The sequence below is a fragment of the Pseudoalteromonas sp. P1-11 genome, from assembly GCF_001399995.1.
Lineage (GTDB): Bacteria > Pseudomonadota > Gammaproteobacteria > Enterobacterales > Alteromonadaceae > Pseudoalteromonas > Pseudoalteromonas atlantica.
The window spans coordinates 2,501-60,171 of sequence record NZ_LJSP01000002.1; the positions used below are offsets into that span (position 1 = coordinate 2,501).

53 protein-coding genes and 2 rRNA genes (1 of these 55 cut by a window edge) are annotated in these 57,671 nt (G+C 41.3%); 39 read left to right on the forward strand and 16 right to left on the reverse strand.

Annotation, left to right across the window (positions count from 1 at the left end; translation table 11 throughout):
- From AN390_RS02700 to glsB, 3 genes are all read left to right on the forward strand, one after another.
- Nucleotides 1-2,460, forward strand: a 23S ribosomal RNA gene (locus AN390_RS02700) (it extends 427 nt beyond the left edge of the window).
- 139 nt (nucleotides 2,461-2,599) lie between these two features.
- Nucleotides 2,600-2,714: ribosomal RNA gene (gene rrf, locus AN390_RS02705) — 5S ribosomal RNA — on the forward strand.
- Nucleotides 2,715-3,379: 665 nt separating this feature from the next.
- Nucleotides 3,380-4,303, forward strand: coding sequence for a glutaminase B (gene glsB, locus AN390_RS02710; protein WP_004588579.1), 924 nt, complete (start codon nucleotides 3,380-3,382; stop codon nucleotides 4,301-4,303).
- A gap of 34 nt (nucleotides 4,304-4,337) precedes the next feature.
- On the opposite strand, the gene AN390_RS02715 is transcribed toward glsB, so the two are convergent.
- Nucleotides 4,338-5,642, reverse strand: a complete 1,305-nt coding sequence (locus tag AN390_RS02715) for an inosine/guanosine kinase (protein WP_004588578.1) — start codon at nucleotides 5,640-5,642, stop codon at nucleotides 4,338-4,340.
- Nucleotides 5,643-5,820: 178 nt separating this feature from the next.
- Between AN390_RS02715 and tadA the strand changes: the two genes are divergently transcribed.
- Nucleotides 5,821-6,324 (forward strand): tRNA adenosine(34) deaminase TadA, encoded by a 504-nt coding sequence (tadA, locus tag AN390_RS02720; RefSeq protein ID WP_004588577.1) that lies wholly within the window; start codon nucleotides 5,821-5,823, stop codon nucleotides 6,322-6,324.
- Here tadA and AN390_RS19770 read toward each other — a convergent pair.
- The gene (locus AN390_RS19770) at nucleotides 6,321-6,485 is read right to left on the reverse strand and encodes a hypothetical protein (protein ID WP_164488074.1); all 165 of its coding nucleotides are present in this window, start codon (nucleotides 6,483-6,485) and stop codon (nucleotides 6,321-6,323) included. The genes tadA and AN390_RS19770 overlap by 4 nt on opposite strands.
- Nucleotides 6,486-6,731: 246 nt before the next feature.
- Nucleotides 6,732-8,240, reverse strand: a complete 1,509-nt coding sequence (mltF, locus tag AN390_RS02725) for a membrane-bound lytic murein transglycosylase MltF (protein WP_055252909.1) — start codon at nucleotides 8,238-8,240, stop codon at nucleotides 6,732-6,734.
- A gap of 211 nt (nucleotides 8,241-8,451) precedes the next feature.
- On the opposite strand from mltF, the gene purL reads away from it, so the two are divergent.
- The 4 genes from purL to AN390_RS02745 all read left to right on the forward strand — a co-directional run bounded on the left by purL (nucleotide 8,452) and on the right by AN390_RS02745 (nucleotide 15,472).
- Entirely contained in the window at nucleotides 8,452-12,342 is a 3,891-nt protein-coding gene (gene purL, locus AN390_RS02730; RefSeq protein ID WP_055253180.1) for a phosphoribosylformylglycinamidine synthase, read from the forward strand.
- A gap of 133 nt (nucleotides 12,343-12,475) precedes the next feature.
- Nucleotides 12,476-14,932: a YdbH domain-containing protein gene (locus AN390_RS02735; protein WP_055252910.1), complete on the forward strand. Its 2,457-nt coding sequence runs from the start codon at nucleotides 12,476-12,478 to the stop codon at nucleotides 14,930-14,932.
- Between the two features lie 2 nt (nucleotides 14,933-14,934).
- Complete coding sequence (locus AN390_RS02740; protein ID WP_004588572.1) at nucleotides 14,935-15,132, forward strand: YnbE family lipoprotein; 198 nt, start codon at nucleotides 14,935-14,937, stop codon at nucleotides 15,130-15,132.
- 10 nt (nucleotides 15,133-15,142) lie between these two features.
- Nucleotides 15,143-15,472 (forward strand): YdbL family protein, encoded by a 330-nt coding sequence (locus AN390_RS02745; protein ID WP_055252911.1) that lies wholly within the window; start codon nucleotides 15,143-15,145, stop codon nucleotides 15,470-15,472.
- A gap of 37 nt (nucleotides 15,473-15,509) precedes the next feature.
- On the opposite strand, the gene AN390_RS02750 is transcribed toward AN390_RS02745, so the two are convergent.
- Both AN390_RS02750 and waaA read right to left on the reverse strand, forming a co-directional pair.
- Nucleotides 15,510-16,058 (reverse strand): DUF1415 domain-containing protein, encoded by a 549-nt coding sequence (locus AN390_RS02750; protein ID WP_004588570.1) that lies wholly within the window; start codon nucleotides 16,056-16,058, stop codon nucleotides 15,510-15,512.
- Nucleotides 16,055-17,338: a lipid IV(A) 3-deoxy-D-manno-octulosonic acid transferase gene (gene waaA / locus AN390_RS02755; RefSeq protein WP_055252912.1), complete on the reverse strand. Its 1,284-nt coding sequence runs from the start codon at nucleotides 17,336-17,338 to the stop codon at nucleotides 16,055-16,057. The genes AN390_RS02750 and waaA overlap by 4 nt, the downstream gene beginning before the upstream one ends.
- A 182-nt stretch (nucleotides 17,339-17,520) precedes the next feature.
- Here waaA and AN390_RS02760 point away from each other — a divergent pair, with 182 nt between their 5' ends.
- A complete protein-coding gene (locus AN390_RS02760; protein WP_004588568.1) occupies nucleotides 17,521-18,111 on the forward strand; it encodes an SIS domain-containing protein in 591 nt (196 codons plus the stop codon).
- Complete coding sequence (hldE, locus tag AN390_RS02765; protein ID WP_029773562.1) at nucleotides 18,111-19,550, forward strand: bifunctional D-glycero-beta-D-manno-heptose-7-phosphate kinase/D-glycero-beta-D-manno-heptose 1-phosphate adenylyltransferase HldE; 1,440 nt, start codon at nucleotides 18,111-18,113, stop codon at nucleotides 19,548-19,550. The genes AN390_RS02760 and hldE overlap by 1 nt, the downstream gene beginning before the upstream one ends.
- Before the next feature lie 98 nt (nucleotides 19,551-19,648).
- Here the strand turns inward: hldE and AN390_RS02770 are convergent, their stop codons facing one another.
- Entirely contained in the window at nucleotides 19,649-21,154 is a 1,506-nt protein-coding gene (locus AN390_RS02770; RefSeq protein ID WP_055252913.1) for a capsule assembly Wzi family protein, read from the reverse strand.
- A 211-nt stretch (nucleotides 21,155-21,365) separates the two neighbouring features.
- Here AN390_RS02770 and AN390_RS02775 point away from each other — a divergent pair, with 211 nt between their 5' ends.
- On the forward strand, nucleotides 21,366-22,439 hold the full coding sequence (locus tag AN390_RS02775) for a hypothetical protein (protein ID WP_055252914.1): 1,074 nt from the start codon (nucleotides 21,366-21,368) through the stop codon (nucleotides 22,437-22,439).
- The gene (locus AN390_RS02780; RefSeq protein WP_055252915.1) at nucleotides 22,436-23,512 is read left to right on the forward strand and encodes a glycosyltransferase; all 1,077 of its coding nucleotides are present in this window, start codon (nucleotides 22,436-22,438) and stop codon (nucleotides 23,510-23,512) included. The genes AN390_RS02775 and AN390_RS02780 overlap by 4 nt, the downstream gene beginning before the upstream one ends.
- Here AN390_RS02780 and AN390_RS02785 read toward each other — a convergent pair.
- On the reverse strand, nucleotides 23,501-24,229 hold the full coding sequence (locus AN390_RS02785; protein ID WP_055252916.1) for a 3-deoxy-D-manno-octulosonic acid kinase: 729 nt from the start codon (nucleotides 24,227-24,229) through the stop codon (nucleotides 23,501-23,503). The two genes, AN390_RS02780 and AN390_RS02785, sit on opposite strands and share 12 nt — an antisense overlap.
- A gap of 124 nt (nucleotides 24,230-24,353) precedes the next feature.
- Between AN390_RS02785 and AN390_RS02790 the strand changes: the two genes are divergently transcribed.
- The 6 genes from AN390_RS02790 to glpG all read left to right on the forward strand — a co-directional run bounded on the left by AN390_RS02790 (nucleotide 24,354) and on the right by glpG (nucleotide 29,615).
- A complete protein-coding gene (locus AN390_RS02790) occupies nucleotides 24,354-25,415 on the forward strand; it encodes a glycosyltransferase family 9 protein (protein ID WP_055253181.1) in 1,062 nt (353 codons plus the stop codon).
- Entirely contained in the window at nucleotides 25,412-25,975 is a 564-nt protein-coding gene (gmhB, locus tag AN390_RS02795; protein ID WP_055252917.1) for a D-glycero-beta-D-manno-heptose 1,7-bisphosphate 7-phosphatase, read from the forward strand. The genes AN390_RS02790 and gmhB overlap by 4 nt, the downstream gene beginning before the upstream one ends.
- A gap of 168 nt (nucleotides 25,976-26,143) precedes the next feature.
- Complete coding sequence (locus AN390_RS02800; RefSeq protein WP_024034359.1) at nucleotides 26,144-27,340, forward strand: glycine C-acetyltransferase; 1,197 nt, start codon at nucleotides 26,144-26,146, stop codon at nucleotides 27,338-27,340.
- Nucleotides 27,341-27,389: 49 nt separating this feature from the next.
- Nucleotides 27,390-28,415 (forward strand): L-threonine 3-dehydrogenase, encoded by a 1,026-nt coding sequence (gene tdh / locus AN390_RS02805; RefSeq protein ID WP_004588559.1) that lies wholly within the window; start codon nucleotides 27,390-27,392, stop codon nucleotides 28,413-28,415.
- A 64-nt stretch (nucleotides 28,416-28,479) separates the two neighbouring features.
- Entirely contained in the window at nucleotides 28,480-28,797 is a 318-nt protein-coding gene (glpE, locus tag AN390_RS02810; protein ID WP_004588558.1) for a thiosulfate sulfurtransferase GlpE, read from the forward strand.
- Nucleotides 28,794-29,615, forward strand: a complete 822-nt coding sequence (glpG, locus tag AN390_RS02815; RefSeq protein ID WP_004588557.1) for a rhomboid family intramembrane serine protease GlpG — start codon at nucleotides 28,794-28,796, stop codon at nucleotides 29,613-29,615. Before glpE ends, glpG begins: the two co-directional genes overlap by 4 nt.
- A gap of 2 nt (nucleotides 29,616-29,617) precedes the next feature.
- Here glpG and AN390_RS02820 read toward each other — a convergent pair whose 3' ends face one another.
- Nucleotides 29,618-30,016, reverse strand: coding sequence for a flagellar basal body-associated protein FliL (locus AN390_RS02820; RefSeq protein WP_004588556.1), 399 nt, complete (start codon nucleotides 30,014-30,016; stop codon nucleotides 29,618-29,620).
- 154 nt (nucleotides 30,017-30,170) lie between these two features.
- On the opposite strand from AN390_RS02820, the gene AN390_RS02825 reads away from it, so the two are divergent.
- Nucleotides 30,171-30,710, forward strand: coding sequence for a chorismate lyase (locus AN390_RS02825; RefSeq protein WP_055252918.1), 540 nt, complete (start codon nucleotides 30,171-30,173; stop codon nucleotides 30,708-30,710).
- Nucleotides 30,707-31,585: a 4-hydroxybenzoate octaprenyltransferase gene (ubiA, locus tag AN390_RS02830; RefSeq protein WP_055252919.1), complete on the forward strand. Its 879-nt coding sequence runs from the start codon at nucleotides 30,707-30,709 to the stop codon at nucleotides 31,583-31,585. Before AN390_RS02825 ends, ubiA begins: the two co-directional genes overlap by 4 nt.
- A 63-nt stretch (nucleotides 31,586-31,648) precedes the next feature.
- Here ubiA and AN390_RS02835 read toward each other — a convergent pair whose 3' ends face one another.
- The 3 genes from AN390_RS02835 to AN390_RS02845 form a co-directional block, all read right to left on the reverse strand.
- Nucleotides 31,649-32,269, reverse strand: a complete 621-nt coding sequence (locus tag AN390_RS02835) for a 2OG-Fe(II) oxygenase (protein WP_055252920.1) — start codon at nucleotides 32,267-32,269, stop codon at nucleotides 31,649-31,651.
- Between the two features lie 244 nt (nucleotides 32,270-32,513).
- Entirely contained in the window at nucleotides 32,514-33,398 is an 885-nt protein-coding gene (locus tag AN390_RS02840) for a LysR family transcriptional regulator (RefSeq protein WP_055252921.1), read from the reverse strand.
- 443 nt (nucleotides 33,399-33,841) lie between these two features.
- On the reverse strand, nucleotides 33,842-34,279 hold the full coding sequence (locus tag AN390_RS02845; protein WP_029773572.1) for a DUF2721 domain-containing protein: 438 nt from the start codon (nucleotides 34,277-34,279) through the stop codon (nucleotides 33,842-33,844).
- 83 nt (nucleotides 34,280-34,362) lie between these two features.
- On the opposite strand from AN390_RS02845, the gene AN390_RS02850 reads away from it, so the two are divergent.
- The 3 genes from AN390_RS02850 (at nucleotide 34,363) to tsaD (ending at nucleotide 36,479) form a co-directional block, all read left to right on the forward strand.
- Nucleotides 34,363-34,722: a DUF2007 domain-containing protein gene (locus AN390_RS02850; RefSeq protein ID WP_024034351.1), complete on the forward strand. Its 360-nt coding sequence runs from the start codon at nucleotides 34,363-34,365 to the stop codon at nucleotides 34,720-34,722.
- Entirely contained in the window at nucleotides 34,706-35,296 is a 591-nt protein-coding gene (locus tag AN390_RS02855; protein WP_004588549.1) for a YjaG family protein, read from the forward strand. The genes AN390_RS02850 and AN390_RS02855 overlap by 17 nt, the downstream gene beginning before the upstream one ends.
- Before the next feature lie 169 nt (nucleotides 35,297-35,465).
- Nucleotides 35,466-36,479 (forward strand): tRNA (adenosine(37)-N6)-threonylcarbamoyltransferase complex transferase subunit TsaD, encoded by a 1,014-nt coding sequence (gene tsaD, locus AN390_RS02860; protein ID WP_054983164.1) that lies wholly within the window; start codon nucleotides 35,466-35,468, stop codon nucleotides 36,477-36,479.
- 9 nt (nucleotides 36,480-36,488) lie between these two features.
- Here the strand turns inward: tsaD and plsY are convergent, their stop codons facing one another.
- A complete protein-coding gene (gene plsY / locus AN390_RS02865; RefSeq protein WP_024034349.1) occupies nucleotides 36,489-37,097 on the reverse strand; it encodes a glycerol-3-phosphate 1-O-acyltransferase PlsY in 609 nt (202 codons plus the stop codon).
- A 230-nt stretch (nucleotides 37,098-37,327) separates the two neighbouring features.
- Here plsY and folB point away from each other — a divergent pair, with 230 nt between their 5' ends.
- The 3 genes from folB to AN390_RS02880 are packed head-to-tail and all read left to right on the forward strand — an operon-like array spanning nucleotide 37,328 to nucleotide 38,973.
- Entirely contained in the window at nucleotides 37,328-37,687 is a 360-nt protein-coding gene (folB, locus tag AN390_RS02870; RefSeq protein ID WP_055252922.1) for a dihydroneopterin aldolase, read from the forward strand.
- Nucleotides 37,688-38,176 (forward strand): 2-amino-4-hydroxy-6-hydroxymethyldihydropteridine diphosphokinase, encoded by a 489-nt coding sequence (gene folK / locus AN390_RS02875; protein ID WP_055252923.1) that lies wholly within the window; start codon nucleotides 37,688-37,690, stop codon nucleotides 38,174-38,176. It begins immediately after the preceding gene.
- Nucleotides 38,173-38,973 (forward strand): undecaprenyl-diphosphate phosphatase, encoded by an 801-nt coding sequence (locus AN390_RS02880; RefSeq protein WP_054983166.1) that lies wholly within the window; start codon nucleotides 38,173-38,175, stop codon nucleotides 38,971-38,973. Before folK ends, AN390_RS02880 begins: the two co-directional genes overlap by 4 nt.
- Nucleotides 38,974-39,045: 72 nt before the next feature.
- Here AN390_RS02880 and AN390_RS02885 read toward each other — a convergent pair whose 3' ends face one another.
- On the reverse strand, nucleotides 39,046-39,834 hold the full coding sequence (locus tag AN390_RS02885; RefSeq protein WP_055252924.1) for a hypothetical protein: 789 nt from the start codon (nucleotides 39,832-39,834) through the stop codon (nucleotides 39,046-39,048).
- A gap of 238 nt (nucleotides 39,835-40,072) precedes the next feature.
- Between AN390_RS02885 and mpl the strand changes: the two genes are divergently transcribed.
- From mpl to AN390_RS02910, 5 genes are read left to right on the forward strand one after another with little or no spacing between them, the layout of a single operon-like run.
- Nucleotides 40,073-41,428 (forward strand): UDP-N-acetylmuramate:L-alanyl-gamma-D-glutamyl-meso-diaminopimelate ligase, encoded by a 1,356-nt coding sequence (gene mpl / locus AN390_RS02890; protein ID WP_029773577.1) that lies wholly within the window; start codon nucleotides 40,073-40,075, stop codon nucleotides 41,426-41,428.
- A gap of 1 nt (nucleotide 41,429) precedes the next feature.
- Nucleotides 41,430-42,050 carry a flavin prenyltransferase UbiX gene (locus tag AN390_RS02895; RefSeq protein WP_055252925.1) on the forward strand — a complete coding sequence of 207 codons (621 nt, stop codon included), beginning with the start codon at nucleotides 41,430-41,432 and terminating at the stop codon, nucleotides 42,048-42,050.
- On the forward strand, nucleotides 42,050-42,979 hold the full coding sequence (locus tag AN390_RS02900; RefSeq protein ID WP_004588541.1) for an ABC transporter ATP-binding protein: 930 nt from the start codon (nucleotides 42,050-42,052) through the stop codon (nucleotides 42,977-42,979). Before AN390_RS02895 ends, AN390_RS02900 begins: the two co-directional genes overlap by 1 nt.
- On the forward strand, nucleotides 42,980-43,747 hold the full coding sequence (locus tag AN390_RS02905) for an ABC transporter permease (RefSeq protein ID WP_004588540.1): 768 nt from the start codon (nucleotides 42,980-42,982) through the stop codon (nucleotides 43,745-43,747). It abuts the gene before it with no gap.
- Nucleotides 43,747-44,412, forward strand: coding sequence for a tRNA (guanosine(46)-N(7))-methyltransferase TrmB (locus AN390_RS02910; RefSeq protein ID WP_055252926.1), 666 nt, complete (start codon nucleotides 43,747-43,749; stop codon nucleotides 44,410-44,412). Before AN390_RS02905 ends, AN390_RS02910 begins: the two co-directional genes overlap by 1 nt.
- Here AN390_RS02910 and AN390_RS02915 read toward each other — a convergent pair.
- Nucleotides 44,409-46,289: a GGDEF domain-containing protein gene (locus AN390_RS02915; RefSeq protein WP_055252927.1), complete on the reverse strand. Its 1,881-nt coding sequence runs from the start codon at nucleotides 46,287-46,289 to the stop codon at nucleotides 44,409-44,411. The two genes, AN390_RS02910 and AN390_RS02915, sit on opposite strands and share 4 nt — an antisense overlap.
- Before the next feature lie 276 nt (nucleotides 46,290-46,565).
- Here AN390_RS02915 and panP point away from each other — a divergent pair, with 276 nt between their 5' ends.
- On the forward strand, nucleotides 46,566-48,194 hold the full coding sequence (gene panP, locus AN390_RS02920) for a pyridoxal-dependent aspartate 1-decarboxylase PanP (protein ID WP_004588537.1): 1,629 nt from the start codon (nucleotides 46,566-46,568) through the stop codon (nucleotides 48,192-48,194).
- Nucleotides 48,195-48,274: 80 nt separating this feature from the next.
- On the opposite strand, the gene argE is transcribed toward panP, so the two are convergent.
- Nucleotides 48,275-49,426, reverse strand: coding sequence for an acetylornithine deacetylase (gene argE, locus AN390_RS02925; protein WP_029773581.1), 1,152 nt, complete (start codon nucleotides 49,424-49,426; stop codon nucleotides 48,275-48,277).
- Nucleotides 49,427-49,644: 218 nt separating this feature from the next.
- On the opposite strand from argE, the gene argC reads away from it, so the two are divergent.
- The 7 genes from argC to AN390_RS02965 all read left to right on the forward strand — a co-directional run bounded on the left by argC (nucleotide 49,645) and on the right by AN390_RS02965 (nucleotide 57,051).
- Complete coding sequence (gene argC / locus AN390_RS02930) at nucleotides 49,645-50,655, forward strand: N-acetyl-gamma-glutamyl-phosphate reductase (protein WP_029773582.1); 1,011 nt, start codon at nucleotides 49,645-49,647, stop codon at nucleotides 50,653-50,655.
- On the forward strand, nucleotides 50,655-51,422 hold the full coding sequence (argB, locus tag AN390_RS02935; RefSeq protein ID WP_029773583.1) for an acetylglutamate kinase: 768 nt from the start codon (nucleotides 50,655-50,657) through the stop codon (nucleotides 51,420-51,422). Before argC ends, argB begins: the two co-directional genes overlap by 1 nt.
- Before the next feature lie 7 nt (nucleotides 51,423-51,429).
- On the forward strand, nucleotides 51,430-52,362 hold the full coding sequence (locus AN390_RS02940) for an ornithine carbamoyltransferase (RefSeq protein WP_024034341.1): 933 nt from the start codon (nucleotides 51,430-51,432) through the stop codon (nucleotides 52,360-52,362).
- Complete coding sequence (locus AN390_RS02945; protein WP_004588532.1) at nucleotides 52,359-53,561, forward strand: argininosuccinate synthase; 1,203 nt, start codon at nucleotides 52,359-52,361, stop codon at nucleotides 53,559-53,561. The genes AN390_RS02940 and AN390_RS02945 overlap by 4 nt, the downstream gene beginning before the upstream one ends.
- 51 nt (nucleotides 53,562-53,612) lie before the next feature.
- Complete coding sequence (gene argH / locus AN390_RS02950) at nucleotides 53,613-55,478, forward strand: argininosuccinate lyase (protein ID WP_055252928.1); 1,866 nt, start codon at nucleotides 53,613-53,615, stop codon at nucleotides 55,476-55,478.
- A gap of 290 nt (nucleotides 55,479-55,768) precedes the next feature.
- Nucleotides 55,769-55,969 carry a hypothetical protein gene (locus AN390_RS02955; protein ID WP_004588530.1) on the forward strand — a complete coding sequence of 67 codons (201 nt, stop codon included), beginning with the start codon at nucleotides 55,769-55,771 and terminating at the stop codon, nucleotides 55,967-55,969.
- A gap of 650 nt (nucleotides 55,970-56,619) precedes the next feature.
- On the forward strand, nucleotides 56,620-57,051 hold the full coding sequence (locus AN390_RS02965) for a hypothetical protein (RefSeq protein WP_095206722.1): 432 nt from the start codon (nucleotides 56,620-56,622) through the stop codon (nucleotides 57,049-57,051).
- Nucleotides 57,052-57,125: 74 nt separating this feature from the next.
- Here AN390_RS02965 and AN390_RS19730 read toward each other — a convergent pair whose 3' ends face one another.
- Nucleotides 57,126-57,362: a hypothetical protein gene (locus AN390_RS19730; RefSeq protein ID WP_055252929.1), complete on the reverse strand. Its 237-nt coding sequence runs from the start codon at nucleotides 57,360-57,362 to the stop codon at nucleotides 57,126-57,128.
- Between the last annotated feature and the right edge of the window lie 309 nt (nucleotides 57,363-57,671).

Below are 57,671 nucleotides of genomic sequence, written 5' to 3' on the forward strand. Positions count from 1 at the left end.
TGACCGATAGTGAACCAGTACCGTGAGGGAAAGGCGAAAAGAACCCCTGTGAGGGGAGTGAAATAGAACCTGAAACCGTGTACGTACAAGCAGTAGGAGCCTACTTGTTAGGTGACTGCGTACCTTTTGTATAATGGGTCAGCGACTTATATTTTGTAGCGAGGTTAACCGATTAGGGTAGCCGTAGGGAAACCGAGTCTTAACTGGGCGAATAGTTGCAAGGTATAGACCCGAAACCCGGTGATCTAGCCATGGGCAGGTTGAAGGTTGAGTAACATCAACTGGAGGACCGAACCCACTAACGTTGAAAAGTTAGGGGATGACCTGTGGCTAGGAGTGAAAGGCTAATCAAACCGGGAGATAGCTGGTTCTCCCCGAAATCTATTTAGGTAGAGCCTCGGACGAATACTTACGGGGGTAGAGCACTGTTAAGGCTAGGGGGTCATCCCGACTTACCAACCCTTTGCAAACTCCGAATACCGTAAAGTAATATCCGGGAGACACACGGCGGGTGCTAACGTCCGTCGTGAAGAGGGAAACAACCCAGACCGCCAGCTAAGGTCCCAAAGTCATAGTTAAGTGGGAAACGATGTGGAAAGGCCCAGACAGCCAGGAGGTTGGCTTAGAAGCAGCCATCCTTTAAAGAAAGCGTAATAGCTCACTGGTCGAGTCGGTCTGCGCGGAAGATGTAACGGGGCTAAACTATGCACCGAAGCTGCGGATTCATCTTAGGATGAGTGGTAGGGGAGCGTTCTGTAAGCGGTTGAAGGTGTACCGGGAGGTATGCTGGACGTATCAGAAGTGCGAATGCTGACATGAGTAACGATAATGCGGGTGAAAAACCCGCACGCCGGAAGACCAAGGGTTCCTATCCCATGTTAATCAGGGTAGGGTAAGTCGACCCCTAAGGCGAGGCCGAAAGGCGTAGTCGATGGGAAACGGATTAATATTTCCGTACTTGGTATAATTGCGATGGGGGGACGGAGAAGGCTAAGCAAGCATGGCGATGGTTGTCCATGTGAAAGTGAGTAGGCTAGTGACTTAGGTAAATCCGGGTTGCTGTTAGGCTGAGACACGAGACGAGCACCCAAGGGTGTGAAGTTGCTGATGCCATACTTCCAGGAAAAGCCTCTAAGCTTCAGATTATACCGAATCGTACCCCAAACCGACACAGGTGGTCAGGTAGAGAATACTAAGGCGCTTGAGAGAACTCGGGTGAAGGAACTAGGCAAAATCGTACCGTAACTTCGGGAGAAGGTACGCTCCTATCTGTGATGAGACTTGCTCTCTAAGCGGACGGGAGCCGCAGTGACCAGGTGGCTGGGACTGTTTATTAAAAACACAGCACTGTGCAAAATCGCAAGATGACGTATACGGTGTGACACCTGCCCGGTGCCGGAAGGTTAATTGATGGGGTTAGTTTTCGGACGAAGCTCTTGATCGAAGCCCCGGTAAACGGCGGCCGTAACTATAACGGTCCTAAGGTAGCGAAATTCCTTGTCGGGTAAGTTCCGACCTGCACGAATGGTGTAACCATGGCCACGCTGTCTCCACCCGAGACTCAGTGAAATTGAAATCGCAGTGAAGATGCTGTGTACCCGCGGCTAGACGGAAAGACCCCGTGAACCTTTACTACAGCTTGGCACTGAACATTGAACCTACATGTGTAGGATAGGTGGGAGACTTTGAAGCAGCGACGCTAGTTGTTGTGGAGTCGTCCTTGAAATACCACCCTTGTAGTTTTGATGTTCTAACGTTGGCCCCTGAATCGGGGTTACGGACAGTGCCTGGTGGGTAGTTTGACTGGGGCGGTCTCCTCCCAAAGAGTAACGGAGGAGCACGAAGGTTGGCTAAGTACGGTCGGACATCGTACGGTTAGTGTAATGGTAGAAGCCAGCTTAACTGCGAGACAGACACGTCGAGCAGGTACGAAAGTAGGTCATAGTGATCCGGTGGTTCTGAATGGAAGGGCCATCGCTCAACGGATAAAAGGTACTCCGGGGATAACAGGCTGATACCGCCCAAGAGTTCATATCGACGGCGGTGTTTGGCACCTCGATGTCGGCTCATCACATCCTGGGGCTGAAGTCGGTCCCAAGGGTATGGCTGTTCGCCATTTAAAGTGGTACGCGAGCTGGGTTTAGAACGTCGTGAGACAGTTCGGTCCCTATCTGCCGTGGGCGTTTGAGAATTGAGAGGGGTTGCTCCTAGTACGAGAGGACCGGAGTGAACGAACCGCTGGTGTTCGGGTTGTCATGCCAATGGCATTGCCCGGTAGCTACGTTCGGAACTGATAAGCGCTGAAAGCATCTAAGCGCGAAGCAGGCCTCGAGATGATTTCTCACTAGACTTTTAAAGTCTCTGAAGGGCCGTTGAAGACTACAACGTTGATAGGCAAGATGTGGAAGTGGTGTGAGCCATTAAGCTAACTTGTACTAATTACCCGTGAGGCTTAACCATACAACGCCAAACGCGTTTTGTGACAGAAACAAGCGACAGAAGTTAATAGCTAAAGTAGATAGATACTTAGACTTAAAAAATATTATCAGATATTTTCCAGATTTAGTTGGTACGTGAAAACGGACTGACACCTAATTTGCTTGGTAACCATAGCGTTTTGGACCCACCTGACCCCATGCCGAACTCAGTAGTGAAACGAAACAGCGCCGATGATAGTGTAGCATTTGCTATGTGAAAGTAGGACATTGCCAGGATTCAAATACGAGAAAGCCCGACTCGAAAGAGCCGGGCTTTTTTACGTCTGAAGAAAAGTTAAATACGTACAATTAATGCACACTCATCTACTTCTAGAATGTAGGTCGGGCGAGCGTAGCGACTCCCGACGCAATGATAATGTCGCATTTGCTATGTGACTCTCTACCGCTGNCTAGAATGTAGGTCGGGCGAGCGTAGCGACTCCCGACGCAATGATAATATTCCATTTGCTATTTGACTCTCCACCGCTGTGGGTACTACGACATTACCAGGATTCAAATTAAAGAAACGCGTTACAGCGATGTAACGGGTTTTTTGCTGTCTGGAGTTTAATAAAAAGCCAAGATCTCATGCTAACTCAGTCTTTGTAATGCCCGCCCTTGTAAATCCTTTGAGCCATAACATTCATATCCTTATAGAAAGCTAAGCCATTATAGGCAAAGTCAAGGCGCACATCGTGCTGAGTGTAATCAGTTTTTTATAGCCCGGTAAAATGATTAAGGCTTATTGCGGATTAGTATTGCTTTGATATAGAAAATATCACTTTGAAAATAAACATTAAGTTCATGCTTATCTGCTATTTTATTCATGTAACATAGCTAGGCGTGCAGAAGTTGTGCGTGTTAAAATCAAATTTTTATAAATGCCAAAATAGAGGTGTCAATTGCCCACTGCTGACTACCAAACTGTACTAGATGAAATAGCACACGAAGTGCGCCCTTTGTTATCACAAGGTAAAGTTGCGGATTATATACCTGCACTTGCTGAGGTTTCTAGCGAGCAGTTTTCTATTGCTATTTATACCACTGATGGCGAAACCATTTGTGCGGGGGATTGCTCAAAACGTTTTACTATTCAGTCAGTTTCTAAAGTAATGACACTTACAATGGCGCTACAGCGCTATGGCGACGAGCTATGGCATCGGGTAGGTAAAGAGCCCTCTGGTACCGCGTTTAATTCTCTTACGCAGTTAGAGTTCGAAAAAGGCGTGCCACGTAATCCTTTCATTAATGCTGGCGCGATTGTGACGTGTGATGCTTTGTACAGTCGATTATCCGCACCTCGCCACTCAATGCTCGAAACGTTTAGGTTACTGGCAGGTAATAGTGCAATAGTGATTGATAAAAAAGTGGCCAATTCTGAGTATGAGTTTAGGCATAGAAATGCGGCAATGGCGCATTTAATGAAGTCGTTTGGTAATTTTGAGAATGACGTCGATGACGTACTTTGGTCTTACTTCAATTTTTGTGCGATTGAGCTTAACTGTATTGAGCTAGCTAGAGCGTATAACTTTTTAGCGAATAAAGGGGTTGATTACAGCTCGGGTAAGCGAGTTTTGAGTAGTCGCCAGAATAAACAATTAAATTCGATTTTATTCACCAGCGGCTTATATGATGCGGCAGGTGACTTTGGCTACAGAGTGGGTATGCCGGGTAAGTCGGGTGTGTCAGGCACTATATTAGCGGTATTACCGGGTAAGTTTACAGTGGCAGTATATTCACCAGGGCTTAATGAATTTGGTAACTCGGTGGCGGGGATAGCAGCATTAGAGCTGCTATCTAAAAAGCTCGATATTTCGATTTTCTAAAATACCGCAATAGGGAGCACGTAAAGCTCCCTATTTATTGATCCCAGTACACTTGCTCTAGGCAGTCTTCGCGCTCTGGTAACCCACGTGATAAACGTGGAGAGTGCTGTACTAATACCTCGTAACTTGCGCGGTTAGCGTACTTACTAATTTGTGCAAGAGAAGAGTAGGTAATGGCCTTTTGTTCGTGTTTTGCTGAGTTAGCGACATTTAACTTATGATAAACGTTTGCTGATAAATCGTGTAACACGGCAGCCAACGCACAATCGCCAGCACCATTGGTGTTTTTGATTGAATCAGGCCCACCCATGAATGGCGCCGTATGGCTATACGCTTTTATCGGGTTTTCGCAATCGGATTTTTTCATTGCACGAGAAAATTCATAGCGATTAAAATCGGCAATGGCACCTGGTAATAGTGGGTACTCGGTTGCACGTTTAAAGCTTTCATCAACGTAACCTGCCATAAATAAGCCTTTTTCGCCAGCGGTACAAATAACTAAGTCTACCCAGTCAAGTGCTTTGTCTGCGGCTAATAACGGGTCTTCAAAGCCAGTAATTGCTAGCCCTTCTTCTTCGTTCATGGCAAGTATATCGACATGCTCGTTTACAAAGTTAGCCCACCAGGTTGGATCTTGCTCAATTAAAAACTTAGTGCCGAGTGTTAAAACTACCGGTACACCTGCATCGTTAGCGTATTTAACTGCTTGCATGGTCGCTTCAGTCATTGTTTCATCACCCTGTGTACGCATTAGGTAGGCGCTGATCACAAGTGCTGATGACTGCTCAATTAAGTGTTTATCGATAGACTCAGGCTTTAAGTGATTCATTAAACCGGCGCTAATTGCGAATGTACGCTCGCCTGTTTCATCAATTAAGGTAAAACAACGGCCAATAGGGCCATCTACTGGTTGTAAATAGTCTAAATCAACGCGGCTTGATGTGTTACATAAAAAGCGATAGGCATAGCTGCCAATTTTTATGTTTTCACTCATAACACCGAGCAATACTGAACGGTCATCTGCTAGTACAGAGTAGTTATGCATTGTGTTACCAATGGTGCCACCGGCAAATTCGTAATCAACCATGTCGTTTAGTTTTAAACGGTCGTAAAGTGCGTTAGTAATATCGCTATCAATAACTTGCGACATTCCTCGGCGAAGTTGAAACTCGTCTAAAAAAGCCTGATCGACTTTGGCTTCAATATCAACAACGATCTGATCGATACCCGTAATGTAGCTACGTTGTAATCGCTCAGTTGCGTTTAGCTGATTAGTAAGTGGATCTTTAGCCTCCACTGGAAAATAATGTTTATGTCTGCGGCGTCCAGGAAATTTCATTTGCTACCTGTGTTGTGAGCTAAATAAAAAAAGCGTGAGATTATAGCGTAAATCACACTCTATGAGCCACGATAAACCACATTATTTTGTTTTATTTTTGCAATAATTTAATCAATTACGCATTTTAAACAGGCAAGTTGATATAATACCGAAAGAAAATTTATTTAAAGTAAGCACTATGAACGATCTTAAAAGCGATGAGTATTGGATGGAGCAGGCATTAGTTTATGCCAATAAGGCGCAGCAATTGGGCGAAATTCCGGTAGGAGCTGTCCTTGTGAAAGATAACACGCTTATTGCAGCGGGTTATAATCGTTCAATTACTGATAACGACCCCTCTGCGCACGCCGAAATGATTGCAGTGCGTGAAGGAGGGAGAGCTTTAAATAATTACCGTTTAATTGATTGCACTTTGTACGTTACGTTAGAGCCATGCTCTATGTGTGCGGGGCTGTTAGTGCATAGCAGAATAAAGCGCCTCGTGTACGGTGCGCCAGATGCTAAAACAGGCTCGGCTGGGTCTATTATGAACTTATTGCAAGAGCCGAGGCTGAACCATCAGGTAGAGGTATTAGGTGGGGTGCTTGGTCAAACCTGTGGTAGTACTATTTCGGCGTTTTTTAAACAACGCCGAGAACAAATTAAAGCGGCTAAAAAAGCAGCTCGCCAAATTAGTGACTAGTTAACCTTATTTGAATCTACTTCTATCATTTGCTGCATAGCAAACATACGACGACGCCAAATAATTTTTTTATGTAAGTTACGTAGCATAATACGACGTCTGGTGGCTGTTGAATGAATAATATTGCGTTTTAGTTTTTGCGTGCGTCTACGTTTTAGCATGTGTTCTCCTAATGCGTGAGAGTGAGAAAGGCACAAGATATATATTAAAAATCAGGTAAATATACTATAAACACACATTAGTGATCATTTCATGACAAGTAAACAGATTTTTAATTTAGTTACTACAGTGGTTAGGCCAGAAGGGGAAATTAGCGCCTGGTAAGATGACAAAATAAGCATTTAATGCCCACATTTTAATGTTTCACAGGCCTGAGCAGCCCATTTAAAAACGTAAATATAAACGCTTTACTGAGACTGCTGCGTGCTATTTTCACCTTGCTTACTTTTTTCTTCAGGTGAAAGCGAAGGGGTAGGTTCGGCTTTATCGTTGTTTACAGGCTTTTTGCTTGGTTGAGCTGCTTTTTCAACTTTAGGTGCTTCAGGTTCTGATTCAGGTTCTGGCGCGAGGGCATTATTTTCATCAAGCCATACAAGTGCATCGTAATACCTGCGAATGTTATCAACATATTTTACCGCAACATCGCCACGCGCATAGCCGTAACGGGTTTTACGGTAATAACGTTTTTTGATTAAAAATGGTAAGCGCTTTTTAACATCGGCCCATTTATCAGGGCTCGCCCCTTGTTGTTCGGTAATAATGCGCGCGTCGTTAACGTGCCCCCAACCTACATTATAGGCTGCCAGTGCAAGCCAAGTTCTATCAGGCTGCGGGATTCTATCGGGGATGCGTTTAACGAGCTTAGCTAAGTATTTAGCTCCGCCACGGATGTTTTGCTCTGGCTCTAACCTATTTGTTACGCCCACTTGTTTAGCGGTACTGCGTGTCAGCATCATAATGCCTCTCACACCTGTAGGCGATTTAGCGCGAGGGTTCCACATAGATTCTTGGTAGCTAAGCGCAGCAAGTAAGCGCCAGTCAAGGCTACCTGCATATTGCTCAAACCAAGGCCTGTAAGTGGGGAGTGTTTCTTTTATAGCCTCTATGTATGCAAGCGTATTAACGTAGTTAAACTGACGTACGTGCCCAAAGTACTTTTCTTCGAGCACATACAGCTGGTTACTTTGTTTTACGTCGCCAAAAAAGGGCACTAGCAGTGCATAAAGCGAATCATCTTTTGATTTATTAAGGATCCAAGCTATGGGGTCATTTCGGGTAACTGAAAAGCCAATACTTAAATTTGGGTGGTAACGTCTAAACAGCGAAAGCGTGTGTGAGTCGGCGAGGGTGTAATCTATTTCGCCATCGATAACGGCTTGTAAAAGCTCCTCTTCATCGAGCTCTTCAGTTTCTTGCCAAGTTAAATCTGGGTTACTCTTTTTTATTTTTTGTAAGGTTAAAGAGTGGCTACTTTTGGCTATAACTGTAAAGTTTCCATCAAGGTCGTCAAATTCACGTGGGCGAACTCGACCTTGTTTATAAACCAACTTTTGGCTAATTGTTCTGTAAGTGGGGCCATAGCGATATTGCTGTGCACGTACTTTGTTGTAGGTAAGTCCTGAGGCTATTAAGTCTAAATCGCCGCTTTCAAGGCGCTCAAACATATCGGATAAATTAAAAAACGGTACTATTTCTAGTTCAACACCTAGGTAGTCGGCAAAAGCTTGAGATAGCTCGTATTCAAAACCTTGCTCGCCTTGCACGGCTTGATAGTAGTTACTGGCACTGGCAAGGGTACCTACACGTATTTTATTTTGTGCTTTAATTTGGGCAAGTTGAGTTTGTTGCTCCTGCATGTTACACGCACACAACAACATAACTAAAGTGATGATAATTATTAGCTTTTCTTTCAACATTAACCGCCCCATAAAGCTCATACCCCGTTATACCAAAACTTCACTATGGCGTCACTTAGCGTTTAGCTTTTATTGGTAATTTTGCTGCTGTTTATATAAATAAAAAGTTAATTTTCTGAAAAGCGCAATTTGGAGTTAAAACTCGGTGCTACATAGACTATAATGCCCGCCTAAAATATCGTTCAATCCCTAACCCCGGATGAAATTATCTATGTTGATCCTTCGTGGTGCACCAGCACTTTCAGAGTTCAGAGTTAATAAAATTTTAGCGCGTTGCAAACTATCGCAACTTCCAGTCACCAATGTATATGCCGAGTATGCACATTTTGCCGATTTAACCTCGCCTTTGAGTGTTGATGAGCAAACTAAGCTTGAAAAACTACTTACTTACGGTCCAACTATTGCCGAGCATACCCCAGCTGGCACACTTATTTTAGTTACCCCTCGCCCTGGCACCATTTCACCATGGGCATCTAAAGCAACCGACATAGCGCATAACTGTGGCCTTAAACAGGTTCACCGTGTTGAGCGTGGTATTGCTTATTACGTAGAAGGTGAACTAAGTGCAGATCAGCTTGCTCAAGTAACGGCGTTATTACACGACCGTATGACTGAGGCAACGCATAGCGAACTTGCTTCTGCAGCGCAATTATTCCGCAATGACTCACCTCGCGAAATGTCATCAGTTGACATTTTAGGTGGCGGGCGTGAAGCATTGGCTGCGGCAAACGTTGAACAAGGTTTTGCGCTTGCTGATGACGAGATAGACTACTTAGTAGAAAACTTTAAAAAGTTAGGCCGTAACCCTAACGACATAGAGTTATTTATGTTTGCGCAAGCAAACTCTGAGCATTGCCGTCATAAAATATTTAATGCTGATTGGACAATTGATGGTATTGAGCAGCCTAAATCGCTGTTTAAAATGATCAAAAATACATTTGAGCACAATCCTGAAAATGTGCTGTCGGCGTACAAAGATAACGCAGCAGTAATGAAGGGCTCAAAAGCGGGTCGTTTCTTCCCGAATGCGCAAGGTGAATATGCGTATCATCAAGAAGACATAGAAATTTTAATGAAGGTAGAAACTCATAACCACCCAACAGCTATAGCACCATTTTCAGGTGCGGCTACAGGCTCAGGTGGTGAAATTCGCGATGAAGGTGCAACAGGCCGCGGCTCTAAGCCAAAAGCGGGTTTAGTTGGTTTTACTGTTTCTAACTTACGTATTCCGGGTTACGAGCAACCGTGGGAAAGCGACTTTGGCAAGCCTAATCGTATCGTAAACGCGCTTGATATTATGATGGACGGCCCTTTAGGCGGCGCGGCATTTAATAATGAGTTTGGACGTCCTAACTTATTAGGTTACTTTCGTACCTACGAAGAAAAAGTAACAAGTCACAATGGTGAAGAGGTGCGTGGTTACCACAAGCCTATTATGCTTGCCGGTGGTTTAGGTAATATTCGTGCTGATCATGTTCAAAAAGGGGATATTCCAGTCGGTGCAAAACTTATTGCACTAGGTGGCCCTGCAATGAACATTGGTTTAGGCGGCGGTGCAGCATCAAGCATGGCATCGGGCCAATCAAACGAAGATTTAGATTTTGCTTCTGTACAGCGTGAAAACCCAGAAATGGAACGCCGTTGCCAAGAAGTGATCGATAAGTGTTGGCAACTAGGGGATGAAAACCCAATTGCGTTTATACACGATGTAGGCGCCGGTGGTTTATCTAATGCGTTTCCTGAGCTTGTAGATGATGGTGGCCGTGGTGGTAAATTCCAACTACGTGATATTCCTAACGATGAGCCGGGCATGGCCCCACACGAAATTTGGTGTAACGAATCGCAAGAACGTTATGTACTGGCTGTTGCTGTTGAAGACTTTGATCGCTTTGAAGCCATTTGTAAGCGCGAACGTGCGCAGTACGCAGTAATAGGTGAAGCCACAGAAGAGCGCCACTTAACTGTTGCCGACAGCCACTTTGATAACAGCCCTGTTGATTTGCCACTTGATGTATTATTAGGTAAAGCACCTAAAATGCATCGCGATGTAACTTCAAAGCAAGTTACCGGCAAGGCAATTGATGCAGAGTCGATTGATATAGCCGAGGCTGCTCAGCGTTTACTGCGCTTACCTACCATTGCAGAAAAAACATTCTTAATTACCATTGGCGATCGCTCGGTTACCGGTTTAGTAGCACGGGATCAAATGGTGGGCCCTTGGCAAGTACCTCTGGCTAACTGTGCAGTTACCGCAGCAACGTACGACACATACCACGGTGAAGCTATGTCACTGGGTGAGCGCACGCCGGCAGCACTATTAAATTATGGTGCATCGGCGCGTTTAGCCGTGGCAGAGTCACTAACCAATATTGCCTGTGCCAACATTGGTAGCCTAGAGAACATTAAGCTATCGGCTAACTGGATGGCTGCAGCAGGTCACCCTGGTGAAGACGCCGGCCTTTACGAAGCTGTAAAAGCGGTAGGCGAAGAGCTTTGTCCTGCGCTTGGTTTAACTATACCTGTGGGTAAGGATTCTATGTCGATGAAAACGACATGGAAAAACGAGGATGATAGTGCTGAGCAATCAGTTACTTCTCCGTTATCACTTATTATTACTGCCTTTGGTCGTGTTGACGACGTGCGTAAAACAGTGACTCCGCAGTTACGTACTGATAAAGGCGATACATCACTTATTTTAGTTGACTTAGGCGCGGGTAAAAACCGACTGGGCGCATCAAGCCTTGCACAGGTTTACAAGCAGCTTGGTGATGTTACTCCAGATGTGGACAGCCCTGAGCTACTTAAAGGCTTTTACAATGCCATGCAAGCACTTGTCGCTGATAGCAAGCTACTTGCCTATCATGACCGCTCAGACGGTGGTTTATTTACTACGGTAACTGAAATGGCGTTTGCTGGGCACACCGGTGTGACTGTTGATTTAGCTGGTTTAACCGGGACAGATCTAGAAGCACTTTATAACGAAGAGCTTGGCGCGGTAATCCAAGTTGCTAACAGCGATTTAGATGCCGTAAATGCTGTATTTGAGCAACACGGTGTTGCTGCAATTAGCCACGTGATTGGCTCGCTTAATAGCGACGATAGCATTGTATTTAACCGCGGTGAGCAAACTGTACTTAATCATACTCGTACTGAATTACGTACTATTTGGGCCGAAACAACGTACCAAATGCAAGCACGTCGTGATAACCCTGATTGTGCTAAGCAAGAGTTTGATGCCAAGTTTGATGCAAAAGATCCAGGCTTAAACGTAAAACTTAACTTTGACTTAAACGAAGATATAGCCGCACCGTACATTGCAACGGGCGCTAAGCCGCAAATGGCTATTTTACGTGAGCAAGGCGTTAACTCGCATTTAGAAATGGCTGCTGCGTTTAACCGTGCTGGTTTTGCCGCTGTTGATGTACACATGAGCGATATCCTCGAAGGGCGTTTAACCCTTGAGCAATTTAAAGGCTTAGTGGCATGTGGTGGTTTCTCTTATGGTGACGTATTAGGCGCCGGTGAAGGCTGGGCTAAGTCTATATTGTTTAACGATATGGCACGCGATCAGTTCCAAAACTTCTTCCACCGTGAAGACACCTTTAGCTTAGGTGTGTGTAATGGTTGTCAAATGTTATCAACATTGAAAGAGTTAATTCCGGGTACTGAGCATTGGCCACGTTTTGTAACAAATAAGTCAGAGCGTTTTGAGGCACGCTTTAGCTTAGTTGAAATACAAGAAAACCCGTCTGTATTCTTTAATGGAATGGCTGGGTCGCGTATGCCAATTGCTGTATCTCATGGTGAAGGCCATGCAGAATTTGCAAACGATGCCGCCACTAAAGCTGCGCTTGAAAGCGGCACTGTTGCGGTTAAATTTGTAGATAACTATGGTAACCCGACAACGCAATATCCGGCTAACCCGAATGGTTCACCAGAGGGTATTACCGGTATTACCTCTACTGATGGCCGTGCCACTGTAATGATGCCGCACCCTGAGCGTGTATTCCGCGCTGTTGCTAACTCGTGGCACCCAGATGAGTGGAAAGAGGATAGCCCATGGATGCGTATGTTCCGCAACGCACGTAAAAATGTAGGTTAAAAACGACATATACAAGTTAGATTCATAATCTAGCTGTAAAATAAAAAAGGCTGCACTGTGCAGCCTTTTTTGATTGCGTAGATTTAAAATTACGATAGTTTGTAAAGTATAAATAAAAGCTTATAAGGACAGTATGTTAAAGCGCGTTGGTTTAATTATGGGTGCTGTATTGCTAAGTATAATTTTGCTTGGCTATGTATTTCGTTTGCCACTATTACAATGGGCTGTAGCGCCTGAGCTTGAAAAAGCAGGTGTTACCTTAAGCTGCTTAGATTTTTCGCTTACGAGTAAGTTAAATGTGCACGTACAAAAAGCCTGTTTAAGTTACCAAAATCAAGAGCTTGCTCTTACGGGAATTACTGCTAATACCAAGCATGTTAAAGTTAAACACGCAGTACTTAATGTAAATCCATTTCCTCAAAGTAGTAAAACAAGCACTGCTGCCACAATTTTAGATTTAGCGCTTCCTGAAAAAAGGCCAACAATTACAGTTGAGCATTTAACTATACACAGTGCGCTTTTAAAGCGTCCGCTAATGCTAAATATCACCGAGCCCACGCTTAACCAGTTTGTAGTCAATGGTGATTTAAACGCAAGCGCAACGCTTTACAATAATAAGGTACAAGGGCAGCTTAAAGTTAATGATGGATTATTGAAGCAACTACTTAAAACAGATAATGAGTTATTAAGTGGACTTAGCTTTAATGCAGCGCAGGCATTTAGCTTTAACGGAGTAGAGGCAAGCCTTACTGGTGATTTACAAGCCCAGTATGACTATAAAATACAAAGCTGCGATATAACAAACAGCTCCAAAGGTGTGCTAAGTGCTACCTATAATTTAAATAGCCAAAACCTTGAGCTTGACCCAAGCAAGCTTAAAAACAATGTAAAACTTAGTAATAACTGCCAATCTCTTATTCCTGAAAGTGCCTACAAGTCATTTGCTGTAAAGCAGCTTCCACTTAATTGGCAATGGGCTTTAGCTAAACCAATTAACTTTGCACATAACAACCTAACCTTACCGTTAATAACGCTCAAAAGTGCAGAGCAAGCCAAGCAAAATATAGATATAACGCTTACAGATACGTTTATAAATACTGCAGCACCGTTACAAAGCGCCCGCACACAGCTAAAAGCACAACTACATACAGATGAAATAGAGGCTATAACGCTAAGTACGCAGCTTAAAAACGCTCAATTAAGCGGTAATTATGATATTGCGCTTACCGCTTTGCCTGAATTTTTACCGGCTGAGGCTAACAATATTAAAGCTAAAGGGGACTTTGCAGTTACTCAACTTATTGACTTTAAGCCCGAAGGTAACGCACGTATTGAGTTAAGCGTTGATAGCGCAGCTGCTTATGGCAGCGCTCTTAACGGCTACACAGGTAACCTTGAAGCAAGTATGAATGAAAAGCTCGATGCAAAAGTAACGCTTAAAAGTAAGCTTAAAAGCGTGCAATACAACGAGTATAAACTCACCGGTATTAATAACACCCTTAATGCAAGAGCAAACTTAGGTGTGGGTGAGTTATTTGCTCACTTAAATGCAAACACCCAAATAAATACACTCACTAGTCCAAATATCGGTTTAAATACTATAAACGTAACGTCAACTGGGCTGCAAAGTCGCGCGCTTAAAGCGTCTCATCATGTATTTGTAAATGGTGTTGAGCTGGTGGCCAATCATCATGTTTCAAAGGTAGCGCATCCGTTTGAAGTGATTATACCGCAGCAAAGTGTGCTTTCGTTAAATTCAATCGTTAGCCAATTTGAGCCGTTAGCTCACCTAACCCAAGGAAAATTGGGTGGGCGTATAAGTGGTGATGTGAATTTACAAAAAGCAAATTTTACTTTAACGATGACTGATACCAGTGCACTGTATAACGACTACTTAGCTAATCAATTTAGTATGCAGCTAGGTGGGCAGTACGATTCAGGGCAGCTTAATGTTGCCCCTACTACCTTTAATCTTAATGAATTACGTGCAGGCGCTGTAGTTAAAAGTATCACTGGTAATATTAAAGTGGTTAATAATAGCGCGCAGGCCTTTGATGTTGAAGGCGATATTTTTGGTGGTAAATTTTCTTTAGATAAATACACACTTTTAAAGCAGCAGCAAACAGCTAATGTTACGTTTGAAAATGTTGATGCCAGTAAATTAATAACGCTTGACGATAAGTCGGGTATTACCCTAACAGGTAGGCTAAAAGGGTCGTTGCCGTTTTATTTTGATGACACAGGGGTTGAGGTAAAAAATGGCAGCCTAGCCAATCAAGGCCAAGGGAAGCTTATTATTAGTAATAACGAAGCATTTGACGCTGTTATGCGCCAGCAACAAGAGTTACAACCTGTGCTTGGGTTGCTCAAAAACCTTGATATACAAAAACTTAATAGTACAGTAGCGCTTAAAAGTGATGGCTGGTTAAACTTAGGTGTTAACTTACAAGGCTTTAATGAGCCAGAGCAGCAACAAGTTAACTTTAATTATAATCACGAAGAAAACGTGTTTACGTTGCTAAGAGCGCTTAGACTGAGCGACGAAATAACGCAAAAAGTTGAGCAGCAATACTCTAAAAAAGGAAACTAATGATGAAAAATTTGTTGAGCATTAAGGCCGTTATTGCACTTGCTGCTATTAGCGCTTTAAGCGCATGTACCCACAGAGTAGAGGTGGCAGCGAAAGAGCCGATAACGATCAATCTAAATGTAAAAGTAGATCACGAAATTCGAGTAAAAGTAGATAAAGAACTCGATAACTTATTCAGTGACGACAGTGAATTATTTTAGGAGCTAAATGATGACTATAAAAAATAAATTAAGTATTGCCACTCTAGCAAGTGCGGTATGTTTGTCGTTTTCGGCGTGGGCTATTAGTTTAGATGATGCTAAAAACCAAGGCTTAGTGGGTGAAGATAGCTCAGGTTACCTAGGGCTTGTTGTACAAAACAGCGAGGCGAAAGCAGTGGTTGAAGAAATTAACGCTAAACGTAAAGCACAGTATTTAAAGCTGGCTAAAAAGAACGATTTATCGCTGGCACAAGTAGAAGCACTCGCAGCAGCTAAAACAATCGAAAAGACCAAAAGTGGCCACTATATTGAAGTGAATGGAAACTGGGTTAAAAAGTAATACAAGCAGCTAAACATATTACTTAAAAACCGAGCGTTTAGGCGCTCGGTTTTTTTATATTTGCTAAAAGTTGCTGCCAAAAGTCGAATCCTTTGCGCCTTGCAAGCTTTATATTGTGCTCTGGTATAGATTCAGGCTCGTTATAGTGATCAAGCGCTTCGCTCATACTCAGTTCGCGAATTAAATGCAGTGTAGGGTAGGGAGCTCGGTTTGTGTAATTTGCGGCATCATCTTCGTCGCTGTCGGCAAACACGTAATCGGGATGAAAATTAGCAATTTGGTATTTACCTTCAAAGCCTTGTGCTACCAGTAAGGCATTGGCTAAATCGACTAAATCTAAAAAGTCTTCAAAATCGCTAAAGCCGTTATCAAACAGTATTAATGTGGTTTCGCGCTCTGGATTTTGATCAAGCTGCACACACTGCTCTAGCATGTCCATTACAGCGTCATCAATTTTTGTTGCAGGGCTAAGCACATAATGAATACAGTTATTTTCTACTTCTTTACGGGCAAATGGGCAAAAGTTATATTTTACAATAACGGATGATACCCACTCGCGGGTTTGGGCAATTGCTTGATGAGTCATGCTTTTGGCTCTAAATACTGATTTATAATGGTTAATGTTTTTTCAATGGCGCCTTGGTTTTTTACAACACATTGCTGCGCTTTAATACCCAAGCTTTGGCACGCTTTGGTGTTTTGGCTTAAATTAATTAATTGTTTAGCAAGCTCATCGGTATTTTCAACAACGACAGCCCCTTTAAGTTTAATTAGCTCAGGATAGATATGATCAAAATTATACGTATGTGGGCCTGTAATAACACCAACCGAAAAAGCAGCAGCTTCTAGTGGGTTGTGCCCACCTCGGCGAATTAAACTACCGCCTATGTAACTTACATTCGCTGCGCCATATAAACACTGTAGTTCGCCCAGTGTATCAGCTAATAGTACTTGTTCGTTTTGATAGTTATTGTTGCTGCGACGACTAAAGCTAAGTGGGTTTTGAGTTAGCGTATCGGCTACTTTATCAAATTGCTCAGGGTGGCGCGGTGCTATAACTAAAAGTGCATTAGGGTATTTTTTTAATAGCTGCTGATGGGCGTTTAATATCATTTCGTGTTCAAGCGGGTGAGTAGAGCCTGCTACCCATACAAAACGTTCTTTGGTTTTATACTCGGCTTTAAGATTTGCAACTTTAGTTAGTTGCTCATTGCTTGGCGTAATGTCGAACTTTATTGAGCCTGTAACATGGCTCTTTGAAGGGGGGAAACCAAGTTCAATAAAGCGCTTAGCATCATTTTTATTATGACTTGCAAGCACTGAAATTGAACGCATAATTATATGCGTTAAGCCAGCCACCTTTTGATACCCCTGTTGCGATTTTTCGCTTAGGCGAGCATTAAGTACTAATACCGGTATATTCTTTTTATGGCTTATTGCCATTAAATTAGGCCACAGCTCAGTTTCTAAAATACACAGTGCTTGTGGGTTTACGCGCTTTAAAAATCGAGCGCTCGAACCTGCAAAGTCTATAGGTAAATAACAACACGCCACGGTATTTTTAAATTGTTCACTTATTTGCGCACGCCCGGTAGGAGTATTGCAGGTAATAAGTATATTAAACTGCGGATTTTGTTTTTGCAGTACTTTAATCAGTGGCGTTGCAGCAAGGACCTCACCTACAGAAGCGCAGTGGAACACAACCGGTTTAGCGCTATTATTAAATAAGTGTTTGCTAATAAAACCAAAGCGCTCTTTAAAGTGCGCGCGGTAGCCTTTATTTTTTTTACCTCTTAGTACATACAAGTAAAATACAATCAGTGGGCTAATTAAAATTAAAGCGAGTGAGTAAAAAATGCGTGCCATACTGAACTTTTATTAAGGTAAGTGGCGCTAGTTTAACGCGAAAGTGATAATTTCTGAACATGTGAAGCACTAAATTATAATTCAGTTCAGCTATATTCCCATAAAATACACACAACTAAATAAAACTATGGAATAATGGATTTAATTTTTTCCTGCCATTTCAGTTCCTAGAGGAATTTTTCATGTCAATTATCGATTCTGTGGCAACAAGCTACGTTGAAAGTTTAAACCGTCATCAAGCCTTATTTGAAACGATGGAGGCTTATCATCAAGAGTCTATGCAATTATTAGAAGCGTGCCACAGTGCATTGCAAGCTGGTGGTAAGGTTATTTGGTTTGGCAACGGCGGAAGTGCTGCCGATGCACAGCATTTAGCTGCCGAATTTGTTGTGCGTTATAAGCTAGAGCGTGGCCCGCTTGCCTCTATGGCGCTGACCACAGATACCTCAATATTAACTGCGCACAGTAACGACTACCATTTTGATACGGTATTTGAACGCCAAGTTCAGGCTTTATGTAAACCAGAAGATTTAGTGATTGGTTTAACAACCTCAGGTACCAGCGCCAATATTAATTTAGCACTGGAAGCAGCTAACAAAATTGGCGCGTTTACGGTTGCCTTAACCGGTCGCGAGGGCGGTAAAGTAAAAGACATTGCTAAGTTGCCCATTATTATAAAAAATGATGAAACAGCTCGTATCCAAGAGGCACATATGTTTATTGGCCACTGGCTATGTGAAGCTATCGATATGGTTGTTGCGGAGCAGCAGTAATGGATTTATCGCTATTAAAAAATTTATCTAAAGCGCGTATTTTAGTTGTCGGCGATGTCATGCTAGACCGATACTGGTATGGCGATACAGGGCGTATTTCGCCTGAGGCCCCAGTACCCGTTGTTAAAGTAAGCAAGTTTGAAGATAAAGCGGGTGGCGCTGCAAATGTTGCAAAAAACATTGCTAGGCTTGATGCCAAAGTGGGCTTACTTGGTTTAATTGGTGAAGATGAAAGCGGGCAAATCTTAGAAACCATTTTAAAGGGTGAAAAAATACATTCACAGCTTGTTAGTGTATGCGATTTACCCACTATTTCTAAAATGCGTGTAATTAGCCGCCATCAACAACTTGTGCGCCTAGATTTAGAAGAGACCTTTAGCGAGCAGCATAGCCAGTTGTTATTAAACCGTTTAGAGCTGGTGCTTGATGATTACGACTTTGTGGTATTTTCTGATTACAGCAAAGGCTCGCTGAGCTTAATTAAAGAAATGGTTAGCGTTGCTAAAGCGGCGGGTAAAACCGTGCTTATAGATCCTAAATCGCCCGATTTACACTTATACGAAGGCGCAGACTACATTACCCCTAATTTACATGAATTTAATTTGGCTGGGGGGAAAACAGGCTCTGAAGAAATATTAGCACAAAGCGCGCGTGAGCTAATTAGTAAAAATGGTATTAAAGCCATGCTACTTACACGCTCTGAGCAAGGTATGTCATTAATTAATGCCGATGAAAAACACGACTTTGCAGCGCAGCAGCTAGAAGTAAGTGATGTAACTGGCGCAGGCGATACTGTTATAGCCACGCTTGCGGTGATGCTCGGGGCAGGTATGGAGCCTAAAGATGCGGTAGAAATTGCTAATTTAGCCGCAGGCATTGTAGTAAGTAAATTGGGTGCGGCAACGGTTTCACCAGAAGAGCTTAGCCAAAAGCTTGGCCAATACTTACACACCAATGGCGAGCACTACCAAACTCCATTTGACGATGTATTGCAACACATTGAGTTTGCTAAGCAAAATGGCGAAACGATAGTGTTTACCAATGGCTGTTTTGATATTTTACACGCAGGCCACGTACGCTATTTAGCCCAAGCCAAAGCGCGTGGAGATAGGCTCGTTGTTGGTTTAAATAATGATGATTCAATTACGCGTTTAAAAGGCCCTGAGCGCCCTATAAATCCACTTGATGAGCGTGCAATGGTATTAAGTGCACTTGCCTCTGTTGATTGGGTAATCCCCTTTGGCAGTGCAGACGAAAACGACACTCCTGCTAAATTAATTGAGCAAATAAGCCCCGATATTTTAGTTAAAGGTGGTGATTACACTGTAGAGCAAATAGCTGGCGCCGATCATGTGCTACGCCATGGTGGCAAAGTAGAAGTGCTGACATTTTTAGATGGTTGTTCAACCTCTAAAGTGATTAGCAAAATAAAGCAGTAATATTTACTGATTAAATAAAAAAGGGTTGAAAACTGCGTTTTCAACCCTTTTTTTGTTATAAATAGCAGCATTTAAAATGCTATTTTTAAATATACGGTTTAAAAATTATATTCGTACTTAGCAAACGCTGATGTGTCGTTTTCTGCGCCATCGTTGTTTGATGCAAAAGCGCCGAGCGTTAAGCGCCCACCCATAGCCAGCTGCCTGTAGCGTAGCTCAACTTGTTTTGAGTTATAACCGGTTTTGGTAATTGTATTACCTAAATCGGGGTTACTAGGGTAACGGTCGAGATTATCGCTGTTGTAATCCACACTACGTAGTTTTACTTGCCAGTCATCGCCATTTGAAAGCTGACCTAAAAGTGTTAATACCACTGACTGCGCATCATTATCAAAAGTTGAGCCAATAGTGCGGCCGTGGTAACGATAGCCCGATTTATAATCGGTGTGTTCGTAGTAGCAGTTTTCACTGGTTGATTCGGCCGAGCACGATACACCTGTGTCTATGTATTCAACGTTAACGAGCACATTTTGATTGTAAATGCGCTGCGTAGTTTGTACGCCAAATAAGTACGCTCTGTCGGCTGGTTTGAATTGCGAGCTGGCATCTTCGCCAATTGTACTTGCGTAGATTGCATACGGGTGACTAAATAAAGTGTCAGACCAACGCACATCTATGCCTGCAAGCTGATTACCAATTTTAGACTCCAGTGAGCTATCACAACTTTCATTGCCATCAATACAATTAGTTTGCCCAGTAATAACATCAATAAAATCACCTGCTGAGCTTGGTTGGCCTTCACCGGCCCACTGCGCAGACCAACTTAAAGCAATTTCAAGCTGTTGCATCGGGCGAAAGTTAACACGGCTACTCCAAAGCAGCGCATCAGGAATAACACGGGTCGATTCTAACTTTGCCATTTGCGCGGTAAAACTCCATTGCCCAAGCCAACTTAACCAAGGCGTTTCAAACGCTGTGCTTTGCTCACGGGTTACACTTAGTGCCGGCAGTGGCTTTGCATTACCCGACATAATTAAACTGTTATCAACACCTGGGCCCCAAAACTGCTCTACGGCACCGGCTCTAAAAATCCAATTGCCCAAGCGGTAGGCTAAATAGCTATCGTCAAATGAGGTATCGTTACAATCTTCAAGTGCTTGTTCGTTAGTGGCTATATCATCGGTTGTTTTGCCATCAACTAAGCATTGCTTACCATCGTTACGGTAATTAATGGCTACCTTCGCCGCAAAGTTATCGCCAAGGTAGGCGTAGGCCGCAGAAAGCTCAGATTCTTGTGTGCTGGTTGCCCCAAAGCTGGTGGCTATAATTGGGTCTGATGCGGCAAACGCTGAGAGTTGTACACTGTGCGAGCTGCTGTTTTCTGACTTATAACGATGTTTTACACGAAGCAGTGCATCTTGCAGGCTGGGAGATAAAAGTTCAAGCTTGCTCGATTCTAGCTCGCCAATAAAGCTTTTCCACATTAGCGGGTAGGTGGTTACAGGCGCTAAAATAACACCGGCATCAGCCAGTTGTTGAATGTCGGCTCGTAGACCGTAATCGTCTGGCTTTACCCAGGGCTCTGCTGTTACTGATGCGCTCATAGCGCAAAAAAGAGAAGAAAGTAGAAAGATTCTGTTTCGCAAAGTTCAGATCCTTGTGATTAAGATTGCGGCTAAGTTTACCAATCTAACATGGCTATTGCAGTAAATAATCTATTTTAGGGCGTTAAATTTGTGTATAAAAATGTAACCTAGCTATCGTAAAAACAATGGAATTGATATACTGCTGCGCAAATAGGAAATAGAGAATGCAATGAGCAACAAACGACTTTTATTTATACCCGTATCATCGCCACAAGGAATAGGTGAATACATGCGCTCGTTGTTGCTAGCCCAAAGCCTTGAAAGTGAATGTCTAGGTTCACTGACCATCCATTTTGTTTTAAATAAACACACGAACTACGCTAAAAACTGCCCATATGATACAACCTTGCTTGAGCGCTCTGCGACTAAAGAGCGCGATAAAGTGTGTGAAGTTATAGCCGATTTTAAACCTGACATTGTAATATTTGATTGTGCAGGGCGCGCTGCCCACATGAAAGCTGCAAAAAAAGTGGGTGCCAAAGTGGTGTTTATTTCTCAGCATGCGAAAAAGCGAGCGAAGGGCTTAAAACTTAACCGTATCAACTTAATTGATAGCCATTGGGTGGTACAGCCTGATTACTGCATTGAACCGCTGAGCTGGGCTGAAAAAGCTAAAATAGATATGTTTTCTTTGGCTATGCCTAAAAATGTGGGCCCTTACATAGCGTTTTCATCAGCGTGCGATACCAAACAGGTATTAAAAAAGTATCAGCTTGATGAACAAGGCTACTTTATTGTGAGTGCAGGCTCTGGCGGTCATGTACTAGATAATCAAAACTGTGCAGATGTATTTTTTGCTGCCGCAGAGCAAATTTCATTGCAAACAGGGTTAAAGGCGGTGGTGGTATTTGGCCCTAATTATGATAAAGCGTTGCCAGCATCAAATACGGTTATAAATTTGGATACGTTAGAAAATAGTGAGTTTTTGTCGCTTATGGAGCAAGCTAAATTTGCATTGTTAAGTGCTGGCGACACGCTATTGCAGGCGGTTGCTGTTAAAACGCCTGCTGTGGCATGCGCTATATCAAAAGATCAAACACAGCGCCTAGCAAGCTGCGCCACAACTGGCGTGGTAATTAAAGCAAACTTTGAGATTGAAGACATAATAAATAAAGCCAGCGCTTTACTAATAGAGCCGCATTTTAACCAGCTACTAGAAAAATATTCTTTGCTTGAAAGCGCGCATAGCTATGAAGAAATAACGCAAGGGGTTAAAAGCATGCTGATGGTTGCCGATAGATGAATATAGTGATTGTAATAGACTCGTTAGCGGGTGGCGGCGCCGAAAAAGTGATGCTAACCCTTGCTCAGCAGCTAGTAAAAACGCATAGCGTTACTATTTTATCGTTGGCTAATAAATATGAGTACACGATCCCTGCGAATATAAAGGTTGAAAGTTTATTCAGTGATAAAGCCACTAAAGTGGATCGCTTTTGGAAAATAAACAAAAGTGTAGCAAAACTAGAGGCGTGGTTTAATAACAAACAAAAACAAACTGGCCCCATAGATTTAGTACTTAGCAATTTAGATAGAAGCAATAACTTATTGGCTAAAAGCCAGATTAAAAATGTTCACTTTGTTATGCATAACTCTGTTAATGCAGAGCTAGCTAGGCAAAAAAGGCTAGGCCCGTTTTCTTATTACTATCTTAAAAAGTCAAAGCAAAACTTAAACGGAAAATCCTTGGTGTGCGTGTCTAAAGGGGTAGAGCAAGAAATTACCCAAGGGCATTTAATTAGCCCAAGCGCCATCACAACTATTTATAATCCCTTTAATTTAGCAGATATAAAGCGGCTCTCAAATGAGGTTAATACGCAAATTCCACAATCGCCGTATGTTATTCATGTAGGGCGGTTAGCTAAACAAAAGCGCCACGATATTTTATTTGCGGCATTTGCAAAGCTTGATAAAAAATACAAATTAGTCCTTTTATGCAATAAGCCTAGCAAAGCATTTAAGCTTGCAAAAACGTATGGCATTGAGGGACAACTTATAGTGCCAGGGTTTGAACAAAATCCGTATAACTGGATTAAGCAGGCTGAGGCATTAGTATTAAGCTCTGATTTTGAAGGGCTCCCTACAGTGTTAATTGAAGCATTAGCTGTTGGGACGCCTGTAGTAAGTACTAACTGTACGTTTGGACCGAGCGAAATTTTAACAAACAACTTGGCTAAATATTTAGCGCCTGTAGGGCATAGCGATGAGCTAGCGGCTAAAATTGAGCTGGTTTTAAACATTAAGCCTAATGTAGATAATGCCGACATTTTACAAAAGGTAACGGCCGAACAAGTTGCTAAGCAATACCTAGCTTTGTGATGTTAATTGCCCTTTATAAATAGCCAATAAAGTTTGCCAGTCATTACTTTGCCAATAAAAAGCGTTGTTACGTCCTTGCTCTTTTAAAAATGAGCGCTCTAAACGTGCCATATTACTTTGTTGCCATTGCTTGTTAGGTGGTTTTATTTCGCCGCGATCAAAGTCGATAATATAAACCTCGCCCGTTTCATTAAATAAAATATTATTTATATTCAAATCGGCGTGGTACACACCTTTTGAGTGAAATAGCGCAACAGTATTGGCAATGCGCTTGAGCTCATCTTCTGTTAGTGGGCGTTCAATTAAAATATCAAGCAGGCTTTTAGCCCCTTTTACAGCCTCTGTAATTATATCGCCACGATAAATTAAGCCAGCGGTTGTTACCTTGGCGGCAATGGGTTTTGGCACATTTAAGCCAAGCTCAATAAGCCTTATCATTAAGCTGAACTCTTTATACACACGGGTGTTTTTAAGCCCAGGGTAGAGGTACTGATCGCTTAACAACTTGCCAACTAAACCGCCACGCCAATAGTGCCTAAGTACAGCGGTTAAATCATCGTGTTTAAAAAACCAGGCTGTGGCGCGGCCTTTTTTAGCACCGACTATTTTATTTTGCTGTTGCCAATAATCTGCATCAAACCAGTTTAAATCAACCTCGTTAAAATAATCTGGGTGGCTTAAAATAGTGTGCTTACCTTGCGTTAGTGTTTTAAACATAGCTCGTTAAAATAATTCAATAATGCGTGTATATTAACGTGTTTTATAGCGCAGCATAAGTGCTTGCATTAGTGCGAGTATAATTTAAGATCGCAGTCTATTATTTAAAGCCAAAGTGGAACGCGTGACTCAAGTGCCTAATTACTCCTCAATTTGTATTTTAAGACTCTCTGCCATTGGTGATGTGTGTCATGCCGTTAGTGCTGTACAAGCCATTCAAAAAGCACACCCCAATGCAAAAATAACGTGGGTAATGGGTAAAATAGAAGCCATGTTACTTGCCGATTTACCTGGGGTTGAGCTGGTGGTTTTTGATAAAAAACAAGGTAAGGATGCACTTAAAAAGTTAGCACATTCTTTTAAAGGGCAGCAGTTTGATGTGCTACTTAATATGCAAGTCGCATTAAGAGCTGGCTTTGTTGCACGTTGTATTCCGGCTAAAGTAAAAATAGGCTTTGATTGGGCACGTTCAAAAGAATTACATAGCTTGTTTATAAATAAACGAATAGCCCCACAAAAAGAAGCGCATGTGCTAGAGGGGTTTAAAGGCTTTGCGGGTGCCATTGGAGTTAAAGACTATTCACCTACCTGGGATATGCCTTATACCTTAGCGGATGAGAACAAAGCAGATGAGCTATTAGGGCCTGCGCATTTGGCAAATAAGTTATTGGTAATATCTCCTGCGGCCAGTAAAGCACAGCGAAACTGGTTGCCAGAGCGCTACGCTGCCCTTGCTGATTACGCGCATGAGCAAGGCTTTAACGTGGTACTAACGGGCGGCCCAACTGAGCTTGAGATTAATTTAGCTAATCAAATTATAAAACACAGTCACTGTACTATTTTAAACTTAGTCGGTAAAACAAAACTTAAAGAGCTGTTATGTGTGCTTAAGCGCGCTGATTTAGTATTAGCCCCCGATACCGGCCCTGCACATATGGCGGTAACGGTAGGTACGCCGGTTATTGGTTTATATGCGCATTCTAATCCTGCACGTACAGGCCCTTATTTATATCAAGACTACGTAGTTGAGGTGTATAATCAAAATCTGCTAAAGCAAACGGGTAAAACAGCTCAACAATTGCCTTGGGGTACGCGCGTTAAGGGAGATGACCTTATGAGCCAAATAAGCGTAGACAGTGTTAAAGCTATGTTTGATCATGTGGTACAAAAAGAGTCTATAAAATGAGTGTAACAGAAAAAACCAAAGCACTTTTTTTAGACCGAGATGGCGTGGTAAATATTGATCATGGCTATGTGTATCAAAGTGAAAAATTTGAATTTATAGACGGTGTGTTTAGTACCTGTAAAACATTTTATGATGCAGGTTATAAAATTATCATAGTAACTAATCAATCGGGAATAGGGCGAGGTTACTACACTGAAGATGACTTTTTAGCTTTAACTCAGTGGATGAAAACACAATTTAGTAAGCACAATATTAAAATTACAGATGTGTATTTTTGCCCGCACCATCCCAAAAAAGCGATAGCGCAATATTTAAAACAGTGCCAGTGCAGAAAACCAGCTCCAGGTATGCTGTTACAAGCTATGCAAGAGCATAATATTGACCCTTCGAGCAGTGTTATGGTGGGTGATAAACTTAGCGATATGCAAGCGGCACAAAAAGCGGCTATTAGCACGCGAGTGCTAGTTCGCTCTGGCCAACAATTTGACGAAACCGCTAAACAATACGCCGATTTAGTGATTGACTCTATTAACGATTTACCAGCACACTACTTGGCATAAAGTGCGTTTATATTTTCGCAACTAAAGTGTTAAGTATTGCTGCCATTACCTGTATTAGCGACGAGCTGCAAACAGTGCATTTTACTTGTTAAACTTTTACAATACACCTCAACATAAACAGTGGCTTTAATGTTGTTGTTTACCCGTTCATTTAATTGGAGACTACAGATGAGAGCATCTGCTTTTTTTAGCCAACTACAAGAGCAAATTGAAGACGTTAAAGCGCAAGGTTTGTATAAAAGTGAGCGTATTATTACCTCGCAGCAACAAGCTCAAATAGAAGTTGCATCTGGCGATAAAGTTATTAATTTTTGTGCTAACAATTACTTAGGCTTAGCAAATAGCCCTGAGCTAATTAAAGCAGCGCAAGGTGGTTTAGATGACCATGGCTTTGGTGTTGCCTCAGTGCGTTTTATTTGTGGCACGCAAGATATTCATAAAACACTAGAGCAAAAAATTAGCGCGTTTTTAGAAACCGAAGATACAATTTTATACTCGTCTTGTTTTGATGCTAACACGGGCCTATTTGAAACTATTTTAGGCGCTGAAGATGCTATTATTTCTGACTCTCTAAATCACGCATCAATTATTGATGGCGTACGCTTATGTAAAGCTAAGCGTTTTCGTTATGCTAATAACGATATGGAGGATCTTGAAAAGCAACTTATTGCAGCTGATGAAGCGGGTGCTAAAACAAAATTAATTGCCACCGATGGCGTGTTTTCTATGGATGGCGTAATTTGTAACCTTGAAGCTGTGTGTGACCTTGCTGATAAGTATGATGCATTAGTGATGGTTGATGACTCACATGCGGTAGGCTTTGTTGGCGAAAACGGTAAAGGCACGCCTGAGTACTGTAATGTGCTTGACCGTGTAGACATTATTACCGGTACGCTAGGTAAAGCGCTGGGCGGTGCATCAGGCGGTTATACATCAGGTAAAAAAGAAATTGTTGAATGGCTACGTCAGCGTTCGCGCCCTTACTTATTCTCAAATTCATTAGCGCCTTCAATTGTAACTGCATCAATTAAAGTACTCGAAATGCTTGAAAATGGTGGCGAGTTACGCGCTAAACTTTGGTCAAATGCTAAATATTTCCGTGAGCAAATGGAAGCCGCTGGCTTTACGTGTGCGGGTAAAGATCATGCCATTATTCCTGTAATGCTTGGCGATGCTAAAGTTGCTTCATTAATGGCGGATAAACTACTCGCTGAAGGCATTTATGTAACCGGTTTTTCGTTCCCTGTTGTGCCAAAAGGCCAAGCGCGTATTCGTACACAAATTTCAGCTGCGCACAGTATTGAACAACTAGACACCGCAATTGCTGCCTTTACCCGTATTGGTAAAGAAATGGGCGTTATTTAATTTTTTATAAACCGAAGTATTGCTTCGGTTTTTTAGTTGAGTGTTAACTATGAAAGCCTTATCAAAATTAAAAGCCGAAACCGGCATCTGGATGACCGACGTACCCAAGCCTGAAGTAGGGCATAACGATCTACTCATTAAAATTCGTAAAACCGCGATTTGTGGCACCGACGTTCATATTTATAAATGGGATGAGTGGTCACAAAAAACCATTCCGACTCCTATGGTTGTAGGCCATGAGTACGTGGGTGAAGTGGTTGATATGGGCCAAGAAGTACGTGGCTTTGCAGTAGGTGACCGCGTATCTGGCGAGGGACATATTACGTGTGGGCATTGTCGTAACTGTCGTGCTGGTCGTGTGCATTTGTGCCGAAATACAACCGGTGTGGGCGTTAACCGCGAAGGCGCATTTGCAGAATATTTAGTTATTCCGGCCTTTAATGCGTTTAAAATTCCCGACAATATTTCTGACGAGCTTGCGTCTATTTTTGACCCATTTGGTAATGCTGTGCACACCGCTTTATCGTTTGATTTAGTGGGCGAAGATGTGCTTATTACAGGGGCAGGACCAATTGGTATTATGGCGGCGGCCGTTGCTAAGCATGTGGGTGCTCGCCATGTTGTGATTACCGATGTTAACGAATACCGTTTAGAGCTTGCGCGTAAAATGGGCGCTACACGTGCCGTAAACGTTGCGAACGATAAGCTTGAAGATGTAATGAATGAGCTAGGTATGACTGAAGGCTTTGATATTGGCCTTGAAATGTCAGGTGTGCCAAGCGCCTTTAATTCTATGTTAAATAACATGAACCATGGTGGCAAAATTGCCATGTTGGGTATTCCACCATCAGATATGGCCGTAGATTGGAATAAAGTTATATTTAAAGGCTTAGTGATCAAAGGTATATATGGTCGCGAGATGTTCGAAACGTGGTACAAAATGGCAAGCTTGATTCAATCAGGCCTTAATTTAGACCCTATTATTACGCATCAATATTCGGTAGATGACTTCCAAGCTGGCTTTGATATGATGATTTCAGGTCAATCTGGTAAAGTAATTTTAAACTGGGAATAGTTTAAAGTTTGCATACAGAGGCGGCTTTAGCCGCCTTTTTATTATATTTTTAAAAGAGATTTCAATGGCATTTAAACACATATCTATAGCACAAACGCACGAACTGCTTGATAAAGAAGATGTAGTGATTGCAGATATACGCGATCCTAATTCGTACCAAGCAGGGCATATTCCTGGCTCTGAAGCGCTTTCAAATGCCAATATAGCTCAGTTTATGATGGAAAAAGAGTTCGATCAGCCCATTATTATTGTTTGCTACCACGGCATGAGCTCACAAGGTGCGGCTAGTTATTTAGTAGAGCAGGGCTTTGAAGATGTATATAGCATGGATGGTGGCTTTACAGCTTGGGAAGCGGCTTACAGCGAGAAAGTGGAACGATGATTGAGCTAGGTAGTTTAAATAATCCTCGTGCCGCACAGGGCTTTATAGATTATTTAAAAAGCCAAGGCTTAGAAGGGCAACTGCGCAGTGCTGATGGCAGTAATGTTATTATTTGTGTTGCGGGCGAGCACTTTCATCAAGTGCAACCTTTGTGGGCTGAATTTGTACAAAACCCCAATCATGAGCGTTATCAACAAGCCTCTTGGGATGTGGGCAGTACACAATCTGGCTTAACGTATCAGGGACAGTCGCTTAATTTAGTGGCGCGCTTTAAAGCACTAAGCTGGCTAAATAAAACCGTAAGTATTGTAAGCGTTGCTATTTACTTTGCATTTTTATTGGGTGGCTTTGAGCAAATTTATACCGCTTTGCAGTTTAACCCGAGCCAACCACTGAACTGGTTAACGCCAGCACTTGTTCATTTTAGCGCAATGCACATTGTATTTAACCTAATTTGGTGGATGTCGTTAGGTGATAATATTGAAAAGCAATGCGGCAAGCTGAGTTTAGTTGGCCTATTTGTGGTTACTGCACTTATTAGTAACTGGGCTCAGTTTTTAATTGTGGGGCCTAACTTTGGTGGTTTAAGTGGCGTTGTGTATGGTTTATTGGGTTTTTGTTGGATTCACAGCTATTTAAATCCTAAGCAACCTGCGCTAGTAAGCACTGCCATTATTGGCTTTATGTTAATTTGGCTGGTACTTGGTTTTGCTGATGTGTTGTTTGTTGGTATGGCTAATTGGGCGCATTTAGGTGGGCTTTTAAGCGGCATGGCTTATGCCGTAACCGCTAATTTATTTAATGCTAAAAAAGCGTAAGCTTAGTGGTATAAATACTTAGTAAATAATACTTCACGAATAATCTCTTGGCCTGTTTCTTCTTTTAACAGGCTTTTTAATTTTTCGGCACACTTTGCTCTAATTTCTTCACGCCCAGTAAGCGACTTTATTTTTTCTTCAGGTTCTTTAGATAGTATTTCTACTAACGCATCGCGTAAAAGCGGGGTATGGTGCTCTACAATAGCAATATTTTCGTTATTGCTAAGCATTAAATCTATAGTCACGCGTACATAGCCCATTTTTTTACTTGAGGCGCCTATGTAATTGGTAATAATGTCTGGCTCAAAACCAAAATAGCCCACTGTAGATTCCGCTTTTGCCGAAAAGCTAAAACAGTTTAGGATCAGTGCTAAAAAACCTGCGTATACTATTTTTTTCATCTTTAGTGTGTTTCCATTTTCTTAATACAAATAGTTTATACTTAATAGCGCCTAATAAACAGCTCCTGCAATTATTTATCGGCAGTAAAACATCACTTTTTCAAATGCTTTGGCAATGTTATCATCGTCTCGGTTTTTATTTTATTGAGCTATTGTGATTACATTTCCGCTTTCTATATCTGCCAATTGGCAATGTGCTTCTTTGGTAAATAACTTATCTGCGTTAGAGCAAGAGTGGCTATTTGAGCCACATTCATTAACCGCTAAATTAAAAAGTAATGCACAAACTTTTAGTGTAAAAGTGCTTAATGAGCAAACTTTTACCCTAAGCGATGCACAGCAACAACTACTTGGCTCAAATACAAATAAAGCACTTAATCGCGAGGTGCTTTTATTGTGTGACAATACACCCATGGTGTATGCCCAAAGTTGGCTGCCCGGTACACAAACGCAAACAACACTGCATAATATGGGCGCGCGCCCTTTAGGTGATGTTATTTTTCAGCACCCTGAACTTACCCGAAGTAATATTGAGGTAGGGCGCTTTGACTCAGAACATGCGCTGCAGTCACTTGTTAAAGAGTTGAATTTAACTACGCACCCTTTATTAGGTCGTCGCAGTGTGTTTTCTATTAATGATTATCACTTTTTAGTGTGCGAAGTATTTTTACCCGGAGCCTATTTGTACTCATGAAATTAGCCCCTTTGCAATTACAGCATAGCCCTTTTTATATTCAGCTCATGCGCGTTGACAAACCTATCGGTACATTACTATTACTGTGGCCTACTTATTGGGCTCTATGGCTTGCAAACGCCGGTATGCCAAGCCTAGTTAACTTTATTGTATTTACCTTAGGCGTAATTGTTATGCGCAGTGCTGGCTGCGTTATTAACGATTTTGCAGATAGAAAAATAGACGGCTCAGTTAAGCGTACAGCAGGGCGGCCTTTGGCCACCGGACAAGTAAGTGCAGGTGAAGCACTGAGTTTATTTATATTACTGATAGCCATTGCTTTTATATTGGTATTACTACTTAGCATCAACACTATTTTATTGTCACTTGGGGCGTTGGCACTGGCATTTTGCTACCCGTTTATGAAACGCTATACACATCTTCCGCAGGTAGTCTTAGGCGCTGCATTTGGTTGGGCGATACCTATGGCATATATGGCATCAATTGACTCATTACCGCTGCAGGCGTGGCTGTTATTTGTTGCAAATATTTGTTGGACGGTAGCGTACGACACTATGTATGCCATGGTCGACAGAGATGATGATTTAAAAATAGGGGTTAAATCTACTGCTATTTTATTTGGTAAATACGACCGCCATATTATATTTTTATTAAACGCTAATTTTATAGCGTTGTTGGCGCTTATTGGCTTAATTAACCAGCTAGGTTTGGCGTTTGTTGCAGGTTTATGTACTGCCGCTGGGTTACTTATTTATCAGCAAGTGCTTATTCATAAACGTGCGCGTGATGCATGTTTTAAAGCGTTTTTAAATAATCACTATGTTGGATTAGCTATTTTTGTTGGCTTGTTCTTGTCATTTGTATTTGCGCGTTAATTTCATCTCAACGTTATAAATTTAACTTCACTATAGCCACTAGTTGTTGTGGCTATGTTAGTTTTATCGTGGCGGGTCAATTACTCCACTTATTGAGGCGTTCTTTCTAAACCAGCCAGCAATAGAGTAGCGCTCATTAATGGCAGGTAATACCTCATGTGCAAAACGCTCGCTTTCAAACATAACGAGTGTCCCCGCGGTGGGTTTAATTATTATCTCTACTTGCTTACTTTTTGGTTTGTAAATAACAAGCTCGCCACCTTGCTCGGGCGTATTTAAATAAAGGATTGTTGTAAATACGCGGTTAGATCGCCCTTTAAATGCATCAAAATGCTTTTTATAAAAGTCGCCTTGGGTGTATTTAGCGTAGTGGCACTCATAATCAAATAAGCCCATAAAAAACTGTCGATTAAGTGTGGTTTTTATACTTTCCATTGTTGCTTGATAAGTTAGCTGTGCTTGTGAGCTGCCATCAAACCAATAGGTTTTATCTTTACGAATGGTTTTATCTATTTGTAAGTCATTTAAACGGCCAATACCTGCAGCGCTAAAATGCGGGTTAATACGGTGGCAATCGGTGATTAAACTCTCTACTAGCTCGCTAATAAGTGCGTTAGGTATAACAACATAACCATGGGTTTCTATTGCATCTAAATAAACATCAGAACTAAAAAGTGTGTTCATTTATGTCTGTTGATTAAAAAAGGTGCGACAGTGTAGCCTAAAAAAATTTAATAGCTAGTGGTTTGTGCTCCGCTACTTAAGCAAATAAAAACCTAACGCGTAAGCATAAAAACTAAAAGGGCTTTTTAGGTTAAGCAGCTGTGCTGCAGGTTTTGGTAACAAGAAGAGTAAATCAGTAAGGGCTATCTAAATTGGTTGCCCTTAAAAGGTTTAAGGGCATTGCGGTATGCTATTTTATCTTGGCTTAATTAATAGTCGTAGATGCTTTTTTGATAAGAGATAATAAATGGTCAATGTGTTCGCTAACTGCTGCTTGTTGGCTTGTTTGTATAACAAGTTGTTCGTGACTTAAGTCTTTATTTGTTTTTAGCTGTACAAGCTCTGTGTGCTCTGCAAGAGTGCTCGCGTGTTCAATACTCGCAATAGCAAAGTGATCTGATTTAACCAGCCCTGACATTACTTGCTCAATGCTGCCTACCTTAATGCTAGCCGATTTATTGAGCATATCGATGGCTTCGTTAAGCATGCTTTGTACTTGTTTAGACTGAGAAAAGCAGCCGTACATAGGGTAGCTATCTAAATCGTGTTTGCTGATATCGCTTTTATTTGCTAACGGATGGTGTTTAGAAACAAACAATACCAGTTGGTCTGGCAGGTGTATGTCGCTGCCGATGCTGTTAATTGCCTGCGAATAAACACTAATATCAATCTCGCCCTCTTGCAGTTTACGCGCAAGTTCGTGCTGCTCTTGCAATTGCATTTCTATTTTAACATGGGGGTATTGTGCTAAAAATTGCCCGCATGAGATAGGCACTACACTGCTGGCTTTGTTGGTATAGCCAATAACTAACTTTTCGTCAGTATTGCCGTTAACCGATTGAGAAATTCGTTTTTTTGTATGCTCAAGTTCGGCAAGGGTGTTTTTGGCGTAATCAAGAAATAACTCGCCTTCGGGTGTTAACTTTACTGAACGTGTTGAGCGTTTCACCAGTTCGTACCCCATTTCGTCTTCTAGGGTTTGAATGCTGCGCGTTAGCGCTGATGTGCTAATTTGAGTTTGTTCAGCTGCTTGTCTGAAATGACGTAATACACCAAGCGCTACAAATTGTTCTAATTGTTCAAATCTCACTTTATAGTCCCTTTTTATAAGTAAGTCGCGTGTGCCGCGAACATCAATAATATTAGATTTAACGTTTCAAAAAGCGAAGCCTAATATGTAACTGTGTTTGCAAATTTATGACATATTTGCATCAGCATATCCCCCTTTTTGTATTATTTAAAGGGAATACTTATTAAAAAATATCACCAATTAGGCTTATATTTTGATTAATTACGCTGTTTTAAACCTAACTAGTCGAGATAGTGATAATAAACACAATGGCTTACCTTCCTAGCTGCGTTAAAAAGTAATACTTTAGACATAATTTAGCATTAATTAATAAAAAAGTATGCCATAAAAAAAGAGTGCAGGAAAATTATTTAGTAGTGATTTGTAATGAAGTGAGGCGTAACAACCTATAAATATAGGTTATATTCATGATTTCATTATTTTCAACTCTATTAAATAAGCCGCTAAGGCTTACTACTTTTGTTAGTAAAGTTTTTAGTAATGCGGTTACTTAGGGGTTTGTCTTCAATACTTTGTAGCTCTATTTCTATGGCGTCGCACGAAATATGAATTTCAAATAACGATGTTAATAAAGAAAGGCTTAAGCACGCTAAGCTCACCCCAAACAAAATAATGCCTGTGGTGTTAAATTCTATAAATAAGGCAAACATTGATAGCGTACACAATAAAAAAGAGGCCACACCATACACTTGCATGGTACGTATTAGTTTAATGCGCTTCCTTAAGTTTGTTATTTGAGCCACAACAACGGGGCGAATAGACTCACCTTCTCGTGAATTTAATTCTCGGATTAATTGCGCTAGTACTAAAAAGCGGTTTGTGTAAGCAAGCAGCAACAGTGAGATTGCTGGAAAAAGTAAACCTGGGGTAGTAAGTGTCATTGTTTTATCCTAAAAAGTTACCTGCTATACACTTTAGTAGAGTATCGTAGGATATTGTAAACACAAAATAATTGAGGTGATAATTGCAAAATATTAATACTCATAGTACTCAGCAAGCTTTTCAGTGGGTAACGCTCTACAAAGCAGATAACACATTAGAGGCAAATATAATCAAAGGGCTGTTATTAAGCGCGGGAATTGAGTGCCAAATTCAAGGTGAAATGCTTCAAGGCGCCTTAGGCGAAATCCCCTTTGAACAAACCCAAGTAAGTGTGCAGGTTTATTCGATAAAAGAGCGCCACGCGCGCGAAATATTGGTAAACTACCAACAAGTAAAACAATCCGCTCCAGATTGGGTATGCCCTAACTGTAATGAGCATAATGGATCAACATTTGATTTTTGTTGGTCATGTGAGACGTTAAGAAATGACAAAAGCGAATAACTTTCAACGTATTAGAGAGCTAAACTACTTACAAAAAGCAGTGTTAGCAAGTGCTTTAATTGAGCGTATGTTACCTAATTATGGTTTATTTAGTGAAGCCACCGGTTTTGGTGATGAAGCCTTATTACGCAGTGCGTTAAATGTTTGCTGGGAAAAAATATTACTACCAAAAAGTAAAATAGATCTCGAAAAACAAGTAGAAAAAATTGAGCCAAATGTACCTGAACTTGCCGACTTTGATATGTTTGGTACTTACCCCGCAATAGACGCTGCTACGTCGCTTTTGAGCCTAATGCACGGCTTGATGGGGCAAGACGAGCAAGAATTTATAAGCGTTAGTAAAATATCGCAAGCAACGGTGGCGCGTTTTATTGAATACCAAATGACGGTTGAAGGTGAAGTGGCTGACAATAAAGCCGTACGAGAACACCCATTAATGCAATACGAAATTGAAGTGTTGAGTGAGCTAATCGACTTTGTAGAAAATATGGGCCGCGTGACTTCTGAAAACGTTAAGGCACTTAAAAAGCAGGCCGTTGCAGATGGACAAACCAATATTGGTTTAGCGTTATAGTTGTAATTATTAACTGTAGTTAATTAATCGCTCTCTAGCAATTTTAGCGTTTATTACATTGAACTTAGTAAAAACCTTAGCTAGAGAATGATAAAATAGTTTTAAATATGTGTGTAAATCTCTTAACCACAATGCAGGTTAAGCAGTAAATAAAGGCAGGAGAAGTAAAGTGCGAATTTTAGGCATTGAGTCATCGTGTGATGAAACCGGTATTGCAATTTACGATGATGAAAAAGGCTTATTGGCTCACCAGTTATACAGCCAAGTAAAAGTACATGCAGATTATGGCGGTGTTGTACCTGAGCTTGCATCGCGCGATCATGTTCGTAAAACCCTGCCACTTATTGACGCTGCGTTTGCTCAAGCCGGTTGTGGCCCTGAAGATTTAGATGGCATTGCATACACCGCAGGCCCTGGTTTAGTCGGGGCGTTACTGGTAGGTACCTCTATTGGCCGCTCTTTAGCCTATGGTTGGGATATTCCAGCTGTTGCCGTGCATCATATGGAAGGGCATTTACTTGCTCCTATGCTTGAAGAAAATGTGCCTGAGTTTCCCTTTATTGCTTTGCTCGTGTCGGGCGGCCATACCATGATGGTAAAAGTAGCCGGTATAGGCCAGTACGAAGTATTGGGTGAATCTGTTGATGATGCCGCAGGTGAAGCATTTGATAAAACAGCTAAACTGCTAGGGCTTGATTACCCAGGCGGCCCTCGACTAGCTAAAATGGCTGAGCAAGGTGTTGCAAAACGGTTTGTTTTTCCACGCCCTATGACGGATAAGCCAGGCCTTGATTTTAGCTTTAGTGGCTTAAAAACAGCAGCTTCTATAGCGATTCGCGAAAATGATGATGACGCACAAACCAAAGCAGATATCGCCCATGCGTTTCAAACAGCAGTGATTGATACATTGGTTATTAAGTGTAAGCGTGCTCTAAAACAAACTGGGATAAAACGTTTAGTGATTGCCGGCGGAGTAAGTGCAAATACACAGCTGCGCTTACAGCTTGAGCGTGTTATGCAAGGTATGAAAGGACAGGTTTACTACCCACGTACTGAGTTTTGTACTGATAATGGCGCAATGATTGCCTATGCTGGTATGCAGCGCTTAAAAGCAGGCCAGTTTGCCACACTCGACATGAAAACCAAACCGCGTTGGCCAATAGACAGCTTAGAAGCGATTTAGCATAAATAATTATTGATTTTTTTCATTAGTGGGTGCTTTTTTAGCGCCCACTTTTGGTTCTTCACCTTTGAAAAGGCGGATAATATTGGTGCGATGACGAAATATAATTAGCACAGTAATAAAGGTTACCGGTAGGGTGTAAAGCGGTTTAATCAACCACGTATACAGTGGAGCAAGCGACACCGTGACCAAAGCGCCTAATGAAGAAAAGCGCGTAATAGCAACCACAATAATCCAAGTGCTTATTAACAGCCCCGCCAACGATAAACCAATCGGCAATAAAGAGCCAAATGCAGTGGCTACCGCCTTTCCGCCTTTAAAGCTAAAAAATAGTGGGTACATATGCCCTAAACACGCGGCAACGGCGACCAAACCAAGTGCTAAAGGCGTTAGGTCTAAAAAATAAGCCCCCCATACGGGGATAGTGCCTTTTAAAATATCAAACACTAATACTAAGCACGCAGGAAAGGCTCCACCTAAACGATACACATTGGTGGCACCTGGGTTATTTGAACCGCTGCTGCGAGGGTCTGGCAGTTTGAATAGCCGAGACACTAATATAGCCGATGAAATCGACCCTAATAAGTAGGCTAAAACAAACAGTAAAATGGCTAACACAAAGTCCCTTATTTTTTAATTGCTATACCCATCGATAGCACTTTTACGCTATTATTGGCGGCACAATTTATCGTGAAAATTATTAACTGCTGTATTTTGCAGTTAATCTAGCTATTTGGCTATTGTAGAAGTAATTTTTACATATTTAAACACTGCTTAAAGCATATACAGTATTAATTTAATCAATGCATTGTATGCTTAGAGAGTGTTTATAGTTATTTGGAGCATCAATGGATAAGGTTTTTATATCTCAACTACACGTCGACACAATTATTGGAGTGTACGACTTTGAAAAAGAAAGTAAACAAAGCCTTTATTTTGATATTGAAATGCTCAGCGATATAAAGCCTGCAGCAGCAAATGATGACATTAATTTAGCACTCGATTATGCAAAAGTAAGCGAGCGAGTGATTGAGCACACTACGGCTGAGCCGGTTGAGTTACTTGAAACCTTAGTAGAGCAACTAGCAACTATTATATTAACCGAATTTAATACACCACAAGTAACAATTAGAGTGAGCAAACCGGCCGCTGTAGCTCAAGCAAACACTGTAGGTGTAGAAATAACACGCACAAAGGCTATGAGCTAAATGGCGCAAATTTATATCAGCTTAGGCTCAAATATAAATAAAGCGCATTATATTCGCTGTGCGCTTGATGCACTTGAGCAACACTTTACAGATATTGTGCATTCATCTGTTTTTGAAAGCGAAGCTGTAGGGTTTAAAGGAAATAACTTTTATAACTCGGTGGTGGCTGCTACCACATCAATGCCGCTTGAGCGTGTATGTAAGTTATTAAAACAAATAGAGCGTGATAACGGGCGTAAAGCGGATGATAAAAAATTTAGCCCCCGTACATTAGATTTAGATCTGCTCTTTTACGATGACGTTATTTGCGACTCGCCAGCACAATTACCTCGCGATGAAATTACCAAAAACGCTTTTGTACTTCAGCCACTTTGTGAAGTCGCCCCCAATTTTTATCACCCCGTTGCCAAGCAAACCATAGCTGCGCTATGGAGTGCGTATAACAACCCTCAACAAAAACTATGGAAGGTGGAGTTTTCTAACCCATGAGTATTTTAGAAATAATTATTTTAGCCCTGATACAAGGATTTACTGAGTTTTTACCTATTTCGAGCTCAGCTCACTTAATTTTACCTTCGCAAATTTTGGGATGGGAAGACCAAGGCCTTGCTTTTGATGTGGCTGTGCATGTTGGTACGTTAATAGCGGTTGTTATTTATTTTCGTAAAGAAGTGGCTGATATTCTTAGCGCCTGGTTTAAATCGTTTGGCGCTCAAGGCACCACCGACGACAGCAAACTTGGCTGGTGGATTATACTGGGCACTGTACCTGCAGCGTTATTAGGCTTATTGCTAAAAGACGTTGTTGAGCTGTACCTGCGCAGTGCGTGGGTTATAGCTGCTACGACTATTATTTTTGGTTTATTACTTTGGTACGCCGATGCCAAAGGTAAGCAAATGAAAACAATTTATCAGCTTAACTGGAAAACAGCGCTGTTTATTGGCTTTGCTCAAGCGGTGGCTATGATCCCTGGTACCTCTCGCTCAGGCATTACTATGACAGCGGGTTTATTGCTGGGCATGAACAAACAAAGCGCAGCGCGTTTTTCGTTTTTACTCGCTATACCTATTATTTCTATGATGGGTCTTTACTACACAATAGAGTTGGCTTTGGGCGATCATGTGGTTGATTGGAGCACATTAATTTTAGGTGTAGTCCTTTCGTTTTTATCGGCGTACGCCTGTATATTCATGTTTTTAAAAGTGATAGAACGAATGGGTATGCTGCCGTTTGTTATTTACAGACTTTTACTTGGCGTTGGCTTAATTGTATTTTTAACGCTTTAAAATAAAAAGTGCATAAAGTGCCCCCACTAGCTTAATTTTAAACTACAGCGGGGGCCTTAATATCTACAAAAGTTACAAATTAAGTAAATAAGCTTCTATAAACTGACGTTGATTTGGTGCTTCAGGTGCTGTTTTAAAGCTAATGACGCCTGCATTTTTTCGTAACTTGAGTTTATCAGTAAATTGACACTCAACACGATTGAATTGTGAAGCAGTGTGTTTAAAGTTTTCGTCTTTTTCACACATGTACGCTATTTCATTTGCAACTTGAGCGCAAAAAGAACCCACCGCATACTTTTTAAGGTTTTCGTCGTTGACGTTAGCCCAGTCAAGTTGTGTCTCTATGGCTGAGCCGCACTGTTGAAGTGTATTTTGTTGTGCTTTAATTAGTTGTTGCTGTTGAATTTTTAAATGTTTGTTACGATCAAAGCTAGCAAGTCGCTCTTGAGTTCCGTCAGCTAACTGTTGTTCGTATTGTGCTTTTAAATCTTCAACAATAGCAGGGCTAGATTCATCTTTTTTTGATAAGAAAGTGCCTTCACTACCTTGAGGTATGTATAGGGTGTAAGAGCAACAGCGATAACCTTCATTAACAGTGACTAAACTACGCTCAGTTCCATCAAAAGTGAACTTATACGCTTTATTTGTTCCATGAGGCTTTAGGTTTGTTAGAAAAACGACACCATCAATCTTATGGTTTACCCCTGTAACTTTCACTAATGCCTGTTTTTTATCAAGAGTTGGTGCAATAACAACGTTTACTCCTTCACCTGAATTTAGTTCTAGGGGGTATTTAGCCAGCTCGAGCGCAAAAGCTTGCTGAAAAAATAAAATAGAGGCTACGAACAATAGCTTTTTCATGATAAGTCCTTTTAATTATTAAGAATTGTATTTAGCTAATTTATAACACCGATGCCAATTTATTTAAAGCTGTAGCCAAAATTGCGAAACCTGACTCTCAAATAAAAATTAATAAGGATTAACGCTGTTTTAGCATCAGTGAATTGACGAGACGTGCATAGTCACGAAGCCTAAAATTTGGCATTATAGCGCCATTAAACTTCACAGACGTGCGAAGTACGAAAGGATTTAAAAAGTTATGCATATTCATATATTAGGCATTTGCGGCACCTTTATGGGCGGTATAGCGGCTATTGCTAAATCGCTTGGCCATAAAGTAACCGGCTCTGATCAAAATGTTTACCCGCCGATGAGCACTCAACTTGAGCAGCTGGGCATTGAGCTAACCCAAGGTTACGACGTAAAACAGTTAGAGCCAAAGCCAGACATGGTGGTTATTGGTAATGCCATGAGCCGAGGTAACCCCTGCGTAGAGTATGTATTAGATAAGGGCTTGCCGTATACATCGGGGCCAGAGTGGCTTAAACATAACCTATTGCAAAATGCTTGGGTGCTTGCGGTGGCAGGCACACATGGCAAAACCACCACAGCAAGCATGCTGGCGTGGATTTTAGAGTATGCAGGTTTAAAACCCGGGTTTTTAATTGGTGGCATAGTTCAAAACTTTGGTGTGTCAGCCAAAGTGGGCGAAACCCCGTTTTTTGTAATAGAAGCGGATGAATACGATACCGCTTTTTTTGATAAGCGCAGTAAATTTGTGCATTACTTACCACGTACGCTCATTTTAAATAACCTTGAGTTTGACCACGCCGATATTTTTGACGATTTAAACGCAATAAAAAAACAATTTCATCACTTAATGCGTACATTACCTCATACTGGCAAGGTAATTTGGCCAAAAGACGATGTCGCACTTGATGATGTTATTAAGCAAGGGCTCTGGAGCGAAAGTGAAACCCTAAATGGTGATTGGCATTATGACTTGCTAAGCGCTGATGGTAGCCAATTTAATGTGCTTTTAAACAATGAACTTCAAGGCACAGTTAATTGGCAGGCAATAGGCGAGCATAATGTTAAAAATGCCATTATGGCTATCGCGGCAGCGCGCCATGTAGGTATAGCCGTTGAGCATAGCATTGCAGCGCTTGAAGAGTTTATTAGCCCTAAACGGCGTATGGAGCTTAAAGCCGATATAAATAACATTAAAGTGTACGACGATTTTGCGCACCACCCAACAGCCATAAAAACCACGCTTGCGGGGTTACGTGCAAAAGTGGGTGATGAAAAAATTATTGCTATTTTAGAGCCACGCTCAAACACCATGAAGATGGGTGTACACCAACATACGCTACTTGCTTCGTTAAGTGATGCCGATGACGTGCTGTTATTTGAGCCCGACAACCTAAATTGGTCTCTTAAAGCGCAAGCCGATAATGCCGGTATGCAGTGTTTTAATAGTACGCAAATGATTATTGACACTGTGCTTGAAAATATCATGCCAAATCAGCACATATTAATTATGAGCAATGGCGGTTTTAATGGCTTACATCAACACTTAGTTGATGGTTTAGCTAAAAAATACAGCGGAGAATAATGTGCAGTTTAAAGATAAAATTACGCTGGCGTTTAGTGGTGCTTCAGGCGCGCCTTACGGTTTAAGATTGCTTGAAGCATTACTCGCGCAGCAATTTCAAGTGTATGTACTTATATCAAGTGCTGCGCGCGTGGTGCTTGATACAGAGTCAAACATTAAACTCTCAGCTAATGAAGATAAAGCAACTGAGCAGTTAAGTGCTTTATTTAATGCCAAGCCAGAGCAGTTAAAAGTATTTGGTAAAGATAACTGGTTTAGTCCTGTAGCTTCAGGCTCTGCGGCTCCTAAAAAAATGGTAGTATGCCCGTGCAGTGCAGGGTCTGTATCTGCTATTGCGCTCGGTGCATCAGATAACCTACTCGAGCGTGCAGCCGATGTGGTTATTAAAGAGCGAGGGCAATTAATTTTAGTGCCACGCGAAACTCCCTTTAGCGAAATTCACCTTGAGAATATGTTAAAGCTTGCGCGTTTAGGGGTCACTATTATGCCCGCTGCGCCTGGTTTTTATCACAAGCCACAACGTATTGAAGACTTAGTTGATTTTATGGTGGCGCGAATTTTAGATCATTTAAACATTGAACATAACCTAACTAAACGTTGGGGTTATGGTGAGGGTAAATAATGAATAAGCAAAATGTTGCTTTAAATATAGAAGGCCTGACCAAGGTTTATAAAAACGGTGTAGAGGCCGTGAAAGGTGTTGATTTACAAGTTTTTGAAGGCGACTTTTTTGCCTTACTTGGCCCAAATGGTGCCGGTAAGTCGACCACTATTGGTGTTATATCGTCCTTGGTAAATAAAACGCAAGGTAAGGTGGAAGTGTTTGGTCACAACATCGATACCGACCTTGAAGCTGCTAAAGCGCATTTAGGGCTTGTGCCACAAGAGTTTAACTTTAGTCAGTTTGAAACGCTTGGCCAAATATTGGTAAATCAAGCAGGCTACTACGGTGTTACCCGCGCAGAAGCGCATAAGCGTGCCGATAAATATTTAACTCAGCTTGGCTTATTAGAAAAAAAAGACAAGCAAGCACGTACGCTTTCTGGGGGTATGAAACGCCGTTTAATGATTGCCCGCGCATTAATGCATGAGCCAAAGCTACTAATATTAGATGAACCCACTGCAGGGGTTGATATAGAGCTGCGCCGCTCAATGTGGGACTTTTTACGCCAAATTAATGAGCAAGGCGTAACGATAATTTTAACCACGCATTATCTTGAAGAAGCCGAGCTGTTATGTAAAAACATCGCCATTATTGATACTGGCCGTATTGTTGAAAACACCACTATAAAAGCGTTACTAGCTAAGCTTGATAAAGAAACCTTTGTGCTCGATTTAAAACAGCCAGCACAGCCAGTTACCCTTGAGGGGTACTCGTTTAGCATGCCTGATGAGCACACCATAGAAGTTGAAGTGGCTAAATCTCAAGGCTTAAATGCAGTTTTCAGTGCGCTAACCGAGCAAGGCAACACTGTTTTGAGTATGCGTAATAAAGCAAACAGATTAGAAGAGTTATTTGTAGGATTACTAGAGCAAGGGCGGGGCGAATAAATGTTTAAATATGGCGTAGCCTTAAAGAGTTTATGGATTAAAGAGTGTATTCGTTTTTTACGTATTTGGGTGCAAACCTTAGTACCGCCGGCGATTACGATGAGTTTATACTTTGTTATTTTTGGTAATTTAATTGGCTCACGTATTGGTGAAATGGGTGGTTTTAGCTACATGGAATTTATTGTTCCGGGGCTAATAATGATGTCGGTTATTACCAACTCATATTCTAATGTTGCTTCTAGTTTTTATTCAACCAAGTTTCAAAAAAGTATTGAAGAGCTATTGGTTGCGCCTGTGCCTAATTACATAATTGTACTTGGTTATATGGGCGGCGGTATGACCCGCGGCATGATGGTAGGCTTTATTGTTACCTGTGTATCACTGTTGTTTGTGGATATTCAAATACACAATATATTTGTAATTATGGCGACGGTAATTTTAACCTCAGCGGTGTTTGCACTAGGTGGTTTAATTAACGCTATTTACGCCAATAGTTTTGACGATATTAGTATTATCCCAACCTTTATTTTAACGCCACTAACATACTTAGGTGGCGTATTTTATTCAATTACGCTACTGCCAGAGTTTTGGCAAAATGTATCGCAAATAAACCCAATTATTTATATGGTTAATGCGTTTCGTTATGGCTTTTTAGGCGTGTCGGATGTTGATTTAAGTGTCGCGCTTGGCGTTATATTAGTATTTATTACGGTGCTATTTACTTTAGCGCTAACGTTAATTAAAAAAGGTGTGGGGCTTAGACATTAATGAGCGATGCAAATTCACGCAGTATTGTATCTAATCAGGCGGGTATACACGAAAAGCTTGATGAAATCGTTAACAAGCATTTAAACGCAGAGTTTAAAAAGCCTATTGCTGAGCACACTCAACAAGCGTTTGATGAAGTCAATGAGCAGGTTCAAGCTTTTAATGGACCGCTTATTATAGACTCATGTTGTGGAGTAGGAGAGAGCTCGGCTAATTTAGCTAAGCGCCACCCAGATGCATTAATTATTGGTATTGATAAATCGTCACACCGCTTAGATAAGCACGATGTTGAATATAAACAAACAGACAGCGGCCAGTACATTTTGGTACAAGCTGACTTAAACGACTTTTGGCGTTTAGCTGTGGCTGCTAATTGGCAGCCTACTCATCATTATTTGCTTTATCCTAACCCATGGCCTAAATCTAAGCATATCCAGCGTAGGTGGCACGGCGCGGCTATTTTTCCGTTTATTGTTAAGCTAGGCGGTCGCTTAGAGGTGCGCAGTAACTGGGATATTTATGTTAAAGAGTTTGCCAGAGCGCTTGAGCTATCGGGACACCCTTGTGAGGTGACGCTGTATGAATCAAACGAAGCAATTACTCCGTTTGAGCGTAAATACTGGGCCAGCGGCCAACAAAGCCATCGTTTAGTGATAGACCTTTAAACGGCCACTTCCTCTTGGCTTGATGAGTTAACATGTGGCGCTGGGTAAGCAAAGTAATTGCCTTGCATCAGCGCCACATCTACATTTTTAAGCGCATTTTCAATACTTACATTTTCTACCGACTCTGCCATGAGCGTTAAACCAAGCTGCTTTGCAGCATGAACTGTATGCTCAATAAATAAGGCTATATTTTCATCACTTACTGCTTGTTTTACTAATGCGCCGTCGAGTTTTATACCGTTTACTTCAAGCTTTAGCGCATTCGAAATATTTGAATAACCACTACCAAAACCAGTAATAATGACATTCACCCCTTTGGTTTTTACCATAGAAATAAACGTTTTAACCTCTAAAAAATTAGTAATAGCGTGTGACTCTAAAAGGCCAAGCGTTATGTTTTCTGGGTGCGGGTAGCGCTTAAGCTCGCTAGCAATGTATTCACTCAAACTAGGGTCGAGTATATCTTTATCGCTGATATTTAAGCTCCAGCATATATCTGTTTTTCTAAACCGCTCTATACATTGGCTAAATAGCGTGCGCGTTAGTAGTCCGCCCATTCTTGAGCGGCTCACTACATTTAAAAATGAGTCGGGTTTTAAAATTTCGCCATTTTTAGTCACCATTCTGGCTAAGCATTCGTAATGTACAACTTCATTATTGGTGGTGTTAAACATAGCTTGAAAATAAGGCACTATGCGGTTGTTATCAAATGCTTCTTGAACCTCTTTGGCAAGGCTTACATTGTATTGATACTGGTTTTTTACATCGCTCATTACTTTTGAGTAGCTAACAACCTTACCGCGGCCGTGTTTAGCCTGAAGCGTTGCAATGTGCGCGTTTTCAATCAGTAGTGATTTATTACCACTGGCGATACCTGCGCAGTAAGTTATATAAATAAATGGGTTAGTTAATACCGGGCTGTTTGCGTTATACGACTCAACTAAATCGCTCAGTTCGCTGCTTTTAAAGCTTTTAGGGGTAAGAACGGCAATTTTATTAGTAGCAAGGCGATACACCTTACAGCTTTGCGGGCTGCGGCTTTGATAATGACTGAGCAAGTTTTTCATTACGTTGTCGCCAACTTGAGTGCCATAAAAGCTATTAATATCTTCAATTTCGTTCACCCAAATAATGGCAAGTTGCATGTGGTGTGAATTACTCTTTTTGATAAAGTACTCAAGCGCAATATGATTGGCAAAGCCCGTACTGGCATCTGTTGCTAGGGTACGCTTTAACAAATATATATAAATAGCTGCAACCAGTACCGCAATAAAAAAGAAAAAACACGCCGTTATTATGGCTTTAGTGACGCTGTATTGAAGCTTTTTATTTAAATCATCTAAGGTTATGTCGGCACCCGTAATGTAGGTGGTACCATATTTATCTACAAAGGGAATAAAAACAGTTTTAAAATCACCCCATTGGTCGCTCGATTGCTCAAAAACAGGCTCAGTAGAATAAAACGCGCCCCTGTTAATGTCGGTGGCCTCTGGGTATAAATCAAGAAATTGCGTAACACGTGCGTTTTCTTGATCGTCTTTGGTGTAGCTGGATGAGGTAAAGTAAACTTTGTTATCGCGCATGATCATCGAATAGACGTAAGCTATATCAAGCGCTTGTGCAAGCTCTGAGAGTTGTTTGCTTTTAGTTTGGTAAACCGAAAAACCAATATCGTAGCCTTGGCTAATTCTATCGTGGTAACGCTGCCCTAAAATATGTTTTACGCTGGTGGCTGCATTTAGAAGGCGCTCATCGACAGCGTGCATTATTTCGCTACGCGCTGAGCTATAGGTGTAATAAACATAGACTAATAAACTGACCAAAAACAATGTAAAGCCAGCTATAAACCACTTCCCTTTTAATTTCCCTGTGAGCATACTTGTCCCTTATTGTTACACATATTAAGTATACGCATAAATGTAATTTGCCCAAAACTAAAATGTGACTTTTTAATAAAATCCTATTATTGAAATTTTTTTACAATATTTGTCATCCGTTTAGTCGCTTTTATGGCTTAAAGGGAGACATTTTACTTATATTGCAGTAAAGTTAGCGCAATTTTTAAAAGAAGCACGCTGCTTATAATAGCGCCATAGTTTGGCATTTTTAACTGTTAAACGCGTGTTTTAGCTACACACACACTAGGTATAAAGATGGATCAAAAGCGTTGTGCCGTCGCCTCTAAAGAAAGCCTTAAGCGTATATTTACTGTACCTGAAGCGCCAGACTCAACTTTAAGCAAAATTGAGCTTGAAATTTCGAGTAATTTAGCAGGGTTTTTAAACGAAAATATAGCGGCAATTGAAAAACCATTACACGAAATTGAAAAAGATTTTCAGGCTGCGGTGATCCCAGAAAACCCAACGTTTGTATCTGCTTACGCCCAAGATATTATGGAGCAGCTAGTTGCCCATTCTGTACACACGGCTGCGCCTAGCTTTATTGGGCATATGACATCGGCTCTTCCGCATTTTTTACTACCGCTTTCAAAGTTGATGGTGGGGCTTAATCAAAACCTAGTAAAAATAGAAACCTCAAAAGCATTTACGCCCCTAGAGCGCCAAGTACTAGGTATGATGCATCATTTAGCTTACTCGCAAGATGAGTCGTTTTATTCTAAATGGATGCACAGTGCTAAAACATCACTCGGTGCTTTTTGTTCTGGTGGTACAGTTGCAAACATAACGGCATTGTGGATTGCGCGTAACCGCTTATTAAAACCCGACGGCAGCTTTAAAGGCATTGCCGCTCAAGGGCTCGTTGCCGGTATGCTGCATTATGGCTATAAAGGGCTGGCCGTTTTAGTGTCGGAGCGAGGGCATTATTCTTTAGGTAAATCAATTGATTTACTAGGTATCGGCCGTGAAAATTTAATTGGTGTAAAAACCTGCGAAAATAATAAGGTTGATGTGAATGCCATGCGCGAAAAAGCCTTAGAGCTTGAATCGCAAGGCATAAAAGTTATGGCAATTGTAGGGGTTGCTGGCACAACCGAGACCGGTAATATCGACCCTCTTGATGATATGGCCGATTTAGCACAGCAAATAAACTGTCATTTTCACGTTGATGCAGCGTGGGGTGGGGCAACGCTTTTATCGCAAACGCATCGCCCATTATTAAAAGGAATTGAGCGCGCAGATTCAATTACCATTGATGCACACAAACAAATGTATGTGCCAATGGGCGCAGGCTTGGTGTTATTTAAAGACCCAACTGCTACGGATGCAATAGAGCACCATGCAGAGTACATATTACGTAAAGGTTCAAAAGATTTAGGAAGCCATACACTTGAAGGCAGCCGCCCAGGTATGGCTATGTTAGTACATGCTTGCTTACGCGTTATTGGCCGCAAAGGCTATGAAATGCTTATTGATCGTAGTATCAAAAAAGCACATTACTTTGCTGATTTAATTAAAGCCGATGAAGACTTTGAGCTGATTTCAGAGCCTGAGCTGTGTTTGCTTACATACCGCTATGTGCCTAAACAAATTAAACAAGCCATAGCCCAAGCAGATGCCGCAACACGGTTAGAAATTTTCGCGTCGCTCAATCGCTTTACTGCCAGTATGCAAAAACGCCAACGTGAATCAGGGCGCTCGTTTGTATCGCGTACTCGCTTAACCCCTTCAAAGTACGATAATCAGCCGACGGTGGTATTTAGAGTGGTATTGGCTAATCCGCTCACATCGGGTGTTATATTAAAAGAGATTTTAGCTGAGCAAAAAGAGCTTGCTAAAACAGACCCTGTATTTAAAAAGTACTTAAGTAAGTATATGCAGTAACGCCTAGTTATAAACTAAAACAAAGGCGCCAATGGGCGCCTTTGTTATTTTTGCTGTGAGCTTTTAATACAGCCTTCTTTTTAAGCGTTAAAGCAGTTTGCCCTAATAATGTCAGTTATAATTTTTTGCGATGGGTTTATTTTCTCCATTGCTAAAAATTCATCAGGTTGGTGGGCTTGATTAATTGAGCCAGGCCCCATGACTATTGTTTCACAGCCAAGTTGCTGAATAAACGGAGCCTCTGTGCAATAATTTACTGCAACGGCTTTTTCTCCTGCAATTTTTTCTGCCATTTTAACGAGTGCGCTATCAGTGCTGCCACTAAAAGCTGGAATGGGCTCGTGTAAATCAATTACACTCACTGCGCTTGGGTATTGCGCGTTTATATCGCTGGTGGCATCAATAAGTAAAGCTTGTAAGTCTTTAATGCTTAACCCTGGAAGCGGGCGCATGTCTATGTGCATTTCGCAGCAGCCACAAATTCGATTTGCGTTGTCGCCACCATGAATATTACCTAAATTTAAGGTAGGGTAAGGTATTTCAAAATGTTCAACTGAATATTTATTCTTTAACTGCTCTTTTAAGATCAGCAACTTTGTAATCACTTTATGCATGACTTCGATGGCGTTAAGACCACGTTCGGGATCGGAACTATGACCTGAGCGGCCAATCACTCTTATAGCCGTGCTCATATGTCCTTTGTGAGTAAATACAGGAGTCATATCAGTAGGTTCACCAATAATACAACGCGCAGGTTTTAAATTAGGATGCTTACAAATTTGCTGCGCTCCCGCCATGGTGGTTTCTTCATCGGCAGTGGCGAGTATTAAAATAGGTTGTGTTTGCTGTTTTATATCAAGCTCACTAATAGCTTGTAATACAAAAGCAAAAAAGCCTTTCATATCAATACTACCTAACCCATATAAGTTATTATTATGTTCAGTGAGTTTAAACGGGTCGTGGTTCCAGCGGCTATCGTCAAACGGTACGGTGTCTGTATGGCCGGCAAGCATTAAGCCGCCATCGCCTTGCCCCCGCTTTGCAAGTAGATTGTATCGGCCTTTCCCACCTTCTAACTCTATAATTTCGCAAGTAAAACCTAAACTTTCGCACCAACGTGCTAGCAACTCTATTACCCCTTTATTACTCATACAAAGTTCATCTTCTATTGCACTAATAGAGGGGGCTGCAATGAGTTGTTGGTACATAGAGATAAATGACGGCAAAGACATAAAAAAATCCAAAATAATTATTCAATTTAATTGCATAACAATATAAAAGTATTTATGATGAATATCAATTCACTTTTTAAGCATAAATATATTAAGTATAGCCATGAAGATAATGCGACGATAATCAACAATTCATTGAGAAAAGTATTAGCTAGCATCTAAGCTAGTGTAAGCGAACACCACACCTATTTAGTAGTAAATTTATAAACGAGTAACAAATGAATGTAGCGATTATTGGCGCAAGCGGTTATAGCGGCGCAGAATTAGCAAGCTTAGTTGCTAAGCACCCTAATTTAACGTTATCGGGCTGTTATGTCTCTGAAGGAAGTTTAGATAAACATAAATTATTAAGTGATTTATACCCAGAGCATAGAAACCTTCTTGATATTCCTCTACTACCACTGAGCGAATCAGCGTTTGATGACATAAATTCGAGTGCCGATTACATCTGCTTATGTACTGATCACAAAGTAAGTGTTGATTTAGCCCCGCAGTTTTTAGCTATGGGTAAAAAAGTATTCGACCTATCAGGTGGTTACCGCCTTGCTAGCAACGACGACTATGTTACTTACTATGGTTTTGAGCACCAACATCCTGAGTTGTTAAACGAAGCAGCCTACGGGTTAGCTGAGTGGAATAGCAGTGCAATTGCCAAAGCAAATCTTGTGGCTGTAGCCGGCTGTTACCCAACCGCTGCGCTTAATGCGTTAAAGCCGTTGCAACAGGCAGGCTTGTTGAGTGATGAAAAAGTGATTATTAATGCTGTTTCAGGTGTTACTGGCGCAGGGCGTAAAGCCAGCGTAGGTACTCACTTTTGTGAAGTATCGCTTGCCCCGTATGGTTTATTTAACCATCGTCATGGGCCTGAAATTGAACAACACCTTGGCCACAAGGTGTTATTTACACCGCACTTAGGTAACTTTCCGCGTGGAATTTTAGAAACTATTTATGTACAGCTTAAGCCAGGCGTTACCAAGGAAAACGTATCTGATGCTTATCAAGTACTTAATAACGAGCCGTTGATTCGTTTGTTAGCTGATAAAGTGCCATCTATTAAAAGCGTGGTAAAACAACCCTATGTTGATATTGGTTGGCAGCAGCAAGGCTCTCAACTGATTGTTATGGCAGCGATAGATAATCTATTAAAAGGCGCTGCGGGCCAAGCCTTGCAATGTATTAACTTATCAATGAATTTAGATCACACCACTGGCTTAAAAGGAGCCTTTTAATGAGCACTAAAACGTGGGTAATTAAATTAGGTGGTGCTGTACTTAATACTGAAAACGCGGCAAAAGCTTTGTTTAATGTATTAAACGCTGATCAAAATAATCAGTTTGTTATTGTTCATGGTGGTGGCTCGTTAGTTGACACTTGGCTAAAACAAGCAGGCTTTGCTAGTGCAAAGCACCAAGGACTGCGTATTAGCCCAAGTGAGCAAATGCCTTACATAGTGGGGGCGCTGGCTGGCTGTGCAAATAAGCAGCTGGTAAGCCAAGCTATTAATGCAGGCCATAAACCTGTTGGTCTCTGTTTGTATGAAGCCGGAGTTATGGCGTCTCAAAAGCTAAAAGCGCTTGGGCAAGTAGGTAAGTGCGAAAGTAATGATGATTCAATTGTTAACGATTTACTTAAGCTTGGTAGGTTACCTATCGTGAGCTCCATTGGGTTTGATGAGCAAGGTAATTGGTACAATGTTAACGCTGATGAAGCTGCCGCAGCGATTGCTAGCAACTTAAATGCAGAACTTATTTTTATGACAGATGTAGAAGCAGTACTTGATGCAAACAAGCAGCCGTTACATCAACTTGACACAAAACACATTGATACTTTAATTGATGAAGGGGTAATTTTGGGCGGAATGGAGGTCAAAGTTAAGACCAGCCTGCACGCTGCCCAACATTTACGACGCGGTGTGTATATTTCCAGCTGGCAAAAGCCAGACAATTTAATTGCTTTGCTACAGGGCGAGCATGTCGGAACAAAAATTACACCATAGGGTTATCATGTTAGAGAATTTTTTAACGGGTCTAGAATTAGACCAACAAGGCGCACTAAATTTACTAAAACTAGCGCGTGATTTAAAAGCAAAGCCAGAAAAGTACAGCCAAGTATTAGCGGGTAAGTCAATTGTTACCTTATTTGAAAAGCAAAGTTTACGTACGCGTTTATCGTTTGATATTGGTATTAACCGTTTAGGCGGCCACGCTGTGTATTTAGATCAGCAAAACGGCGCTATGGGTGCACGAGAATCTGTAAAAGACTTTGCACTTAATATTTCTACGTGGGCTGATGGAATTGTAGCGCGCGTAAACCAGCACAGCACGTTAACCACCTTAGGTGAATACTCTAGTGTACCTGTCGTTAATAGCTTGTGTGATTTATATCACCCGTGCCAGGCATTGGCTGATTTTTTAACGCTGCAAGAAGTACACGGCGATGTGAGTGAGCTAAAAGTGGCTTACTTAGGTGAAGGTAACAACGTTACTCATTCACTTATGTTATTAGCGGCAACGCTAGGTACTGATTTTGTTGCTGTTACACCAAAAGGCAGCTCGCCTGATTCGCAAATTCTTAAAAAGGCAGAGCAAATTGCTGCAATGAACGGCGCATCAGTAATGGTAAGCGACCGAGTAGAAGCCGCTGTAGGCGCTAATGTTGTATATGCAGATACGTGGGTGTCTATGGGCGATGATACACCTCTTGAGCAAGTTAAAGAAAAATACATGCCATATCAGCTAAACCAAGCACTGCTAGAACAAACAGGTGCGACTACGGTATTACATTGCCAGCCGGCACACCGTGAGTTTGAAATTACCTCTGAGGTAATGGATGGCCCAGCATCAAAAATTATTCAACAAGCAGAAAATCGTATGCATGCGCAAAATGCTCTGCTAGTTACATTACTAAATCCAAATTTTGTTAAGGAACACCTATGAGTTCAATTAAAAAAGTCGTTTTAGCCTATTCAGGTGGTCTTGATACTTCAGCTATCGTGCCATGGTTAAAAGAAAACTACGGTTGTGAAGTAATTGCCTTTGTTGCCGATGTAGGCCAAGGCGCTGAAGAGCTTGAAGGCGTTGAAGAAAAAGCCATCGCATCAGGCGCATCTGAGTGTTACGTAGTTGACTTAAAAGATGAAATGGTAAGTGAGTACATTTACCCAACGCTTAAAACGGGTTCTATTTACGAAGGTACTTATTTATTAGGTACGTCTATGGCGCGTCCTATTATTGCTAAAGCGCAAGTTGAAATTGCACGTAAAGTAGGTGCCGATGCACTTTCGCATGGTTGTACTGGTAAAGGTAATGACCAAGTACGTTTTGAATCATGTTTTGCAGCGCTTGCACCCGATTTAAAAGTAATTGCACCATGGCGTGAGTGGGATTTATCAAGCCGTGAATCATTATTAGATTACTTGGCTGAGCGTGATATTCCGTGTTCTGCCTCAGCAACAAAAATTTACAGCCGTGATGCTAACGCATGGCATATTTCGCACGAAGGTGGCGAGCTTGAAGATCCATGGTGTGAGCCTAGTGACCAAGTTTGGACCTGGACTAATTCACCAGAACAAGCACCCGATAAAGCTGAGCATGTAACGCTTACGGTTATTGAGGGTGAAGTGGTTGCCGTAAATGGCGAGCAGCTTAAACCTTATGACTGTTTAGTTAAATTAAACGACATTGCTGCGCCACATGGTGTTGGTCGTGTAGATATTGTAGAAAACCGTTTAGTAGGCATGAAATCGCGCGGCTGTTACGAAACACCTGGTGGCACCGTTATTATGGCGGCACTGCAAGCCATTGACGAACTAGTGCTTGATAAATCAAGCCGTAAGTGGAAAGAAGTACTGGGCGGTGAATTTTCGCATTTAGTCTATGACGGTCGTTGGTTTACACCACTAAAAGACTCTATTTTAGCCGGTGCAGAAGCACTTTCTACACTTGCTACAGGTGAAGTTGTACTTAAGCTTTACAAAGGCCAAGTGACAGCCGTTCAGAAAAAATCACCTAATAGCTTATACAGCGAAGACTTTGCTACATTTGGTGAAGACGACGTATATGACCAGTCACACGCTGAAGGCTTTATTCGTTTATTCTCGCTTTCGAGCAGAATTTCAGCAATGGCTAAAAAGTAAATTATTTATAGCCCCTTGTATAAGGGGCATTACAGGGTTTGGAGAGATTTCATGGCATTATGGGGCGGACGTTTTTCTACGGGTCCAGATGAGGCGTTTAAACAATTTAACGACTCACTTCCGTTCGATTATCAGTTAGCAGAGCAAGATATTATTGGCTCTGTGGCATGGGCAGGTGCGCTTGAGCAAGTAAATGTACTTACAAGCGATGAGCACACCAAATTGGTTGCAGCACTAAATGAACTGCTTGAAGAAGTAAAAGCAGATCCACAAGCAGTGGCAACCTCAGGTGCAGAAGACATTCACTCGCACGTAGAAGCTGCACTAATCGAAAAAGTAGGTGATTTAGCTAAAAAGCTACACACAGGCCGAAGCCGTAATGACCAAGTAGCCACTGACTTTAGATTATGGTGCCGTGATACTGCCGATCATTTGCTTGGTGCTATTGCCGGATTAAAAGCTGAATTTGTTGCCCTTGCAGAGCGTGAACTAGGCACTATTTTGCCGGGTTACACTCACTTGCAACGCGCTCAACCTGTGTTATTTAGTCATTGGTGTATGGCTTATGTAGAAATGCTAGAGCGAGATGAAAGCCGCTTGCAAGATGCCAAAGCGCGTTTTAATTTTTGCCCTCTAGGCAGTGGCGCACTAGCAGGTACTGCCTACCCAATTGATCGCCAAGCTTTGGCGCAAGGCTTGGGCTTTACTGGCGCAACTAAAAACAGCCTTGATGGCGTATCTGACCGTGATTTTGTAGTAGAGCTTTTAAGCTGTGCCTCTATTTCGATGATTCATTTATCGCGTATGGCTGAAGATTTAATATTTTATAATTCTGGTGAAGCCGGATTTATAGAGCTTGCTGATAATGTTACCTCTGGCTCATCGTTAATGCCGCAGAAAAAGAACCCTGATGCACTAGAGCTTATTCGTGGTAAAACGGGCCGTGTATTTGGCGCGTTTAGTGCCATGATGATGACCTTAAAAGCACTCCCTCTTGCGTACAATAAAGATATGCAAGAAGACAAAGAAGGTCTTTTTGACGCTATGCCAACTTGGCTTGCCTGTATTCACATGGCGCAAGCGTGTATCAAAGGCGTAAAAGTAAACGGCGATAAAACGCTTGCAGCAGCAAAAGGTGGCCATGCTAATGCAACAGAGCTTGCAGACTACTTAGTAGCTAAAGGTGTGCCATTTAGAGAAGGCCACCACATTGTGGGTGTACTTGTGCAGCTTGCTATAAGCGAAGGTAAAACCCTTGAAGAGCTTTCGCTTGAGCAGTACAAATCGGTTAATGACGTATTTGAAGATGACGTTTACCCAGTACTTGAAATAGATGCCTGTATTAAAGCACGTCAAGCGCTTGGCGGTACATCTATTGAACAAGTTACTAAAGCGGTTAAAGAAGCCAAAAAAAAACAGCAAATAACGGTTCGTGATGCAAATTTAGATGATGTTGAAGATATTGCTAGGCTGATACAGCACTGGGCTACGGTAGGTGAAAACTTGCCGCGTGCTAAAAGCGACATGGTGCATTCAATTAATGAATTTGCAGTAACAGAAATAAACGGCAAAGTGTCGGGATGTGCATCGTTATACATTTACGACACGGGGCTTGCTGAAATACGCTCTTTAGGCATAGATCCACAAAGCGCGGTAACTGGGCAGGGTAGGCAGCTTGTAGAGCACTTATTAGCAAAAGCCAAAAAATTGGCGCTTAATCGCGTTATTGTATTAACCCGTGTGCCAGACTTTTTTGAACAGCAACGTTTTACTTTTTGTAGTAAAGAATCGTTACCAGAGAAGGTAATGAAAGATTGCGAACTTTGCCTTCGTAAAGAAAACTGTGACGAAGTAGCAATGGAATATATTTTAAAGCCAAGTACACGTGCGGAGATCCCGTGTAAATACGTGGCTTAAATTCCCTGGATATAAAAAACGTACGGTTACCCCTGTGCGTTTTTTTATGTGTATAATGAACTGGTCAGATGAGCTCGGTGTTAGCTAGGGTTTTAGATTTAGTTTTAATAAATAGTTGTAGGTAGCATGTATTTTTAATATGTCAAAAAATGTTGGCACATTGGTTGCTTTGTATAAGTCAGATAGCAAAATAGCTATCACTGCTTAAAACAGGTAATGCAATTACCTACATGATGGTGTGATTAAAAGTTGCGCCAAATAATATTAAAACTTATACAAGGATCAATCACATGCAAGTTTCAGCTAATAGCCAATTACAAATGCAAGCATACAATAAAACACAACAATTACAGCCTGCAACGGAACAAACTGCTAGCCCTAAAACCCTACAATCTGATACAGTAAGTTTCTCTCAAGAGGCGATGAGTGCTGCGAGTGCGGAACTCCAGCGTGGTGGAGTTGTTTACCTCCCACCTGTAAAACCTAAGTAATACAAATGGTGTTCAATGTTTTTGACTGACTTTTTTGGTATGTTTTCGCTTTCAGCCTTCTCAACTTGGGGGTTTTTGATGGCGTTTCTTTTTAATGTATTTATTTTTTCATTACAATTAAAAAGAGATACTACTCTATTTATCAGTTCATTTGTAATGATGGCTTCTTATTCCATCTCGTATTATTATTTCACTTGGTTTTCTTTTCAAAGCTCAGTTTACGTAGATTGGGCTTTATATGATTATGCTACAGTAGCAACTTTGGGGTTAGTTTACTTCTTCATAAAAAAGACGACTACATCTTTTTTATATCTCATATCTGGTTTGATAATTAATTCAGTTTTCAGTTTATTAATGCACTTGGATATATATATATTAGGGAATAGGGAATCATGGGTTTTCTGGAATATTTATACTTTTACAGTCAATATTATTGATTTAACTATGATTGTTGCATTAATAGTAGATAGAGACTTTCTCGGACTTCATAAATTGAAGGCTCTAATCAGCAACTTTCTTATAAGTAAGCACAAAGTATTAAAGAGTAAGTTGCTTTAATACTGTATATCCTACCTTTGAGTATCTTTGCTTTAATCTCTAATTTCGATTTCGCTTATATATTAAGCGCTATTGTGCAGTGGGGGTTTCTCATGGCCTTTTTATACTCATTAGTATCTTCAATAAATAACCCCTTTAAAGGCTTTGTTGTACTTTCGAGTATTATGGCGATAGGTTATTTGCCTTGGATATTCACAAACTTTCAAACGGTTACTTATTTAGATTTTGCCCTTTTAGATATCGCTATTTTAGTTGCTGTGTATGTAACTCAGCGTTATTTTATTAAAGAGAAAACGACAGCTTATGTCTACTTAATCATCGGCCTTAGCGTTAACACCTTTTTAGCCCTATGCATGTATCTAGATACCAATATTCTATATAATTACACCTACTGGTGGTTTTGGCGCTTTTATTCATCGGCTGTTATGTTTTCTGATTTGTGTATGATCGCCGTACTAATTATCAATAGAGACTTTTTAGGCTTAATTAAGCTTAAAAGGTGGCTTTTGCAGCTAGCATTTTAAAGACGAAGTATCGATACGTTTATGGTGATGAAAGTTATAGTTTGGATAAGTAAAATACTAAGCTAGGTGCTCAGTTAATGGTGTTGTTTATTATTTTTGAGGTGCTTATTATTAGCGTTTACTTTTAAGATGGATATCATCTCTTTTTTATTAGATGTGAGAATTGCCCATATAATCGGTGTGGTATTGCAATGGGGGTTCCTCATGGCATTTTTATATTCTTTAGTCTCATCTATCAATTCACGCTTTAAAGCGTTAGTTATACTTTCATCGATTATGGCTATTTCGTATTTTCCAGGTGTTTTGTTCAATTACCAAACCATTACTTACCTTGATCTCGCTATTTTAGATGCTATCACCATTGTGGTTTTAATTATTGCCCAATACTTTTATATTAAAGAGAAACAGTTGCATTTATGTATCTTATGCTTGGGCTGAGTATCAACATGTGCTTTGCTTTAGGTATGTATTTAGACTCTTATATTTTACATAATTACACCTACTGGTGGTTTTGGGGATTGTATTCATCAGTGGTGGCCATTTCTGATCTGAGCATGATTTTAGTGCTGTTTATCAATAGAGATTTTTTAAAAATTATTTATTTAAAAAACCTTATTTAC

Excerpts from the sequence above, each read along its gene's own strand:
- AN390_RS02715 (WP_004588578.1), bottom strand. The coding sequence starts at position 5,642 with ATGAAATTTCCTGGACGCCGCAGACATAAACATTATTTTCCAGTGGAG.
- tadA (WP_004588577.1), top strand. The coding sequence starts at position 5,821 with ATGAACGATCTTAAAAGCGATGAGTATTGGATGGAGCAGGCATTAGTT.
- AN390_RS19770 (WP_164488074.1), bottom strand. The coding sequence starts at position 6,485 with ATGCTAAAACGTAGACGCACGCAAAAACTAAAACGCAATATTATTCAT.
- mltF (WP_055252909.1), bottom strand. The coding sequence starts at position 8,240 with ATGTTGAAAGAAAAGCTAATAATTATCATCACTTTAGTTATGTTGTTG.
- purL (WP_055253180.1), top strand. The coding sequence starts at position 8,452 with ATGTTGATCCTTCGTGGTGCACCAGCACTTTCAGAGTTCAGAGTTAAT.
- AN390_RS02735 (WP_055252910.1), top strand. The coding sequence starts at position 12,476 with ATGTTAAAGCGCGTTGGTTTAATTATGGGTGCTGTATTGCTAAGTATA.
- AN390_RS02740 (WP_004588572.1), top strand. The coding sequence starts at position 14,935 with ATGAAAAATTTGTTGAGCATTAAGGCCGTTATTGCACTTGCTGCTATT.
- AN390_RS02745 (WP_055252911.1), top strand. The coding sequence starts at position 15,143 with ATGACTATAAAAAATAAATTAAGTATTGCCACTCTAGCAAGTGCGGTA.
- AN390_RS02750 (WP_004588570.1), bottom strand. The coding sequence starts at position 16,058 with ATGACTCATCAAGCAATTGCCCAAACCCGCGAGTGGGTATCATCCGTT.
- waaA (WP_055252912.1), bottom strand. The coding sequence starts at position 17,338 with ATGGCACGCATTTTTTACTCACTCGCTTTAATTTTAATTAGCCCACTG.
- AN390_RS02760 (WP_004588568.1), top strand. The coding sequence starts at position 17,521 with ATGTCAATTATCGATTCTGTGGCAACAAGCTACGTTGAAAGTTTAAAC.
- hldE (WP_029773562.1), top strand. The coding sequence starts at position 18,111 with ATGGATTTATCGCTATTAAAAAATTTATCTAAAGCGCGTATTTTAGTT.
- AN390_RS02770 (WP_055252913.1), bottom strand. The coding sequence starts at position 21,154 with ATGAGCGCATCAGTAACAGCAGAGCCCTGGGTAAAGCCAGACGATTAC.
- AN390_RS02775 (WP_055252914.1), top strand. The coding sequence starts at position 21,366 with ATGAGCAACAAACGACTTTTATTTATACCCGTATCATCGCCACAAGGA.
- AN390_RS02780 (WP_055252915.1), top strand. The coding sequence starts at position 22,436 with ATGAATATAGTGATTGTAATAGACTCGTTAGCGGGTGGCGGCGCCGAA.
- AN390_RS02785 (WP_055252916.1), bottom strand. The coding sequence starts at position 24,229 with ATGTTTAAAACACTAACGCAAGGTAAGCACACTATTTTAAGCCACCCA.
- gmhB (WP_055252917.1), top strand. The coding sequence starts at position 25,412 with ATGAGTGTAACAGAAAAAACCAAAGCACTTTTTTTAGACCGAGATGGC.
- AN390_RS02800 (WP_024034359.1), top strand. The coding sequence starts at position 26,144 with ATGAGAGCATCTGCTTTTTTTAGCCAACTACAAGAGCAAATTGAAGAC.
- tdh (WP_004588559.1), top strand. The coding sequence starts at position 27,390 with ATGAAAGCCTTATCAAAATTAAAAGCCGAAACCGGCATCTGGATGACC.
- glpE (WP_004588558.1), top strand. The coding sequence starts at position 28,480 with ATGGCATTTAAACACATATCTATAGCACAAACGCACGAACTGCTTGAT.
- glpG (WP_004588557.1), top strand. The coding sequence starts at position 28,794 with ATGATTGAGCTAGGTAGTTTAAATAATCCTCGTGCCGCACAGGGCTTT.
- AN390_RS02820 (WP_004588556.1), bottom strand. The coding sequence starts at position 30,016 with ATGAAAAAAATAGTATACGCAGGTTTTTTAGCACTGATCCTAAACTGT.
- ubiA (WP_055252919.1), top strand. The coding sequence starts at position 30,707 with ATGAAATTAGCCCCTTTGCAATTACAGCATAGCCCTTTTTATATTCAG.
- AN390_RS02835 (WP_055252920.1), bottom strand. The coding sequence starts at position 32,269 with ATGAACACACTTTTTAGTTCTGATGTTTATTTAGATGCAATAGAAACC.
- AN390_RS02845 (WP_029773572.1), bottom strand. The coding sequence starts at position 34,279 with ATGACACTTACTACCCCAGGTTTACTTTTTCCAGCAATCTCACTGTTG.
- AN390_RS02855 (WP_004588549.1), top strand. The coding sequence starts at position 34,706 with ATGACAAAAGCGAATAACTTTCAACGTATTAGAGAGCTAAACTACTTA.
- folB (WP_055252922.1), top strand. The coding sequence starts at position 37,328 with ATGGATAAGGTTTTTATATCTCAACTACACGTCGACACAATTATTGGA.
- folK (WP_055252923.1), top strand. The coding sequence starts at position 37,688 with ATGGCGCAAATTTATATCAGCTTAGGCTCAAATATAAATAAAGCGCAT.
- AN390_RS02880 (WP_054983166.1), top strand. The coding sequence starts at position 38,173 with ATGAGTATTTTAGAAATAATTATTTTAGCCCTGATACAAGGATTTACT.
- AN390_RS02885 (WP_055252924.1), bottom strand. The coding sequence starts at position 39,834 with ATGAAAAAGCTATTGTTCGTAGCCTCTATTTTATTTTTTCAGCAAGCT.
- mpl (WP_029773577.1), top strand. The coding sequence starts at position 40,073 with ATGCATATTCATATATTAGGCATTTGCGGCACCTTTATGGGCGGTATA.
- AN390_RS02900 (WP_004588541.1), top strand. The coding sequence starts at position 42,050 with ATGAATAAGCAAAATGTTGCTTTAAATATAGAAGGCCTGACCAAGGTT.
- AN390_RS02905 (WP_004588540.1), top strand. The coding sequence starts at position 42,980 with ATGTTTAAATATGGCGTAGCCTTAAAGAGTTTATGGATTAAAGAGTGT.
- AN390_RS02910 (WP_055252926.1), top strand. The coding sequence starts at position 43,747 with ATGAGCGATGCAAATTCACGCAGTATTGTATCTAATCAGGCGGGTATA.
- AN390_RS02915 (WP_055252927.1), bottom strand. The coding sequence starts at position 46,289 with ATGCTCACAGGGAAATTAAAAGGGAAGTGGTTTATAGCTGGCTTTACA.
- panP (WP_004588537.1), top strand. The coding sequence starts at position 46,566 with ATGGATCAAAAGCGTTGTGCCGTCGCCTCTAAAGAAAGCCTTAAGCGT.
- argE (WP_029773581.1), bottom strand. The coding sequence starts at position 49,426 with ATGTCTTTGCCGTCATTTATCTCTATGTACCAACAACTCATTGCAGCC.
- argC (WP_029773582.1), top strand. The coding sequence starts at position 49,645 with ATGAATGTAGCGATTATTGGCGCAAGCGGTTATAGCGGCGCAGAATTA.
- argB (WP_029773583.1), top strand. The coding sequence starts at position 50,655 with ATGAGCACTAAAACGTGGGTAATTAAATTAGGTGGTGCTGTACTTAAT.
- AN390_RS02940 (WP_024034341.1), top strand. The coding sequence starts at position 51,430 with ATGTTAGAGAATTTTTTAACGGGTCTAGAATTAGACCAACAAGGCGCA.
- AN390_RS02945 (WP_004588532.1), top strand. The coding sequence starts at position 52,359 with ATGAGTTCAATTAAAAAAGTCGTTTTAGCCTATTCAGGTGGTCTTGAT.
- argH (WP_055252928.1), top strand. The coding sequence starts at position 53,613 with ATGGCATTATGGGGCGGACGTTTTTCTACGGGTCCAGATGAGGCGTTT.
- AN390_RS02955 (WP_004588530.1), top strand. The coding sequence starts at position 55,769 with ATGCAAGTTTCAGCTAATAGCCAATTACAAATGCAAGCATACAATAAA.
- AN390_RS02965 (WP_095206722.1), top strand. The coding sequence starts at position 56,620 with ATGGCCTTTTTATACTCATTAGTATCTTCAATAAATAACCCCTTTAAA.